Here is a 56,605-nt window from a genome sequence, read left to right on the forward strand (position 1 = left end):
CAGATCAGCGGCGAGCAGCGGCAGGACCGTCAGGATGATCGCGGTGCGCGACATGCGCCGCATCATCCACGGCGCCACCCAGATACTGGTGATCGCCAGCGCGACACCCCAGCCGAAGAACGTCAGCCCGATTCCCATCGCACCGAATCCGAGCGGGAACGGCGAGAACGCGAGCAGCACGAAGAACCCGATGTTGTAGAACAGAGCCGCCACCGCGAGGATCGCGAGGGCCGGACGGCCGAGCGCCTTGAACGGCGCTGAGAACGGCACAGGTTCCCGCTTCTCGCCGGGGCCGCGCAGCAGCGTGAGCACCGCGATGAAGGCGATCGCCATCAGAACGACGACGCCGAAGAACGGGCCGCGCCAGCTCACCTCTCCGAGCAGTCCACCCAGGAGCGGGCCGATGGCGATCCCGAGACCGAGCGCCGCCTCGTACAGGACGATCGCCGCGCCGCTTCCGCCGGAAGCCGACCCGACGATCGTGGCCAGTGCGGTCGAGATGAACAGCGCGTTGCCCAGACCCCAACCGGCACGGAAGCCGATGATCGCGTCGACGCTCCCGCTCAGAGCGGACGCGAGGGCGAAAACGATGATGAGGGCGAGCCCGATCATGAGGGTGGCCTTGGCGCCGATCCGGCTCGATATCCAACTGGTGACGAGCATGGCGAGCCCGGTCACGAGCAGGTAGCTCGTGAAGAGCAGCTCGGTCTCGGTGGGACTCGCCTCGAGCGAGGCGGCGATCGCCGGAAGAATCGGATCCACGAGCCCGATGCCCATGAACGCCACGACGCTGGCGAATGCCACCGCCCAGACCTGTGCCGGCTGACGCCAGATCGATCCCGTCGTCTTGGCCTTGTTCATTCGCGTTCTCCATTCTGCGAGAGCTGCTCGACGCTGTGCGCAGCCAGGATCTCCGCCGCGCGATGAAGTGCTTCCCAGTCCGCGGCATCCAGGTCCGCGAAGCGCGGGGCCAGCGTGATGCGGAAGGACTCGCGCCACTGTGCCAGCGCACTGCGACCGGCTGCCGTGATGTCTACGACGGTCGCCCGGGAATCCGACGGGTCCGGGGAGCGGGTCACGAGACCCGCGCGCTCGAGATCGCCGATCAGGCGCGTCATACCCGGCTGCGTCGTGCGCGATGCGCGCGCGAGAGCGCCGACCCGCTGGCCGGACTCGCGCTCGAGCAGGGTGAGCGCGCGCCACTGCGCGGCGGGCGCGTCGTTCGCGGCCTCCTGCGCGGCGATGCGCGCCAGAGCATGCGCGGAGACGACGATCGACGAGATGACCTCATCACGTTTCATACCATCAAAGTATATACCAACTGGTATGCAATGAATGCTTGACCCCGAGCGGTGACCCACCTAGAGTTCAAATAACCTGAATCAGCTTTCAGTTTCAGCATCAAGACCTTCCAAGGGCGAAAGGCATTCACATGCGAGTTTCGAAGAAGTTGCTCCTGGGCTCCGTGGTCGCCACGGCCGCCCTCGTTCTGGCGGCCTGTGCGCCGCAAGCCGCGACCGGTGGCGGCGACGGCGAGGGCGAGGGGCCCGCCGAGATCGTCGCCGGCGTCATCACCAGCGAGACGGGCCCTCTGGCCGGCTACGGCAAGCAGTACCTCGACGCGTTCAAGGCTGGTCTCGACTACGCGACCGGCGGGACGAACGAGGTGGACGGCACCAAGATCACGATCGAGTACCGCGACGACGCCGGCGACCCCGACACCGCAGTGACTGCCGCTAAGGAGCTCATCGGCGACGGCGTCAACGTCCTCCTGGGCAGCGCCTCATCTGGCGTGGCGCTCGCCATGGCAGAACAGGCCGAGCAGAACAAGGTGCTGTTCATCTCCGGCCCCGCGGCCGCCGACGCCGTCACCGGCATCAACGACTACACGTTCCGCTCCGGCCGCCAGTCGGCGCAGGACGTCGCCACGGCCGGTACCTTCCTCGACGACATCGACGGCAAGACCGTCGCCGTGTTCGCGCAGAACAACGCGTTCGGTCAGGGCAACGTCGCCGCCGTCGAGGCGATCCTGGGCGGCAAGGGCGCGACGGTCACTCCGGTGCTCGTCGCGGAGGACGTGACCGAGTTCACCCCGTTCGCACAGCAGGTGCTCGGCGCCCAGCCCGACCTCGTGTTCGTCGCGTGGGCCGGTGCGACCTCCGGCGCGATGTGGCAGGCGATGAGCCAGCAGGGCGTGCTCGAGGACATCCCGGTGGTCACCGGACTCGGCGACGCCGCGACCTTCGGCGCGTACGGCGAGGCGAGCGAGCAGATCAACTTCCTGAACCACTACTTCCCGGGCGCACCCGACAACGAGGTGAACACCGCGATGGTCGAGGCAATCGAGGCCGAGGGCGGCACGCCCGACCTGTTCAGCCCCGACGGCTTCAACGCCGCGATCATGCTCGTACAGGCGGTGAAGGAGGGCAAGGGCGACGTGGATGCCATGATCGCCGCCCTCGAAGGATTCGAGTTCGAGGGGCCGAAGGGCACCAACACCGTGCGCGCCGAGGACCACGCGCTGCTGCAGGACATGTATCAGGCGAAGCTCGTCGCCGACGGCTCCGGGTTCGTGGCCGAACTCGTCGCAACGGTCGACGCCGCCGACGTCGCTCCGTGACCGGAAGGCGAAGCACTCGATGAACGACACCCCAGTCCTGTCCGAACGCAGAACCGAGGGCGCGGCGCTGCGCGTCGAGGGCCTCGGCCTGCAGATCGGCGGAGCGACGATCCTCAAAGACGTCGATCTCGACATCGCACCCGGTTCCCTCGTGGGAGTCATCGGTCCGAACGGCGCCGGCAAGACCACGCTGTTCAATGCGATCTCGGGCGTGATCCGGCCCACCGCCGGACGGATCCTCCTCGACGGCGACGACATCACCGGCCTGTCCGTCCCGAAGCGGGCGCGGGCAGGGCTGGGGCGCACGTTCCAGACCTCGAGTCTGTTCCCCAGGCTCAGCATCCTCGAGAACGTCCGCGTGGCCGTGCAGTCAGGGCACGGCGGCAGCTACTCCCTGCTGAAGTTCCCGCGTCGCGACGACGCCGCGACGGCTCAGGCGATCGCCGTGCTCGAGCGGGTCGGACTCGCGCACCGGCTGAACACCCCGGCCGGTGACATCAGTCACGGCGACAAGCGCAAGCTCGAGATCGCCTCTCTGATGGCCACCGACTCCCGGCTTGTGCTCCTCGACGAGCCGATGGCCGGCGTCGCGTCCGGTGATGTCGCGGGTCTCGTCGAGAACATCCGCGAGATGCAGCGCGCCAGCGGCTGCACCGTGCTGATGGTCGAGCACCACATCGACGTGCTCATGGGCCTGGTCGATCTCGTCGCCGTGATGTACTTCGGCACGATCATCGCCCTGGACACCCCGCAGAGCATCATGGAGAACCCGACAGTGCAGAGCGCGTATCTCGGAACGGGGGCCACGGCGTGAGCGAACCCATCCTGCAGGTGCGATCCCTGCGCGCCTCCATCGCCGGCCAGCAGGTCGTCGAGGACGTCACATTCGACGTGCCCGCCACCGGCATCACCGCCGTGCTCGGCCGCAACGGCGTCGGCAAGACCTCGACGCTGCGCGGCATCCTCGGCCTCATCTCGCGGCGCGGCGAGGTGCTGCTCGAGGGGGAGCGGATCGACGGTCTTCCCACCCACAAGATCGTCCAGCGCGGCGTCGGGTACGTCCCGGAGGACCGCGAGGTCTTCGCCGGTCTCACGGTCGCCGAGAACCTCGCCCTCGCGGAGCGACAGAGTGCGCCGCGGCACGAGTTCGTCGCCGAGCTGTTCCCGGACCTCGTGCAGCGGCGCGACCAGCGCGCCGGCACCCTGTCGGGAGGGCAGCAGCAGATGGTCTCCGTGGCGCGCGCTCTCCTCAACGACAACCGGATCATCCTCGTCGACGAGCCCACCAAGGGCCTCGCACCGAAGATCGTCCAGGAGGTGGCGGAGGCCCTGGCCGAAGCCGGCAAGACCGTGCCGATCCTGCTCGTCGAGCAGAACCTCGAGGTCGTGCGTCAGCTGGCCGGCGGCGCCGTGGTGATCGCCGGCGGCCGCGTGGTTCACACCGGCGACGCGAACGCGATCCTCGACGACCCCGATCTCACCCGGCGACTTCTCGGCGTCAGTGCGGAGGCCCACGCATGAGCGCTCTCATCCTCACCCTCGTCATCGGCACAGGCCTCGGCGCCCTCTACTTCCTCGTGGCCAGTGGCCTGAGCCTCATCTACGGACTCATGCACGTGCTGAACTTCGCCCACGGCGCGTTCCTCACCCTCAGCGCCTTCGTCGGTTGGGCGGTCGCGCAGGCGATCGGCGCCGACACGTGGCCGGGGTTCCTGCTCTCGATCCTCGTGGGGGCTGTGGTCGGTGCGGTGTTCGCCACCCTCACAGAGCTCATCCTGATCAGGCCGCTGTACGAACGGCACATCGAGCAGGTACTCGTGACCGTCGGACTCTCGTTCGCCGCGATCGCCCTGTTCGAAGGCATCTGGGGTACGGATGCCATCAACATCACGGGCCCGTCCTGGCTCGGCCGCACCACCGACGTGCTCGGCGCCAGCATCCCGAACAAGTACTGGGTGCTCATCATCGCCGCGGCCCTCGTGCTGGCGGGCCTCGTGCTCTTCCTGAAGAAGACCCGCTACGGCATGATCATCCGCGCCGGCGTCGAGAACCGCGCCATGGTCACCGCGCTCGGTATCGACGTGCGCCGCTCATTCACCCTGGTGTTCGCGATCGGCGGGGCGGCGGCCGGCATCGGCGGCGTGCTCGCCATGCACGCCATGACCTACGTCTCGGCACACCTGGGCTCGACCCTGCTGATCTTCGCGTTCATCGTCACCGTGGTCGGCGGCCTCGGGTCGCTGACGGGGGCGGCGATCGCCTCGGTGCTCGTCGCGGTGCTGCAGCAGGTCGCCAACACCTATCTCGGCGGCACCGGCGACTTCATAGTCGTGATTCTGCTCGCCGTCGTCCTGCTCGTGCGACCTGCCGGTCTCATGGGAAGGAAGGCATCATGACCATCAAGCGCCTCGCGCCCGTCATCGTCGGCGCCGTACTCGTCAGCGTGATGGCGATCCTGCCGCTGCTGAACCTGTCACTGCCGGGCATCCTGCCCGGCCCGACCTACACGCCGGGCTCGCTCGCGCTGCTGTCGCTGTGCATGGTCTTCGCGGCGCTCGCGCTGTCGTACAACCTGCTGCTCGGCTCGGCCGGGATGCTCTCGTTCGGGCACGCGCTGTACTTCGGCGCCGGAGCGTACGGTCTCGGCATCCTTCTCGACGCCTTCGCGCTTCCGCTGTGGCAGGGCGTGTTCGTCGCGCTCATCGGCGGCATGGTCATCGCGCTGGTCACCGGCGCCGTCGCGATGCGGGTGAACGGCATCCCGTTCGCGATGGTCACCCTCGCCTTCGCGCAGGCCGGATCCGTGCTGGTCCGACGCAATCAGGCGGTCACCGGTGGCGAGGAGGGGCTCGGCCTCAACACCGAAAGCGTCCCCGACTGGCTGGTCGGGGTGATCAACACCCGCAACCTGTACTGGTTCGCGCTGATCGTCCTCGTGATCGTCTATCTCATCGTCCTCTGGGTCGACAGGTCGCGCCTCGGCCACCTCGCCGCCGCGGCGCGCGAGAACGAGCTGCGGGTGCAGGTGCTGGGCCTGCGACCCGCCCGCGCGAAGCTGATCGTCTTCGTGATCGCCGCGCTGTGCGCGAGCCTGGCCGGCATCGCCTATCTGCTCCTGCAGTCGGGCACCCAGCCGAGCGCTGTGGGCGCCGACCTCACCATCACCGTCCTGGTGATGGTCGTACTCGGCGGCGTCGGATTCCGCTGGGGCGCGATCGTCGGCGGCGTGCTGTACACGATCCTCGATCAGCGGCTCACGGTGCTCGCCAGGGCCGAGGGGATCCAGGCGCTGCCGGACTTCCTGCGCATCCCGCTCTCGGAGCCGCTGTTCCTGCTGGGCGTACTGTTCATCCTTGTGGTCATGTTCCTGCCCGGCGGCATCGCCGGCACCGTCGACGGTCTGCGCCGCCGCCGTCGCGGCGCCGCAGCCGCCGCTCCCGGGTCGCTCGGGGCGCTCGAGGACAGCGAGTCGGCCGAGGCCGAGGTGAGCGTGCGATGACCGCCGACGTCGACGGGCAGCACACCGTCGGGAGGTGGCTGCGTGACCGCGCGGCCTCGCACCCGGCGAAGATCGCGATCGACGATCGCGGTGTGGCGCTCGACTACGCGACCCTGGCCGCGCGGGCAGAGCGGCTGGCACAGCGGCTGAAGGGTGCCGGATACGGCGCAGGGCAGCGGATCGCGACGGTGTCAGGGAACTCCGCCGACCACGTGGTGGCGTTCTTCGCCTGCGCGTTCCTCGGCATCGCCTTCATCCCGCTGTCGTGGCGGCTCACCCCCGCCGAGCTCGCCGAGCTGATCCGGCGCAGCAGTCCGGAGCTGGTCCTCGTCGAGGACGAGTACGTCGCCCTGGCCGGCGCCGCGCTGCGGACACTCGGTGACGACGCGCCCGCCTACGTCTTCCTCGGCGGCACCGGCGCGGAAGCCTCCGTGCCTGCGGCTGCAGAGGCTGCGGCATCCCGCGCCGTCCGCGACGAGGATCCGCTGCTGATCATCTTCACCTCCGGCAGCGAGGCGGCGCCGAAGGGCGTCGTCCTGACGCACGCGAACTGCTTCTGGACGAACATGGCGCTGTCCCAGGCCATGCCGATGGTCTCCACCGACGTCGTCCTGGCGATGCTGCCGCAGTACCACGTCGCCGCCTGGAACGTGCAGCCGCTGCTCGCCTGGTGGACCGGGGCGACGGTCGTGCTCGAGAGGTCGTTCCAGCCGGGCCGCGTCCTGCAGCTCATCTGCGAGCGCCGGGTCACGACGATGATGGGCGTTCCGACCCAGTACCGGATGCTGATGGAGACGCCGGGCTGGGCGGAAGCGGATCTGTCGTCACTGCGCCACGTGCTCGTCGGCGGGGCGACGATGCCGGTCGATCTCGTCGAGGCGTGGGCGGCGCGGGGCGTCGCCTTCACACAGGGGTACGGGCTGACCGAGGGGGGTCCCAACGTGCTGGCGCTTCCCGCGGCCGAACTCGCCGCCCACCCCGGCACGGTGGGGCGTCCGTATCCGTCCGTCGACGTGTGCATCGTCGACGTCGCCAGCGGATTGCCTCTCGACGGTGCGGCCACGGGGGAGCTGTGGGTGCGCGGTCCCGGAACCTTCGCGGAGTATCTCGACGACCCGGACGCCACGGCCAGGACCCGCTCGCAGGACTGGCTGCGCACGGGTGATCTCGCGCATCGGGATGCCGACGGCATCTACCGGATCGTCGACCGGCTCAAGGAGATCTACGTCTCGGGTGGCGAGAACGTCGCCCCCGCCGAGGTGGAGCGGGCGCTGGGTGCGCATCCCCTCGTGGGGTCCGTCGCCGTCGTCGGCGCACCGGATCGCGTCTGGGGTGAACGCGGCGTCGCCTTCGTCGTCGCCCGTGAGGCGCTGTCGTCGGACGAGCTGCTGGCGTTCGCGCGTGAGAGGCTCGCGGCTTTCAAACTGCCGGCGCACGTGGTCTTCGTCGACGTGCTGCCGCGTTCCACGATCGAGAAGGTCGCCCGTGCCCGGCTGCGTGCGATGGCCGCGCAGCTGGTGGCAGAGCGAGAAGCAGAGGATGCCGATGAACGAATCCGCTGAGACCGTCAGCACGGACGAGCTGGTCTCGCCAGCGACGGGACGCCCGCTGACCAAGCGCGGCGAGGCGACCAGACGAAAGCTGCTCGAGGCCGCGGAGGCGGTGTTCGCCGCCCTCGGCTACCACGAGGCGTCGATCGTGAAGATCACCGAGCGTGCGGGCGTCGCCCTCGGCACCTTCTACCTGTACTTCGACAGCAAGCAGACGATCTTCGAGGCCCTCGTGATCGACCTGAACCGGCGCGTGCGGCACTCGATGTCCGAAGCGATGGCGCAGGCGGCCGATCGCATCGAGGCGGAGCGCCTCGGGTTCGAGGGGTTCTTCCGGTTCACGGCTGCGCACCCCGCTCTCTACCGGGTCGTGCGGGAAGCCGAGTTCGTCTCGCCCGCGACGCTGCGCATCCACTACGAGCGGATCGTCGAGGGCTATCGCGCAGGTCTCCGTGCCGCGCAGCAGGATGGCGACATCGACCCCGCACTCGACCCCGAGGTCGCAGCCTGGGCGCTCATGGGTGCCGGCGAGCTGATCGGCATGCGCTACCTGCTCTGGGAACGGGATGCCGACGGGCGACCGCCTGCCCAGATCGACACCGCCGTCATCGACGGTATGACGCGCTTCATCGGCAACGCACTGCGGCCGCACGCCGCCGGGCAGAAGGAGACAGACAATGGCTGAGCAGGATCTGGCCGGCCGCCGCGTCGTCATCACCGGGGGCGCGAGCGGCATCGGACTCGCGTGCGCTCAGGAGTTCGCCTCGCGCGGCGCGCACGTCGTGATCGCTGACCTGAACCGCGATGCCGCCGAAGAGCATGCGGACGCGGTCGGCGGCGAGGCCTGGGTCGTCGACCTCTCCGACACCACCGCGCTCGACGATCTGACGCTCGAAGCCGACATCCTGGTCAACAACGCCGGGATCCAGCGAGTCAGCCCGATCGCCGAGTTCGATCCCGACGCGTTCCGGAGCATCCAGCGCATCATGATCGAGGCGCCGTTCCTGCTGATCCGCGCCGCCCTCCCCGGCATGTACGAACGAGGCTGGGGCCGCGTGATCAATATTTCCAGCGTGCACGGCCTGCGGGCCAGCCCGTTCAAAGCGGCGTACGTCGCGGCCAAGCACGGGCTCGAGGGCTTGTCGAAGGTGACGGCGCTGGAGGGCGGCGCGCATGGAGTCACGAGCAACTGCATCAACCCCGGCTACGTGCGCACGCCGCTGGTCGAGAAGCAGATCGCCGACCAGGCGAAGGTCCACGGCATCCCGGAGAGCGAGGTCATCGAGAAGATCATGCTCACCGAGAGCGCGATCAAACGCCTCGTCGAGGCGACCGAGGTCGCCTCGCTCGCCGGCTGGTTGGCCTCGCCCCACGCCACGATGGTCACCGGCGCCTCGTACACCATGGACGGCGGATGGACCTCTCGATGAGCACGCACACCTATCGCACCGTCGACGTCCCGGTGTCGGGCGGAGACCTGCGCGTCGGCGTCTGGGATCCGGCGGAAGGAGCCGATGACGCCCCCAGTATCCTCGCGATCCACGGTGTCACCTCCTCGCATCTGGCCTGGCCGTTCCTGGTCGATCAGTTGCCCGGCATCCGCGTGATCGCCCCCGACCTACGCGGCCGCGGAGCGAGCAGCGGCATCGCCGGTTCCGCCGGCATGACAGCGCACGCGACAGACATGCTCGCCGTACTGGACGCCTTCGCGCTGAGCGCCGTCCCCGTCGTCGGCCACTCGATGGGCGGATTCGTCGCGGTGGTGCTCGCGCACCTGCACCCGGAGCGGGTGCAGCAGCTGATCCTCATCGACGGCGGTCTTCCCCTGGACGTCCCCGCCGACGTGGCACCGGAGGAACTGGTCTCGATCATCCTCGGGCCGACGGCCGATCGTCTTTCGAAGCGATGGCGCGACGCGGGCGAGTACACCGAGCTCTTCTGGCGGCACCACCCCGCGTTCGAGGCCGACTGGGGCGCAGCCCTCGAGAGGTACATCGCCTACGATCTGCTGCCGGAGGGGGAGGTGTTCCGCCCGGCGACGAGCTATCAGACAGCGGTCGAGGACACCGTCGACCTCAATCTCGGGACCGCGCTGACCGACGCCCTCGCGCACATCGCGCACCCGACGCTGTTCATCACCGTGCCGCGCGGGCTGCAGAACGAAGAGCCCGGCCTGTACCCGCCGGCTCATCGCGACCGGCTGCTCGTCGAGCATCCCGAGATCAGCCACCGACACATCGACGGCCTGAATCACTACACGATCGTCATGAGCGACCGCGGCGCCAAGGCGCTCGCACCGCTCGTCCAGTCCGCGATCGGAGTCGTCGGAGCGTAGCGGCGCTCAGCGACGCGCGCCGGCGATCCGGGAGGAGAGCTGGTGCGCATGCGCCATCAGCGTCCGTCCCAGCTGGGCGAGGCGGTCGGGGCCGAACCGGAACTCGACCCCGGTCAGGCTCAGCGCCCACTCCGGCCGGCCGCTGCGGTCGAAGACCGCGGCCCCCATGCCCCAGCTGCCCTCGACGATCAGGCCGGGGTTCACGGCGTACCCGCGTTCCTTGGTCTCGGCGAGGCGCCGCCGCAGCGGGGCGAGCCCGTGGGTGCGTCCCCAGCGCTCACTGAGCTCGGGGTGGCGTTCGAGGTAGGCATCCACATCGTGGTCAGGCAGGAACGACAGGATCGCGAGCCCTGCGCTGGCCACGCCGAGCGGGAAGCGCACGCCCTCGCTGAGCACGAACGACCGGATCGGGAACGAGCCCTCCTCGCGCAGCAGGCAGACGGTCTCGTCCGCGCGGCGGACCGAGAGGAACGCGCTCTCCTCCGTCTTGACGGCCAGCGAGCGCACGATGTCGCGTGCCAGCGCTGTCACGTCGTATCGGGCCGCTGCCACGGATCCCATGAGGAACAGCTCCGGTCCCGGCATCCACCGGGCGGTCTCCTCGTCGCGATCGACGAGGCCCTCGGCGCGCAGGGCGCTGAGCAGCCGGTGGACCGTGGAGCGGGACAGATCGGCCGCATGCGCGAGCGACTGCAGCGTCGCGCCGTCCTCTCCGCCGGACGTGACCAGACGCAGCAGGCGGGCGGCGCGCGCCACTGCCTGTGCACCGGGAACGACGCGACCTGGGCTGTCCATAATGTGGACGCTACCCTCCGAATCGCCCACATCGCAAGACCGGGGTTCAGTAGGCGAGGCTGAGGGCGGATGCTGGAGGAAGACCTCACACGAAGGAGTGCTGCGTGATCGACAAGCAATGGGCATCGGCTGCCGAAGCCGTCGCCGACATCCAGGACGGTGCGTCCCTCGCCGTGGGCGGGTTCGGCCTCTCCGGAAACCCGATCGCGCTGATCGAAGCCCTGCTCGCTCAGGGCACGACCGACCTCGGCATCGTCAGCAACAACTGCGGAGTCGACGACTGGGGACTCGGCATCCTGCTGAACGCGCAGCGCATCCGCAAGATGACCTCGTCGTACGTCGGCGAGAACAAGGAGTTCGAGCGGCAGTTCCTCTCCGGTGAGCTCGAGCTCGAACTCACCCCGCAGGGGACGCTCGCCGAGAAGCTGCGCGCCGGCGGATCAGGCATCGCCGCGTTCTTCACCCAGACCGGCGTCGGCACGCAGGTCGCAGAGGGCGGCCTGCCGCGCCGCTACAACGCCGACGGCTCGATCGCGGTCGCCTCACCCGTGAAGGACGTGCGCTCCTTCGACGTCGACGGCACGCCGAAGGACTTCGTCCTCGAAGAGGCCATCACGACCGACTTCGCACTCGTGCACGCCGCGGCCGGAGACCGGCACGGCAACCTCGTCTTCAACAAGGCCGCGCGCAACTTCAACCCGCTCGCCGCCATGGCGGGCAGGATCTGCATCGCCCAGGTCGAGCAGCTCGTCGAACCGGGGCAGATCGACCCGGACCGCGTGCACCTGCCCGGTGTCTTCGTGCACCGCATCGTCGAGGTCGGTACCGACATCGAGAAGCGCATCGAGCGGCGCACGGTCACCCGGCCGGCCTCCGCAACGGAAGGAGCCTGACCATGGCACTCACTCGCGAGCAGATGGCCGCCCGTGCCGCCGCCGAGCTCACCGACGGCTCCTACGTGAATCTGGGCATCGGACTGCCGACCCTCGTTCCCAACTACGTTCCCGACGGTGTCACCGTCGTGCTGCAGTCCGAGAACGGCATCCTCGGCGTCGGCCCGTATCCGACCGAGGACGCCGTCGACCCCGACCTCATCAACGCCGGCAAGGAGACCGTCACGACCCTGCCGGGTACGGCGTTCTTCGACTCGGCGACCAGCTTCGGCATGATCCGCGGCGGCAAGATCGACGCCGCGATCCTCGGCGCCATGCAGGTGTCCGCCACCGGCGACCTCGCGAACTGGATGATCCCGGGCAAGATGGTCAAGGGACCCGGCGGTGCGATGGACCTCGTCCATGGCGCTGGCCGACTCATCATCCTCATGGAGCACGTCGCCAAGGACGGCTCCGCGAAGATCGTCGATGAGTGCTCGCTGCCGCTGACCGGCAGGGGGGTGGCGCACCGCATCATCACCGACCTCGCCGTGATCGACGTCACGGACGAGGGGCTCGTCCTCGTGGAGACCGCGCCGGGCGTGACCGCCCAGCAGGTCATCGACGCGACCGAACCGCCGCTGATCGTGTCGGAAGAACTGAAGGAGATCTCATGACCGATGTCGTCATCGTCGCCGCCGCACGCACCCCGCAGGGGCGCCTCAAGGGACAGCTCGCGTCGTTCACCGCTCCGCAGCTCGGCTCGTTCGCGATCAAGGGCGCCCTGGACCAGGCATCCATCGACCCGGCCGCGGTCGACGCCGTCATCGTCGGCCAGGTGCTCGCGGCGGGCTCCGGCCAGAACGCCGCGCGCCAGGCGTCGATCGGCGCCGGCATCGGCTGGGACGTGCCCGCCCACTCGGTCAACAAGGTCTGCCTGTCCGGGCTCACGGCGATCATCGACGCGGCGCGCATGATCCGCACCGGGGATGCCACGACGGTGGTCGCCGCGGGCATGGAGTCGATGACCCGCGCTCCGCACCTGCTGATGGGCTCTCGCGACGGCTGGACGTACGGAACGGTCGAGGTACTCGACCACATGGCCTACGACGGGCTCACCGACGCGTACGACCAGGAGAGCATGGGCGCATCGACGGAGCGGCACAACGAGCGCTTCGAGCTCACCCGCGAGGCGCAGGACGAGGTGGCCGCCCTGTCGCACCAGCGTGCTGCCGCCGCCGCGGATGCCGGCGCGTTCGATGCCGAGATCGTCACCGTCGAAGTGCCGCAGCGTCGTGGCGAGCCGATCGTCGTCAGCCGAGACGAGGGCGTGCGCCCGGACACCACGGTCGAGACGCTCGGGAAGCTCCGTGCCGCCTTCGCCGACGGCGGATCGATCACCGCCGGCAACTCGTCGCAGATCTCCGACGGCGCATCGGCCGTCGTGGTCACCACTCGCGAGAACGCTGAGGCCCGGGGCTGGCCCGTGCTCGCCACGATCGGCGCGAGCGGCCAGACCGCCGGTCCCGACAACTCGCTGCAGGCGCAGCCGGCGCAGGCGATCGCCCGCGCTCTCGCGAAGCAGGGGATCAAGGCTGCCGACCTCGACCTCGTCGAGATCAACGAAGCCTTCGGCGCGGTCGTCGCACGCTCGCAGACTGAGCTCGGCATCTCGAGCGACATCGTGAACATCCACGGCGGCGGCATCGCGATCGGCCACCCGATAGGCGCCTCCGGGAACCGGCTCGTCGTGCACATGGCGCACGAACTCGCGAAGCGCGGTACCGGCACCGTCGCGGTCGGACTGTGCGGCGGCGGTGGTCAGGGCGAGGCGCTGATCCTCACACGCTGAGCGAACGAGCCGGGTGCGGGGATCAGCGCCGGTCCTTGGCGTGTCCCTGAGCGTCACTCAGCGCCTTCTGGGACCGGAACTGCAGACGCTGGGCCTTCTTCGCCTTCTTCACGGACTGCGGTGAGTCGGCGTCGACGAGATCGCCGCGACGCTCGCGCCTCATGTCGACCACCGCGCCGATCGCGAGCGCCAGGGTGATTCCCCAGCTCAACCAGGAGATGACAGATCGCCAGGTGATGGGTTCATCGCGCGTGCCGCGCAGCAGCTGCACCCCTGCCGAGATCGCTGCGACGAGTCCGGTGCTGAAGAGGTAGCGCATGGCCCCACGCTACCGGCATCCGTTCCCGCACGCGTAAGGCCTGGAAACACTCAGCGAGGATCGCTAGGATCGACGCGGCGCGTGAGCGCTTGAAGCTGTGTATCTACCGGCCGTCGGCATCCCGACGGAAAGCGGCGGCACCTGATCCCGCGCCGTTCGGGCGCGCGAGAGCCATGACCCAGACACACGCACCTGCCCCCTCCCGAGGGCCCGCCTCCGCGAGCCTGCTCCGCACCGCGGGGCTTCCATACTTCCTGATCGCGTTCGTTGCGCGCCTGCCGTTCGCCATGATGGTCGTCGGCGTCCTCACCGTCGTCGTCTCGGCCCGCGGATCCTTGTCGCTCGGCGGCCTCACCTCGGCTGCCGTCGGCATCGGCACCGCCTGCTTCGGGCCGCTGCTCGGGGCCGCCGCCGATCGCTTCGGCCAGCGCTCCGTCCTGATGATCCTCGCGATCGCCAACAGCGCGATGCTGATCGTTTTCACTCTCGTCGTCTACAGCACGGCCGTGGACGCACTCGTGCTGCTCGCCGCCTTCGGAATCGGCGCGACCGCGCCCCAGGTCGCGCCGATGTCCAGATCACGCCTGGTCGCGATCATCAACGAGCGGATGCCGGAATCGCAGCGCGCACGCACTCTCTCCGGAACCATGGCCTACGAGTCCGCGGCGGATGAGACGGTGTTCGTGTTCGGTCCGTTCCTCGTCGGCATCGCCGGATCATGGATCGCGCCGTGGGCACCCCTGGTCGGAGCAGCTGCGCTCACCATCGCGTTCGTCGTCGCCTTCGCGCTGCATCCCAGCGGACGTCACGTCTCCGCCGAGCGGGGGAGCGACGGGCGGGCCCCGTCCGCGGCATCCGAGCTGTTCCGCCCGCAGCTGCTCGTCGTGGTCGTCGGCATCCTCGGCGTCGGGCTCTTCTTCGGCGCCACGCTGACCTCGCTCACGGCGTTCATGGCCGACAGGGGAGCGCCGGAGGAAGCCGGTCTGCTCTACGGCGTCATGGGCGTCGGGTCTGCGATCCTCGCCCTCGGTGTCGCCTGGCTGCCGCCGCGCTTCTCTCTGCGGGCGCGCTGGCTGGTGTTCGCCGCGATCCTGCTGCTCGGCTCCCTGCTGCTGGCCGGGGTGGGATCCCCGACAGGCATGGCTGCGGTACTGGCGCTCATGGGCATCGGCATCGGCCCGACACTCGTGACGCAGTACAGCTTCGGTGCCGCCCGCAGTCCGCTCGGTCGTTCGGCCACCGTGATGACGATGCTCGGCTCCGGCGTGATCGTCGGCCAGTCCATCGGCTCCGCAGTCACCGGCGAGGTTGCGCAGTCCGTCGGCACCGTCCCGGCGCTGATGCTGCCGGCCGGCGCTGCCGCGATCGTGCTCGTCGCCGGCGTCCTGAATTGGTTCGCCAGCCGCACCGGGCCGCGCACTCGGTAGCCTGGGGTCAGGCCACAGGCAGCGAGGAGCTCCCATGAACACCGCAGAATTCGTCGTCGTCGCGAACCGTCTTCCGGTGGACAGAGTGGTGGGGCCGGACGGCTCTGAGACCTGGCGCACCTCTCCGGGCGGTCTCGTCGCGGCCCTCGAGCCGGTGATGAAGTCGGTCGACGGCGCCTGGGTGGGCTGGGCGGGTCAAGCCGACCTCGAACTCGAGCCATTCGTCGCGAACGACATCCGGCTCATCCCGATCGCCCTCAGCGAGCAGGAGGTCGCCGAGTACTACGAGGGATTCGCGAACGACACCATCTGGCCGCTCTACCACGACGTGATCGCGTCCCCGCAGTATCACCGGGAGTGGTGGGACGCCTACGTGACCGTCAACCGCCGATTCGCCGAGGCTGCAGCCCACGCGGTGGCGCCGAACGGCACTGTCTGGGTGCACGATTACCAGCTGCAGCTCGTGCCGGAGATGGTGCGGGCGCTCCGCCCCGACGTCACGATCGGGTACTTCCACCACATCCCGTTCCCCGCGCACGGACTCTACGCGCAGCTGCCGTGGCGCGATCAGGTGCTGCGCGGGCTCCTCGGCGCCGATGTCATCGGCTTCCAGCGGGCGCAGGACGCCAACTACTTCCTCGCCGCCGTGCGGCGCCGCCTGCAGTACAGCGTGAAGGCGTCGATCGTCGAGGTACCGGGCGAGAGCGGATCGCGTCCGGTGCTCGCCAAGGCGTTCCCGATATCGATCGACACCTCTCCGTACCTCGAACTGATCGCGAAACCGGAGGTGCAGGCGCGGGCGCTCGAGATTCGCGAGAGCCTGGGCCGCCCCTCACGCATCCTCCTCGGCGTCGACCGGCTCGATTACACCAAGGGCATCCGGCATCGCATCAAGGCCTACGGAGAGCTGCTCGCCGAGGGGCGCCTGAACGTCGAGGACGTCACGCTGATTCAGGTCGCCAGCCCCAGCCGTGAGCGCGTCGACGCGTACGTGCACCTTCGCGACGAGATCGAGCTCGCTGTCAGCCGGATCAACGGCGACACCGACACCATGGGCCACACAGCCATCCGCTACCTGCACCAGGGGTTCCCGCGTGAGGAGATGGTCGCCCTGTACCTCGCAGCCGACGTCATGCTCGTCACGGCGCTGCGCGACGGCATGAACCTCGTCGCCAAGGAGTACATCGCCACCCGCGCCGACAACCGCGGCGTGCTCGTGCTCAGCGAGTTCACCGGCGCCGCCGACGAACTGCGCCGCGCTGTGCGCGTGAACCCGCACGACATCGAGGGACTCAAGGATGCCATCATGACCGCCGTCGAGATGGAACCGGCCGAACAGGGCAGGCGGATGAGATCACTGCGCAAGCGCGTTCTCGAGCACGACGTCAATGCCTGGTCGTCGTCGTTCCTCGAGGCGCTGTCCGCCGTGCGCGCACGGCACGGGTGACAGACCGTCATGCGTGAGATCGGGGTCGCGCACGCGTGAGAGGCTGGTCGAGAATCGACCCCGACGAGGAGACCCGCTGTGACCCGCACCTGGACGCCCGGAACCGCCGACGACGCACTGACCGCCATCGCCACCACCCCGCGACTGGTCATCGCCCTCGACTTCGACGGAACGGCATCCCCGCTCGTGCCCGACCCGATGGCCGCTCGCGCGCTGCCGGAGGTCAAGGTGCAGCTCGACCGTCTCGCGGCGCTGCCGGACACGTTCGTCGCCTACGTCTCCGGACGCAGCATGAACGACCTTCGCGTCATCACCGAGCACAGCGACGAATCGAGCTTCTCGCTCGCCGGATCCCACGGGGCGCAGTACTGGTTCCCGGGTGTGGGCGACTCCGACGCCCCTGGCTCGGCGACCGAGGCCGGCGCGCGCGAGGAGCTCTGGGCCGCCGCACAGCCGATCGTCGATCGCTACGAGGGCGTCGGGCTCGAGCCGAAGACGTTCGGGATGGGCATCCACACCCGTCGCGCGACGCCGGAGGTCGAAGCTGCCGCCTTCGCGGAGATCGACGCCCTGGTCGCGGAGCGCTTCCCGCACTGGCGGCGCCGCTCCGGCCATCGCGTGCTGGAGTTCTCCTCGCGCGTCGAGGGCAAGGACACCGCGATGAGCGTGCTGCGCGAGCAGTTCGACGCCACCGGCATCCTGTTCGCCGGCGACGACGTGACCGACGAGGACGCCATGCGGGTGCTGCAGCCCGGCGACCTCGGCGTAAGGGTCGGTCCCGGCGAAACGGCGGCCGCAGTGCGTGTGGACACTCCACAAGACATCGCCGCTCTTCTGGGCGCGCTGGCGTCGGAGCGCGCCGCCGGACGGGAATAGACTGCCGTCATGTCCTCGCAAGATCCTTCTTCGAACGCGCCCATCGACATCAAGCCCCGCAGCCGCGTCGTCACCGACGGCATCGAGGCCACGACTTCCCGAGGCATGCTCCGTGCCGTCGGGATGGGTGATGAGGACTGGGACAAGCCGCAGATCGGCATCGCGTCCAGCTGGAACGAGATCACGCCCTGCAACCTGAGCCTCGACCGGCTCGCGCAGGGTGCGAAGGAGGGCGTGCACTCGGGCGGTGGCTACCCGCTGCAGTTCGGCACCATCTCGGTCTCGGACGGCATCTCGATGGGCCACGAGGGGATGCACTTCTCGCTCGTGTCGCGCGAGGTCATCGCCGACTCGGTCGAGACCGTCATGATGGCCGAGCGCCTCGACGGCAGCGTGCTGCTGGCCGGCTGCGACAAGTCGATCCCCGGGATGCTGATGGCCAGTGCGCGCCTCGATCTCTCCAGCGTCTTCCTCTACGCCGGCTCCATCGCACCGGGATGGGTGAAGCTCTCGGACGGCACCGAGAAGGACGTCACCATCATCGACTCCTTCGAGGCCGTCGGCGCCTGCCGTGCGGGTCTCATGAGTGAAGAGGACCTCAAGCGCATCGAGTGCGCGATCGCTCCTGGCGAAGGCGCGTGCGGCGGCATGTACACCGCGAACACGATGGCATCCGTCGCCGAGGCCCTCGGTCTCAGCCTGCCCGGCTCCGCCGCCCCGCCGGCGGCTGACCGCCGCCGCGACTACTTCGCCCACCGCTCCGGCGAGGCCGTCGTGAATCTGCTGCGTCAGGGGATCACGACCCGCGACATCCTCACCAGGGAGGCCTTCGAGAACGCGATCGCCCTGGCCATGGCCCTCGGCGGTTCGACGAACGTCGTGCTGCACCTGCTCGCCATCGCCCGCGAGGCCGATGTCGAACTGAGCCTGCACGACTTCAACCGCATCGGCGACAGGGTGCCGCACGTCGCCGATATGAAGCCCTTCGGCAAGTACGTCATGAACGACGTCGACCGCCATGGCGGCATCCCCGTGATCATGAAGGCCATGCTCGACGAGGGCCTGCTGCACGGCGACGCCCTCACCGTCACCGGCAAGACGCTCGCCGAGAACCTCGCGGACCTCGACCCGCAGCCGATCGACGGCGAGGTCATCCATACCTTCGACAACCCGATCCACGCCACCGGCGGCCTCACGATCCTGCATGGATCGCTTGCCCCCGAAGGCGCGGTCGTGAAGACCGCCGGCTTCGACGCCACCGTGTTCGAGGGCCCCGCGCGGGTCTTCGAGCGCGAGCGCGCCGCGATGGATGCCGTCGCGAACGGTGAGATCAACGCCGGCGAGGTCATCGTCATCCGCTACGAGGGTCCCAAGGGCGGACCGGGCATGCGCGAGATGCTCGCGATCACCGCTGCCATCAAGGGCGCGGGGCTCGGAAAAGATGTACTACTCTTGACGGACGGACGATTCTCAGGCGGCACAACCGGCCTGTGCATCGGCCACATAGCACCCGAAGCGGTGGACGCTGGTCCCATCGCCTTCGTGCGCGATGGTGATCTGATACGGGTCGATATCGCAGCTCGCTCTCTTGACTTACTCGTCGACGAGGCAGAGCTCGCCTCCCGCCGCTCTGGCTGGGAGCCGCTTCCCCCGCGCTATACCCGTGGCGTTCTTGCCAAGTACTCGCGACTCGTGCGCTCCGCTGCGGAGGGTGCGACGACCGGATGATGCTTTCGTCTTCCGACGACATTCAGATCACCAAGGAATGACATGACTGCTGACGCTGTATCGGCCGTGCCCCGGCCGCCGTCCTCGAAGAGCTCCGCCCCGGAGATCACCGGCGCGGAGGCCGTGGTCCGCTCGCTCGAGCTGCTCGGCGTCACCGACGTCTTCGGCCTCCCCGGGGGCGCGATCCTCCCGGTCTACGACCCGTTGATGGACGCGTCCGAGCTCCGCCACATCCTCGTTCGTCACGAGCAGGGCGCCGGACACGCCGCAGAGGGCTACGCCTCGGCATCCGGAAGGGTCGGCGTGTGCATCGCGACCTCCGGTCCCGGCGCGACCAACCTCGTCACGGCGATCGCCGACGCCTACATGGACTCGGTCCCCATGGTCGCGATCACCGGCCAGGTGTTCTCGACGCTGATGGGGACGGACGCGTTCCAGGAGGCCGACATCGTCGGCATCACGATGCCCGTGACGAAGCACTCTTTCCTCGTGAAGGACGCGCGCGACATCCCAGGTGCGATCGCCGCCGCCTTCGAGATCGCCTCGACCGGTCGACCCGGTCCCGTGCTGGTCGACATCACCAAGGACGCGCAGCAGGACGTCGCGCCGTTCGTCTGGCCACCGAAGATCGATCTGCCGGGCTACCGCCCGGTGACGAAGGCGCACGGCAAGCAGATCCAGGCCGCGGCCGCCCTGCTGGCGGAGGCGAAGAAGCCGGTGCTGTACGTCGGCGGCGGTGTGGTGCGCGGACGAGCGGCAGCCGAGCTCAAAGAGCTGGCCGAGTCCACGGGCGCGCCGGTCGTGACGACGCTGATGGCGCGCGGTGCCTTCCCCGACTCGCACCCGCAGCACCTGGGCATGCCGGGTATGCACGGCACGGTGCCCGCGGTGCTCGCGCTGCAGGAGGCCGATCTGCTCGTCTCGCTCGGCGCGAGGTTCGATGACCGCGTCACGGGCAAGGCGGCGCTGTTCGCCCCGCACGCGAAGGTCGTGCACGTCGACATCGACCCGGCCGAGATCTCCAAGATCCGCACGGCCGACGTGCCGATCGTGGGTGACGTGCGCGATGTGCTCACCGATCTGGATGCCGCGTACCGCGGGATCGTCGGCAGCACCAAGCCCGACATCTCGGACTGGTGGGCGTACCTCGACGGGCTGCGCGACGAGTTCCCGCTCGGCTACACGGAGCCCAGCGACGGTCTGCTCGCACCCCAGTACGTGATCTCCCGCATCGGCGAGCTGACAGGTCCGGAGGGCATCTACGCAGCCGGCGTCGGGCAGCACCAGATGTGGGCTGCGCAGTTCATCAAGTACGAGCGCCCCAACGCGTGGCTGAACTCCGGGGGAGCGGGCACGATGGGCTACTCGGTGCCTGCGGCCATGGGCGCGAAGGTCGCAGAACCCGACCGCGTGGTCTGGTCGATCGACGGCGACGGATGCTTCCAGATGACCAATCAGGAGCTCGCGACCTGTGCGATCAACAACATCCCGATCAAGGTCGCCATCATCAACAACTCGTCGCTCGGGATGGTGCGCCAGTGGCAGACCCTGTTCTACGACGGGCGCCACTCCAACACCGATCTGAACACCGGTCATGGCACGATCCGGATCCCCGACTTCGTCAAGCTCGCCGAGGCGTACGGATGCCTCGCGATCCGCGTCGAGAAGGAGGAGGAGGTGGATGCCGCGATCAAGCTGGCCCTCGAGACCAACGACCGTCCCGTGGTCATCGACTTCGTCGTCTCCGCCGACTCGATGGTGTGGCCGATGGTGCCGCAGGGAGTGAGCAACAACTACGTCCAGTACGCGCGCGATCACGCTCCCGCGTTCGATGAGGAGGTCTGAGTCATGTCCAAGCACGTGCTGAGTCTCCTCGTCGAGGACACCCCGGGTCTGCTGACCCGAGTCGCAGGGCTCTTCGCCCGTCGCGGCTTCAACATCGAATCCCTCGCGGTCGGCGTGACCGAGGTGCCGGGCGTGTCCCGCATCACGGTCGTCGTCGACGTCGAGGAGCTGCCGCTCGAGCAGGTGACCAAGCAGCTGAACAAGCTCGTGAACGTCATCAAGATCGTCGAACTCGACCCTGCCGGGTCCGTGCAGCGCCAGCACATGCTGGTGAAGGTGCGCACAGACAACACGACGCGGTCGAACGTGATCGAGGTCGTGAACCTGTTCCGCGCGTCGGTCGTCGACTACGCCTCGGACGCGCTGGTGATCGAGGTCACCGGCGACCAGGGCAAGGTCGAGGCGCTGCTGCGTGCGCTAGAGCCCTTCGGCGTCAAGGAGATCGCGCAGTCGGGCCTCCTCGCCATCGGCCGCGGCGGCAAGAGCATCACCGAACGCGTACTGCGCGGCTGAGTCATCCCATAAACCTCGATAGGAAAGAGAAACACAACGTGAGTACTGAGATCTTCTACGACGACGACGCCGACCTGTCCCTCATCCAGGGCAAGAAGGTCGCGATCGTCGGCTACGGCTCGCAGGGCCACGCCCACGCGCAGAACCTGCGCGACTCGGGCGTCGAGGTCGCGATCGCCCTCAAGGACGGCTCCAAGTCGGCTCCCAAGGCCGAGGAGGCCGGCTTCCCGGTCAAGAACGTCGCGGATGCCACGGCCTGGGCAGACCTGATCATGATCCTCGCGCCGGACCAGCACCAGCGCACGATCTACTCCGAGTCGATCGCGCCGAACCTCACCGCGGGCAAGACCCTCGCCTTCGCACACGGCTTCAACATCCGCTTCGGCTACATCGACGCCCCCGAGGGTGTCGACGTCATCCTCGTCGCTCCGAAGGCGCCCGGCCACACCGTGCGTCGTGAGTTCGTCGCAGGGCGCGGCATCCCGGACATCATCGCCGTCGAGAAGGATGCCTCCGGCAACGCCTGGGATCTCGCGCTGTCGTACGCCAAGGCCATCGGCGGCACCCGCGCCGGCGTCATCAAGACGACCTTCACGGAAGAGACCGAGACCGACCTGTTCGGTGAGCAGGCCGTGCTCTGCGGCGGCATGAGCCACCTCGTGCAGGCCGGCTTCGAGACGCTGACCGAGGCGGGCTACCAGCCGCAGATCGCATACTTCGAGGTTCTGCACGAGCTCAAGCTCATCGTGGACCTGATGTGGGAGGGCGGCATCGCCAAGCAGCGCTGGTCGATCTCCGACACCGCCGAGTACGGCGACTACGTCTCCGGTCCGCGCGTCATCGACTCCGCCGTCAAGGAGAGCATGAAGGGCGTGCTCGCCGACATTCAGTCCGGAGCCTTCGCCAAGCGCTTCATCGACGACCAGGACAACGGCGCGAAGGAGTTCCAGGAGCTTCGCGCCAAGGAGGAGCAGCACCCGATCGAGACGACCGGCAAGGAGCTGCGCTCGCTGTTCGCCTGGAAGCAACAGGATGAGGACTACGTCGACGGATCCGCTGCGCGCTGACGCCGACATCGTTGAGAAAGGGCGCCCCTCGGGGCGCCCTTTCGCGTCGGAGCGGTCCGTGGCGACCCTTAGACATCCGATGTCTGTGCCAGGATGGAGACTGATCCAGAGAAAGGTGCGGCATGCGGCAGCAGTGGTTCGACGAGGCGCGATTCGGGTTGTTCGTCCATTTCGGGCTGTACAGCGCGGCAGCGCGTCACGAATGGGTGCAGAACTACGAGCGCCTCACCGACGACGACTATCGGCAGTACTTCGAGAACTTCGATCCCGACCTCTTCGATGCGCGGGCGATCGCGCGTCGGGCCAGGAACACCGGTATGGGGTACGTCGTACTGACCACGAAGCATCACGACGGTTTCGCGCTCTGGGACTCGGGGCTCACCGACTTCACGTCACAGACCGCGTGCGGCCGCGACCTGGTGCGCGAGTACGTCGACGCGCTCCGTGCAGAGGGTCTCAAGGTAGGTCTCTACCACTCGGTGATCGACTGGCACCATCCGGATTTCACCGTCGACTGGAACCACCCGCGCCGTGACGACGAGAATGCTCACGAGCTCAACGCGGGGCGCGACATGGCTCGCTACCGCGCCTACCTGCACGGTCAGGTGCGCGAGTTGCTGACCGGCTACGGCGAGATCGACTACCTGTTCTTCGACTTCACGTACCCGGAGGCCAAGAACGGCTGGGAGGGCAAAGGACCGGAGGACTGGGATGCCGACGCGCTGCTGGCGATGTGCCGGGAGCTGCAGCCGGGGATGCTCGTGAACGACCGGCTGGGCATTCCCGCCGACTTCGTCACGCCCGAGCAGTATCAGCCGACGTCGCGGCTCGTGGAGGACGGCGTTCCAGTGGTCTGGGAGGCGTGCCAGACGCTCAACGGATCCTGGGGCTACCACCGCGACAACACCGACCAGAAGTCGGCGGTGCTGCTCGCGCAGATGCTCGTCGATTCCGTGTCGATGGATGGGAACATGCTGCTGAACATCGGTCCCGACGGCCGCGGTGCGATCGCTCCACGCGACGCCGCGACGCTCGGCGAGCTCGGCGAGTGGATGCGTCTTCACCGGGATTCCGTCATCGGTGCGGGGCATGCCTCGTTCACGCCGCCTCGAGAAGGCGTCTACACGCGCCGCGGCGACCGGGTGTACCTGCACCTCTTCAGCTGGCCGCTCGGTTACGTGCACCTTCCCGATCTCGCGGGACGTGTGCGCTATGCGCGCCTGCTCAATGACGGCTCGTGGCTGAAGACGTCCGTGTCCGACCCGGAACAGCAGGCGACGCTCATGACTCCGGCCGGCGAGGCGGAGGGCACCCTGACGGTGCACCTGCCGGTGCGACGACCGGACGTCCTGATGCCGGTCGTCGAGCTCACGCTGAAGGACGACTAGGCGGAATCGTCGGTGGCCGTCTCAACCGGCGGCCACCGGCAGCTCGATCTGCTCGAGCGCCATGCGCGCCGCACCGTGCAGGATCGCATCCGCACCGGTGGCCGCCGCCTCGATGCGCAGCCGCTGCGTGGCCAGCGGGTGGCAGGCTTCGTACACGCGGCTGCGCACGGCGGCGATGAACGGCTCCGAGGCGCTCATGCTCCCGGTGAGGAAGACGGCATCGGGGTTGAAGAAGTTGACGACTCCGGAGAGGGCCTGTCCGAGATGCGTTCCTGCCGTCCGGACGAGAGTCGTCGCCTCCGGGTCGGCGTCGCGGGCGAGCGCCAGCACGTCGGCGATGGTGCCGACGTCCGTGTGGCCCCGCTCATGCATCTGGCGCACCAGGCTCGCCCCACTGGCGACCGTCTCGAGGCATCCGGTGTTGCCGCAGGAGCAGGGGAGGTCGCCGCTGCCGTCGATTCGCGTGTGAGTGATGTCGCCGGCTGCACCGGTCGCACCGCGATGCACATGCCCGTCGACCACGATCCCGCTGCCGATGGCGGTGCCGGCCTTGACGGTGATGCTGTGGCGGGCGTATCCGAACTGCTCGCGATGCTCGCCCAGTGCTGCGAGGTTGGCGTCGTTGTCCACGGCCACTCCCGCCCCGTACCGCTCGTGCAGATACTCGCGGACGGGGAAGCCGGGCCATCCGGGCATGCGTGACGGCTGATCGACAGTGCCCGCCGCGATGTCCACCGGGCCGGGCAGGCTCACTCCGACCGCTCTGAGGACCTCGTCCCCGATGAGACGGTCCAGCACCTCGCCGACGCGATTCAGGGTCCGTTCCGGGCCCTCGGTGAGATCGACCGAGATCGTCTGCGAGTTCAGCAGGGCGCCGCTGAGCGAATGGCGTCCGATCAGAGCGTGCCGGCCACCGAGATCGACGGTGAGGATGATCCCGGCGAAGGCGGGCACGCGCAGGACGCGAGGGCGTCTCCCGCCTCGCGACGCGCCGTCTCCGGCCTCCTCGAGCAGGCCCGCATCGAGCAGCGTCTGCACCCGCAGGCCCACGGTGGATGGCGCGAGGCCGAGTTCAGCGGCGAGATCCGTGCGCGAGCGCGCAGCTCCCCGGGCGACGAGGTCCAGGATGCTGCGTCCGTCTTCTGCCATGCGGGCGGTGGTGATCTCCATGGCTCTCTTTCGTGTGATTCAGCGGGTTCCGGCCAGCGTATCGGCCGCCATGAACTGTGTTTCGAAGCTGTAAACATCGGATGTCCGGCTTGCGGCATCTTTCGGACTATGACAGCGTAACTTCATACGAACACGTATGAAGTTAGTTCGAAGCACGAATTAACACTCAGGTTCACACCAACAAGGAGTCATTCGATGAAGAAGATGCGCGTAGGGGCCGTGGCAGTCGCCACCGGTGTCGCCGTGGTTCTGACCGGGTGTGCCAGCGGCGCAGGAAGCGCTGGCGAGGCCGACGGCGACACGATCGTCGTCGACATGTGGTCCGGAAGCGAGAGCGACACGGAGGCGCTGGAGGCCCAGATCGCGATTGCGCAGGAGCAGAACCCGGACATCAAGATCAAGCTGCAGACGTCGCCGTGGAGCGACTTCTTCACCAAGCTCACCACGAACATGGCCAGCGGCAACATGGCCTGTGTGACGGGCATGAGTGGTGCGCAGCTCGGCGGGTACACGCAGGGCTTCCGCGAGCTGACCGATGAGGATCTCGAGACCGCAGGGCTGGACAAGACCGACTTCACTCCCGGCTCGGACGGCATCCTCAGCTTCGGCGGCAAGCTCTACGGCATGCCGTTCGATGTGTCGGCCATGCTGACGTTCTACAACCAGGACATGCTCGACGCCGCAGGCGCCGCCACCCCCGAGATCGGCTGGACGTTCGACGATTTCGAGCAGATCGCCGCCACCGCGACCACCGACGGCAAGTACGGCTTCGGCATGGGCATGGGCGGCTACCAGTGGCTCTCGGTGCCGATGTCCTACTCCGGCACGCAGCCCGCGGACGAGTCGGGCACCCTGCACATCGACGATGCGGACTTCGTCGATGCCGCGACCTGGTACGCCGGTCTCGTCACCGATCAGAAGGTCGCAGCTCCCGTCGCATCCGCGTCCGACACGGGCTGGGGCGAGAACCAGTACACCGGCGGCAACGCGGCCATGGCCGTCGACGGCACCTGGAATGCCGTGAGCTACCTGAACAACGACGCCGGCTTCACCGCGGGCATGGCGCCGCTCCCTGCGGGCCCCTCCGGCGCCATGAGCCCCGTGCTCGGATCCGGCTACGGCATCGCGAAGGACTGCGCCAACCCCGAGGCGGCGCTCAAGGTCATGGGCTCGCTCCTGAGCCCCGACGCCCAGGACTACATCGCCTCGTCCGGTCGCTCGTACCCGGCGCTGACGGCGTCGCAGCCGCTGTACTTCGACTCGATCGACGAGGAGTACCGCGACCAGGTGCAGTCCGTCTTCGAGGCCGCGTTCGAGAACACGGTTCCGCTCTACATGACCGACAACTGGGCCAAGCTCGAGTCCTACATCCAGCCCAACCTGGTCAGCGTCTACAACGGCGACCTGTCCATGGCGGAGATGCTCGGCAACGCCCAGGCGCAGTTCGGCAACTGAGCCGATCAGCGCACCAGCAGTGACAAGAGAGAACTGAGATGACGACGAGCACGACACGACGTCGCGGTTCGCTCGCCAAGGTGGAGTCTCGCCAGGCGCTGGGGTTCGCATCCCCGGCCCTGGTGGGGCTCGCCCTGTTCACGATCGTGCCCGTCGGGCTGTCGATCGTGATGAGCGTCTTCGACTGGCCGGCATTCGGCGACCGCACCTTCAGCGGAGTGGACAACTACGTCCGGCTGTTCACGAACAGCCCTGACTTCTGGCCCGCCCTGCGCAACACCGCGATCTACACGGTGCTGTACGTGCCGTTGAGCATCGCGCTGTCTCTGGCTCTCGCCCTGGGCCTCGGGCCGCGCATCCGCGGCCGCGGTGCCCTGCGCGTGCTGTTCTTCATCCCGGTGGTGACCCCGATGGTCGCCAACGTGCTCGTCTGGAAGATGATGCTGCAGCCGCAGGGTCTGTTCAACGGCCTCTCGCAGAGCTGGTTCGGCATCCAGCTTCCGAATTTCCTCGCCGACCCCTCCTGGGCGATGATCATGGTCGTCGTCATGAGCGTGTGGCAGGGACTCGGCTACAACATGCTGATCTTCTCCGCGGCGCTCGAGCAGTTGCCCGACAGCGTGCTCGAAGCAGCCAGCATCGACGGTGCGCAGGGCTTCCGTCGAACGTGGAGCATCATCATCCCGATGATCTCGCCGTCCATCTTCTTCGCCACGATCATGACGATGATCACCTCTCTCCAGGTGTTCGTGCAGCCCCAGATGCTGACCGGCGGCGGCCCGGGCAACGCCACCAAGCCGCTCGTGATGTACATCTGGGAGCAGGGCTTCACATTCGGGGACCTCGGACTCGCCGCCGCAGCCGCCTGGATCCTGTTCGCCATCATCATCGCGATCACCGGAATCCAGTTCGCCGCGCAGAAGAAGTGGGTGCACTATGAGCACTGAGACCCTTGTCCGTCCGGACGTGACCACCTCGGTCGTACGGCAGGAGCGTCAGAGCCGGCGCGGTTCCGAGAGCACCCCGGCCGCGCGCATCCGCCTCGTCATCGCTCACGTGTGCATCTATCTCGCGGCTCTCGTCTTCATGGCACCGCTGGTGTACGCGTTCTTCTCCGCGCTGAAGCCCAACTCGGAGATGTTCTCGATGCCGCCGACTCTGGTGGGCAGCGAGATCAAGTGGTCGAACTTCATCGACGTCTTCAGCTACGGCCCGTTCGCCACCTACATCTTCAACTCCTTCCTCGTGGCGGTGCTCGGAACGCTCACCGTCCTGGTCGTCTCCACCACGGCCGGCTACGCGTTCGGCAGGCTGCGCTGGAAGGGACGCGACGCCGTCTTCGTGCTGTTCCTGGCCACGCTGATGGTGCCCGCAGAAGTACTGGTCATCCCGATGTTCCAGGTGATGCAGTGGTTCAACTGGGTCAACACGCTGCAGGCCCTCGTGCTGCCGTTCGCCTTCGGCGCGTTCGGCACCTTCCTCATGCGCCAGTTCTTCCGCGGCATCCCGTACGAGCTCGAGGAAGCCGCGCGCGTCGACGGGGCGGGGCCGATTCGCAGCTTCCTGCAGATCATCCTGCCGCTGTCCAAGTCGGCGGTCGCGGTGCTGGCGGTCTTCACCTTCCTGTCCTTCTGGAACAGCTATCTGTGGCCGCTCATCGTCACGGTCGACTACGACACGCTCGGCACTCTGCCTGTCGGTCTCGCGAGCTTCGCTGGCCTGACCGGGACGCGCTGGGATCTGCAGATGGCGGCAGCGATCATCTCGATGGTGCCGACGGTGCTGCTGGTGATCATCCTGCAGAAGCACCTGGTCAAGGGCATCGCCATGGCCGGCCTCGGCGGACGCTGAGCGAATGATGACTCAGCATCATGGAACCAGTGCGCCCACCCCGCCCCGGATACCGGGCCGAGCCGGTATCGCCGGAATCGACATCGGCGGCACGAAGATCGCGGCGCTCGTCGTAAACGAGGGCGGCGAGATCGTCGCGCGCGGCGTCACCCCGGCGCCGGCGCGCGACGGGGGAACCGCGATGGCGGACGCCGCCGCGCGACTGACCCTTGATCTGGTCGCTTCGGCCGGTATCGAGCTCACCGCCGCGGGGGTGGGCGCCGCAGGCGTGATCGACCACGAGGCCGGTGTCGTGCGCGCGGCATCGGCGACCTTCGTGGACTGGGCGGGCTTCCCGCTCGCAGACGAACTCGGCGCCCGTCTCGGCGTGCCCGTCGCTGTGGAGAACGATGTCAACGCATTCCTCCTCGGTGAACTCAGTCGCGGAACCGAATCCGCGCGGGACGTCCTGGGTGTGATGCTCGGCACCGGCGTCGGAGGTGCCGTCGTTCTCGACGGCACTCTCCGGCACGGGCCGCACGGCGCAGCCGGCGAGATCGGCCACACGCCGGGATTCAGCGACGTGGTGTGCACGTGCGGTCAGACCGGACATCTCGAGACGCTCGCGTCGGGAACGTCGATCGGCCTGCGCTACGCGGATCGCACCGGCGTGCACGGAGTCGTCGCCTCGCAGGTTGCCGATCGTGCCCGCGCCGGCGATGAGGACGCCATCGCCGTCTTCGACGCCGCAGGCCGGGCGCTCGCGCTCGCGTGCGTGAGCGCCGCCGGCCTGCTCGATCTCGACAGCGCCGTGGTCGGGGGTGGCGTCATCCGATCCTGGGATCTGCTGCAGCCGGCGATCGAGCGGACGCTGAGCACGGACTCACCGGTGTCCGGAATCCCACTGCGGATCGTCCCGGCCGCCCTCGGCGGCGACGCGGTGGCGCTCGGCGCTGTCGCATCAGCGAGGCGGTTGCACCTGGTCCGCAGCGTCAAGAGCACATCATCATCGACCGTCGAAGGAGAAGTCGCGTGACCTCGCGCCCGGAAGCACATGAGATCTGGATGGGGCCGCTCAGCCCGCTGTCGCCGGGCGGAATCGCCCGACCGCGCATCGGCATCGCGGGCATCTCGATCGAGTCGAGCACGTTCTCGCCGCACGTCTCGGGCGACGAGGCGTTCACCATCCGCGCCGGTGACGAGCTGCGCGCCTACTACCCGTTCCTCGACGCCGGCCGCGAACTCGGTGAGGCCGCGGAGTGGGTGCCGCTCACCCACGGCCGCTCGCTTCCCGGCGGGGCCGTGGATCCGGACACCTACCTGAGGATGAAGGATGCCATCGTCTCCGGCATCCGCGAGCAGGGTCCCTTCGACGGGTTCTTCTTCGACATCCACGGAGCGATGAGCGTCATCGGCACGACCGATGCCGAAGGCGATCTCGCGACCGCCGTGCGCGAAGCCCTCGGCGAGGACACGCTCGTGGCCACCTCGATGGACCTTCACGGCAACGTCTCCGAGGTGCTGCGCGACGCGGTGGACCTGCTCACCTGCTATCGGATGGCTCCGCACGAGGACTGGCTGAACACCAAGGAACGGGCTGTGCACACGCTGCTGGCGCGGTTGCGCGGGCCGCATGGTTCGGATCCGCTGGGGCGGCGGCCCTGGAAGGCGTGGGTTCCGGTGCCGGTGCTGCTGCCGGGGGAGAAGACCAGCACCCGCCTCGAGCCGGCGCGGAGCATCTATGCACGACTTCCCGAGATCGAGGCAATGGACGGCGTGGTCGACGCGGCAGTCTGGATCGGTTACGCCTGGGCGGATGAGCCACGCTGTCAGGCGTACGTCGTCGTCACCGGTGATGACCGAGACCTGATCGCACGCGAGTCCGAGCAGGTCGCCCGGATGTTCTGGGACGCCAGGGAGGATTTCGTGTTCGTGGCCGAGACAGCGGATCTCGACGGTGCGCTCGAGAAGGCGCTGGCGCCGGGCGCGGCCCGACCGTATCTGATCTCGGACTCGGGGGACAACCCAACCGCCGGAGGAGCGGGCGACGTGACCTGGACACTCACCCAGCTGCTCGCGCACCCCGAGCTGACCGATGGCGGGCACACCACCCTCGTCGCTTCCGTCTTCGACCGCGACGCCGTCGCGGAGGCCGTCCGCGCAGGGGTCGGAGCCACGGTCACGCTGCGCGCCGGAGCTCGCGTGGACGACGGACCGTCCGGTCCGGTCGAGATCACCGGAACCGTGTTCTCGATCACCCCCGGCGACCCGGTGGCGGGAACGCAGGTGGTCCTGAACGCGGGCGGTGTGCACGCGATCATCACCGAACGCCGGAAGCCGTTCCACCATCTCGACGACTTCCGGATGCTGGGACTTGACCCCCAGGCGGCCGATGTCGTCGTGGTCAAGATCGGCTACCTGGAGCCGGAGCTCTACGAGCTCGCCGCCGACTGGACTCTCGCGCTCACTCCCGGTGGCGTCGACCAGGACCTGCTGCGACTCGGACACACCGCGCTCCAGCCCGGTGTGTACCCCTTCGACAAGACCGGAAAGCCGGCACTCACCGCAGTCGTGGGTCGCCGAGGAGAGGAGAACCCCTCATGATGAACTTCGAGAAGCGCACCGGTCCCGACTTCGGGTCAGCCGCGCCGACGTATCCGACCGGCGACGTCCCCGAGTGGTATCGCGACGCCAAGCTCGGGTTCTTCGTGCACTGGGGTCTGTACTCGATGCCCGCCTGGGCGGTGGCGCATCCCGAAGGAGGCGTTCCGACCGAGGACGCGTACGCGTGGCACCAGTATGCGGAGTGGTACGGCAACACCGTGCGCATCGCGGGGAGCCCCAGCTGGCGACGGCACCAGGAGCTCTACGGTGCGGGCCGATCCTACGAGGACCTGGCGGAGCTCTGGGACGCGTCGGCATTCGATGCGGACGCCTTCGTGGGCGAGCTGGTCGGCGCGGGCGCGCGGTACGTCGTGCCGACGACGAAGCATCACGAAGGGTTCTGCCTCTGGGACACGGCCACCACGACGTTCAACTCCGCGACACGCGGACCCCGCCGCGACCTCATCGGCGAGTTCCACGACGCCACGCGGCGCGCAGGCGCCCGGTTCGGCGTGTACTACTCGGGCGCGCTGGACTGGCACGTCAGTGATTTCCCGCCCATCGAGTCCGACACGGACCTGTTCCGCCACCGCCGGAATGACGAGGCCTTCTCGCGGTACTCCGCGCAGCAGCTGGAAGAGCTCGTAGAGCGGTTCGCACCAGACCTCCTCTGGAACGACATCGACTGGCCCGACGGAGGGAAGGGCAGCGACGAGTTCGCCGTCGCCGCAGTGCTGTCGCGCTACTTCTCCCGCGTGCCGGACGGCGTGGTCAACGACCGGTGGGGCGTTCCTTACCATGGCTTCCTGACTCGGGAGTACACCAACATCGACGAGATCCAGTCGGAGGTGTGGGAGTCCACCCGCGGCCTCGGCTTCTCGTTCGGGTACAACCAGGCCGAGGACGACAGTCACACCCTGTCGGGTCCGGATCTGATCCGTATGCTTGTCGACGTGGTCTCCAAGAACGGCAACCTCCTCATCAACGTCGGGCCGACCGCGAGCGGCGAGATCCCCGAACTGCAGCGGGTCACCATGCGCGCGCTGGGCGCCTGGATGAAGACGAACGGCGGCGCCGTGTACGGAACCCGGCCCTGGGTGCGCTTCGGTGAACAGGCGGGGGAGCCCCGGCGCTACGTCCAGTCGGATGCCGGCATCCACGTGCACGCGCTGGATCCGCGCGCGGGCGAGATCCGTCTGCCCGCAGAGCTGGCCGCGTCTCGCGCACGCTGGGCCGACGGCTCAGCGGCCTCGTTCTCGGCGGACTCGAGCGGCGTGGAGGCGGTCGCGATCCCCGACGGGCTGCGGACTGAACCCGTCGCCGTGCTGACGGTGCCGCGATGACCGGGCGGAGCGTCGCCCTCGAGATCGCCGTCCAGGATGCCGCCGGCGCCCGTGACGCGTTCGCCGCCGGAGCCGACCGACTCGAGCTCTGCCAGGCGCTCGGCGCCACCGGAGGCATAACGCCCTCCGCCGCCACCCTGGACGCAGTGCTCGGAGCCGGTGCCCCAGGCAGGGTCGCGGTCCTCGTCCGGCCGAGGCCCGGCGGCTTCGTCTACGACCAGGACGAGGCAGCGGTCGTCGAGTCCGACATCCGCGATGTCGTGCGCCGGGGAGCAGGAGGCGTGGTCATCGGCGCCCTCACCCACGCCGGTCGCGTCGATCGCGACGTCGTCCGTCGGTGGAGGGATGCCGCCGGCGATGTGGAGTTCGTGTTCCACCGCGCGATCGACACGCTGCCCGAGCCCGAGGCGGTGCTCGACGACCTCGTCGATCTTGGCGTGACCCGGATTCTCACCAGCGGAGGAGCGGCACGCAGCATCGATGGCGTCCCGGTGATCGAACGCCTCGTCGCAGCGGGCGCTGGGCGACTGCAGATCATGGCGGGTGGCGGCGTGCGCGTCGAGGACATCCCGGCGCTGGCGGCGACCGGCGTGGATGCCGTGCACCTGTCGGCGAAGCGGCTCTCCGACGCCCCCGCGCCCAGCGGGCCCGGCGGCGGACCGGACCGGCATGAGATCACGGATCGCACCATCGTCGCCGCGGCTCGCTCCGCCATCAGCTAGCGGGTGAGCTCCTCGAGCACCTCGATCACGTGACGATACGGCTTGCCGGTCGCACGGGTCATGCCGATCTCGCAGGTGCGGTTCGCTGACACGAACGCGTCGAACCCTGTACGCGCCTCGTCCGCCGCGGCCACCTCGGCCGATTCGACAGCCGTCGCGCTGGCGGTGAGCTCGGGATGCAGCATCCCGCGGTCGCCCGCGAATGCGCAGCATCCCCAGCCGTCGGGCACGTAGACCTCATCCGCCACGGCTCCCGCCAGGGCGGTCAGCGCACCGGTCGCGCCGAGCGCGGTCGTCGAGCACGTGGGGTGGACGGCGATCGAGTCCAGTTTCGCTGAGACGGTCAGGCGAGGGAGCACTTCGCGGGCGACGAACGTCGTCGCATCCTCTACGCGCAATCCGGCGTATTCCGGATACTCGGCGAGCGACTTCGACAGCATGACGTGCAGCCCTTCGGTGCAGGATGCTGCATCGCAGACCACGGGCAGTTCGCCGTGTCGGCTCGCCTCCCACAGCGAGGAGAGCACGCTGGCGGTCATCCGGTCGTAGCCCGCGAGATGACCCTTCGACTTCCACGGCGTTCCGCAGCACAGACCGCCCGCGTCATCCGGGACGACGACCGGGATGCCGGCGCGCTCGAGCAGCACCCGCAGTGCGTCGCGGGAGCCGGGACCGTCGCCCTCGGGCCCGAACATCGTTCCGATGCAGGCGCCGAAGAACACCGCCTGTGCATCCGCGGACGAGACCGGCGTCGGGGCCTTCGAGCCGCCACGGGGGAGACTCGCGTCGTACAGCGGCATCGTGTCGGCGCCGAGCACGGCACGACCGACCTGGGTGGCACCCCTCACCAGAGGGGCGGGCAGGGCATCCGCGATGGTCAGGGCGACGCCGCCGATCCTCGTGACTGCGCCCCAGCCCTTCGCAGCGACGTCCCATAGTCCGTCCTCGAGCTTCGATGCCTCCTCGGCACGAAGCCGCCGTACGAGGTCACCGGTGTTGATGTCGACCGGGCACGCAACCCCGCACATCCCGTCCACCGCGCAGGTCTGCACGCCTTCGTAGTCGTAGTCCGCGCGCAGCTCGCTCGCGAGCTGCGCGTCTCCCTGCTCCTCGGCCCAGGCCATGTCACGGCGCAGCACGATCCGCTGCCGGGGCGTCAGGGTGATGTCCTTGCTCGGACAGGTCGGTTCGCAGTAACCGCACTCGACGCAGCGGTCGACCTCGCTCTCGACCGTCGGTACGCGCTTGAGGTCGTGCAGATACGACTCGGCATCCTCCGAGAGCACGACGCCGGGGTTCAGGATCCCGGCGGGGTCGATGAGGCGCTTGATATCCCACATCATGTCGGTGAGGAAGTCGCCGTACTGACGACGCACGAACGGCGCCATGATCCGCCCCGTTCCGTGCTCCGCCTTGAGCGATCCGTCCTGGCTGAGCACGAGGTCGACCAGGTCCGCCGTGAACCGTCGATAGCGCTCGATGCTCGTGGCGTCATCGAAGCGCTCGTTCAGGAGGAAGTGGACGTTGCCGTCCTTGGCGTGCCCGAAGATCACCGAGTCCTCGTACTCGTGCTCCTCGAACAGCTCGATCAGCCGTTCGCAGGTGCCGAGCAACCGGCCGACCGGCACGACGATGTCTTCGAGCAGCGCGGTCGTGCCGGACGGGCGGGCACCCGCGACGGCGGTGTACAGTCCCTTGCGCACCTGCCACAGCGAAGCGCGGTCGGCGGTGGCGGTCGTCAGGGACGGCTCGACGGCGAGCGGGAGGGCCTGGAAGTGCCGCAGAGCGGCATCGCTCGCGACGGAGAGCTCATCGACGCTCGATGCGTGCACTTCGACGAGGAGCGCGGCGTGCTGGTCGACCTCGATCGCCGCGATGGATGCCGGGACGTCGCTGAGTCCCTGCGCGACGCGCAGGGACGCGGCATCCATCAGCTCGATCGTCGCGAGCCCCTGCGCCACGAGACCGGGCAGGGCCGCCATGGCGTCCGCGAGCGAGGCGAACACGAGCAGGCCGGTCGCGATCCGCGGGCGCACCTCGACCGTTCGGAATCGCGCCTCCGCGACGAAGGCCAGCGTGCCCTCCGAGCCGATCACGAGGTGCTCGAGGATCTTCACCGGATCGTCGAAGTCGAGCAGTGCGTTCAAGCCGTAGCCCATGGTGTTCTTCATCGCGAACTGCGCGCGCACGAAAGCGGCGGATTCCGGAGCCGCCAGCAGCCGCTCGCGCAGCGACACGAGCCCGTCGACGATTGCGGGCTCCGCGACCCGCAATCGTGCGAGCGCGTCAGGAGCGGCGGTGTCGACGACGGTGCCGCTCGGGAGCACCAGCAGCAGCGAGTCGACTGTCTGGTACGAGTTCTCCGTGACGCCGCATGCCATGCCGCTGGAGTTGTTCGCGATCACGCCGCCGATCGTGCAGGCGATCTCGCTCGCCGGGTCGGGGCCGAGCTTGCGGCCGTGACGTGCCAGCCGCGTGTTCACCTGGCGCACGGTGGCCCCGGGTTCGACGCGCACCAGGCGCCCCTCGTCTTCGACGCGGATACCGCGGAAGTGGCTGCGAGTGTCGACCAGGATGTCGCCCGAGACCGCCTGTCCCGACAGGCTCGTGCCGCCCGACCGGAAGGTGAGGGTGCGCTCCGCCGCGCGGACTGCGTCGAATGCGCGGGCGACGCCGGCGGCATCCCGCGGCGCCAGGACGGCATCGGGGATGAGCAGGTAGTGCGAGGCGTCGTGTGCGCGGGCGAATCGATCGATCGAGCGGGACGTGATCGTCGTGTCGGCCCCGAGCACGTCGATGTCGAGCGGGTGCGCGAGAGCCGTGGACACGACAACCTCCCCGAATTGTCAGACAAGATTACTGGCGAGTCTAGCCTCCTCTAGGCTGAGCGCTATGACCATCACGGAGCTCGGCGTGGTCGGCATCGTGGACGCCGTGACGCGCGGTCTGCGCGCACAGATCCTCGTCGGCGAGATCGCCGGCGGAACCGCGCTGACGGAGGCGAAGGTCTCTGCGTCGTTCGGGGTGGCCCGCCCCAGTGCCAAGGCCGCGATCGAGCAGCTCGTCGCCAGCGGATTGCTGGTGCGGACGGCGCACCGCTCCGCACGGGTCGTCGCGATCGACACCGCCATGGTGCGCGATGTCTACCGCACCCGAACGCGCCTCGAGAGCGCGGCGCTGCGTGAGCTCGCGGCGGCGCGCCTCGTGCCCGATGACGCCACCGCAGCCAACGCCGAGATGCTCGCGATGCCGGCGGGGCCCGACCCTGCAAGTGTCGATCCGGATCTCAGGTTCCACACCGCGCTGATCGACGGCATCGGTAGCGAACGAACGTCGCGCATGTATCGCAGCGTGCTTGACGAGGTGCGCCTGTGCATGGCGCAGGTGCAGGGCCGGCGTCTGCTCGACGCGCGCGACATCGCGGCCCAGCACGCGGAGATCCTGGATGCCGTGTCCGCCGGGGACGGCCCGCGCGCGGCGGATCTGCTCGCGGCGCACCTCACGTCGGCGCAGGAGCGTCTGGTGGAGGCTCTGGGGGAGTGACGCTCAGCGCCGCGACGATCCACCGGGACATGGTCTGTCGCCTTCTGCGGTGCCCTTCACGATCGCTACGCTGGGCGTATGACATCGGATGCTGACGACGCGCTGTCCTGGGAGGGCGACGAAGACCCGTCGGCCGACAAGCGCAGGAAGCAGGGGAATGGAATTGCCACTCCCGCCCCGGGGCTCCCGAACGGCTGGACGCCCGTCGGCCGGGACAGCGCAAGCGTTGAGCGCCTCACCGAGGACGGCGCGGTCGTAGAGCCGGCCGAGCCGCAGCCGCTGAGCACGCCGATGCTTCTCCTGGTCGGGATCGTAGGCGGCATCTACCTGCTCTACACGGTCGGCTGGATCATCGGCGGGCTGAACCTCGAGATGAGCGCACTCTTCCTCGTGCCGAGCCTGATGTATCAGGTGGCGGTGTGGGCAGCGGTTCTCGCTCCGGCGCTGTGGTTCACGGCGGTCTGGCTCCTCACGAGGCGCTCGGCCGCCTGGGTGCGTGTGCTCGGTCTCCTCGCCGGCGCGGCCCTTCTGGTGCCGTGGCCCTTCGTGATGACCGGGGTGGTGGGCGCATGAGCCAGCAGCAGGTTTCGTCGGGTGAGCGACTCGGAATCCTCAAGTCGGTGATCCTCGGGGCATCAGCGTTGTTCTACGCATACGGCGTGTGGAACGCCGTGGCCCATCTCGTCACGGTCGCGCAGTTCGGCATGAACCCGTACGGCTGGTTCGTCATGATCTTCTCGGCGCTGTTCCCGATCATCGTGTTCATCGCGGCGTTTGCGATCGGGCGCCGACGCAGCGCGTCGGAGTTCGGAATCGTGATGCTAGCGGGTCTCGCCCTCGTCGCGGTGTTCTGGATGAACGTCGTCGCTCTCAGCACGCTGAACTTCTCGTCGCTGACCACCTGACTCGTCCGTCACACGGCACGGGGCACCGTTGACGCTCGGGTAGGGTGGACTCGATCGCGCCCCCGACGGTGTGCGGCGCATCGATCCCCATCCGCGCTATGCCGCTAACTCGAAGGATCCGCCTGTGCCGAAGCCCGTCGTGCTCATTGCCGAAGTTCTCTCGCCCGCCACGATCGAGGCCCTCGGCCCCGACTTCGACATCCGTCAGGTGGACGGAACGGATCGCGAGGCGCTGTTCTCGGCACTGACGGACGCGAACGCGGTACTGGTGCGTTCTGCCACGAAGATGGATGCCGAGGCGCTCGCCCACGCCCCGAAGCTCAAGGTGATCGCCCGCGCGGGCGTCGGCCTCGACAACGTCGACATCCCGGCCGCCACCAAGGCGGGCGTCATGGTGGTCAACGCGCCGACGTCGAACATCATCTCCGCCGCCGAACTCACCTGCACGCACATCCTCAGCCTGGCCCGCCACGTCCCCGCCGCACACGCCTCGCTCGCGGGCGGACAGTGGAAGCGCAGCGCGTACACCGGCACCGAGCTGTTCGAGAAGACGCTCGGCATCGTCGGCCTCGGCCGGATCGGCGCCCTCGTCGCCGCGCGCATGCAGGGTTTCGGCATGAAGGTCATCGCCTACGATCCCTACGTCACCAGCGCCAGGGCTCAGCAGCTCGGCGTCGAGCTGCGCAGCCTCGACGAGCTCGTCGCAGAGGCGGATTTCCTCACCATCCACATGCCGAAGACGCCGGAGACCACCGGCATGATCAGCACCGAGCAGTTCGCGGCGATGAAGACCTCGGCCTACGTCGTCAACGTCGCCCGCGGTGGCCTGATCGACGAGGTCGCCCTGCGTGAGGCGCTGGTCTCGGGCGAGATCGCCGGCGCAGGTCTCGACGTGTTCACCTCCGAGCCGCCCGCCGAAGGCGGGTCGGCCCGCGATCTGCTCGAGCTGCCGAACGTGATCGTCACCCCTCACCTGGGAGCCTCGACGGACGAGGCGCAGGAGAAGGCAGGCATCTCGGTCGCGCGCTCCGTGAAGCTCGCCCTCGAGGGCGATCTCGTCCCGGATGCCGTGAACGTCGCAGGCGGCGTCATCGACCCGTTCGTCCGCCCTGGCATCGCGCTGGTCGAGAAGCTCGGCCAGGTGTTCAGCGGTCTGGCCGGCTCCGCGGTCACCACGCTCGACATCGAGGTCCGCGGCGAGCTCGCCGACTACGACGTCAGCGTCTACAAGCTGGCAGCCCTCAAGGGCATCCTCTCGAACGTGGTCAGCGAGAACGTCTCATATGTCAACGCGCCGCTGTTCGCCGAGCAGCGCGGCATCGAGGCGCGCCTGATCGTCGAGAAGGAGAGCCCCGAGTACCGCAACCTGACCACGCTCCGCGGTGCGCTCGCCGACGGCACGATCCTCACCGTCGCCGGTACGCTCGCCGGGACCCGCATGGTGCAGAAGATCGTCGGCATCAACGGGCACGACATCGAGGTGCCGATCGAGACGAACCACATCGTGATGCAGTACATCGATCGTCCAGGCATCGTCGCCGTCTACGGCCAGAAGTTCGGGGACGCCGGCATCAACATCGCCGGCATGCAGGTCGCCCGTCGCGCCGCCGGTGGCGAGGCTCTCACCGTCCTCACCGTCGACTCGCGCGTTCCGGAGGAGCTCCTCGCCGAGGTCGGGGAGGCTATCGAGGCCAGCGTCATGAAGCAGATCGAGATCGCCGAGGTCTGATGTGCGCGGCGGCCGCGCCCGGTGCGCGGTCGCCGGCGTCACACGGCTGAGCGCTGCACGAGGGCGATGAGCCGCTCGAGCTGTTCGCCCTCGGGGACAGGACCGGCGAGGGCGCTGCTGCCGGAGGCGACGGTGTCCAGCGCGTTGTTGTAGTACAGCCCATCGCTGATGAGCATGACCAGGTCGAGTGCCGTCTCGTCGCGCACATGAGGGCGGATGGCGTCGCTCCAGCTCCGACGGGTCTGGCGCAGCGCGCCGGCCGCCTCGGCCGACCCTGCCTGCACGAGCCGGGAGACGGCGATGAGCGCTCGATCCAGGGGAGAGTCCGCCATCACGGAGGTGCGGACGTAGTACGCCACGGGGCCGTCCGCCGCCTGCGCCATCTCGACGAGATCCGCCTCCACGAGGCGCTCCAGCCGCGCGATCATGCCCGCGGCGAGTTCGTCCTTCGAAGCGAAGTGGTAGAGCAGTCCACCCTTCGAGACGCCCGCGACTCTGGCGGTGGCATCCATCGTCGCCGTCCGCTCTCCGTCCTCGATGAGGATCGATTCGAACGCGTCCAGCACGCGTTCTCGAGCGAGGGGAGGTCGGGACATGTCTGTTACTATACCATCCGGACGGTTTAGTAATCAGATCGATTCAGCATGCAGGTCGCCGTGCCTGCGGAAGGTGTTTCATGACTCATATCGAGTCCCTCGAGACAGGCGGCACCAGGGCGCCGCGGGCCGGTGCGCGCGCGTGGCTGGCGCTTGCAGTGCTGATGCTCCCGGTGCTGCTGGTGTCGGTCGACAACACCGTGTTGAGCTTCGCGCTGCCGGAGATCGCGATCGCGCTCGCGCCCTCGGGCGCGGAGCAGCTCTGGATCATCGACGCGTATCCGCTCGTGCTGGCGGGTCTCCTGGTCACGATGGGGACCCTCGGCGATCACTTCGGCAGGCGCCGGATGCTGCTCATCGGCGCCACCGGTTTCGCGGCGGTGTCCGTGCTCGCCGCATTCGCGCCCACCGCAGGTCTGCTCATCGCGGCCAGGGCGCTGCTCGGCTTCTTCGGCGCGATGCTGATGCCGTCGACCCTCTCGCTGCTGCGCTCGATCTTCCTCAACCGCGATCAGCGGCGCATGGCCATCGCGGTGTGGGCGTCCGCCTTCTCCGCAGGATCCGCGCTCGGTCCGATCGTGGGCGGGTTCCTGCTCGAGCACTTCTCCTGGGGATCGGTCTTCCTCATCGCCGTTCCCGTGCTCGTTCCGCTCCTGATCGGCGCGCCTCTGCTCGTGCCCGAGAGCCGCGACCCCGCACCGGGCCGGATCGATCCGGTCAGCATCCTGCTGTCGATGGCCGCCATGGTGCCTGTGGTGTACGCGATCAAGTCGTTCGCGGTCGACGGGTTCACGATCGGCGCCGTCGTCTCTGCCCTCCTCGGAGTCGTGATGGGCGTCCTGTTCGTACGCAGGCAGCTGCGGGCGCCGAATCCGATGCTCGACATGGCCCTGTTCCGGCGCGGATCCTTCTCGGGAGCGATCCTCGTGAACCTGCTCAGCGTGGTCGCGCTGGTCGGATTCCTCTACTTCGTCCCGCAGCACCTCCAGTTGGTGCTCGGTCTCTCGCCCATGGTCGCCGGTCTCGCCCTGGTCCCCGGCATGGTGGCAGTGATCATCGCCGGACTCACGGTGGTGCCGATCTCGCGCAGGGTGGCGCCGCACATCGTCATCCCGTCCGCGCTCGTGTTCACCGTCATCGGCTATCTCCTCGTCGCTTTCACCGCGGCGGGCCACGGCGCGCTGCCGCTGATCGTCGCGTTCGTCGTGCTGGGGATCGGGATCGGCGCCGCCGAGACGATCTCCAACGAGCTGATCCTCTCGAGTGCCCCGGCCGCGAAGGCCGGCGCGGCCAGTGCTGTCTCGGAGACCGCGTACGAGCTGGGCGCTGTGCTCGGAACGGCGGTGCTGGGCGGCATCATCACGGCGTTCTACCGTGGAGCGCTCGTGGTCCCCGACGGCGTGCCGGCGGATGCCGCGTCCGCGGCTCGCGAGACGCTCGCCGGGGCGCACACGGCGGCAGAGGAGCTCGCGGCACCGCTCGGTTCCGCGCTGTGGGATGCCGCGGCATCCGCCTTCGAATCGGGGATCTTCGTCACGTCCCTGATCGGGGCGGGACTCGTGGTCGCCGCCGGCGTCATCGCCGCTGTCACACTGCGCACGCCGCGCACACGCTGACCGATACGCTGGTGATGCCCGCGCCTGCGCAGTGCCGCGGACATCCCGATGCAAGGAGTGCGAATGTCGCGTGTCGTGAAGCTGGCCGTCATCCCGGGTGACGGCATCGGTCCCGAGGTCGTCGCGGAGGCGGAGAAAGTGCTCGATGCCGTGACCGCGGGAAGCGACGTGACGTTCGACAAGACCCGCTTCTCGCTGGGCGCCGCACGCTATCTCGAGACCGGCGACACGCTGACGGACGACGACCTCGAGGCGATCAAGGCGAACGACGCGATCATCCTCGGCGCTGTCGGCGGCACACCGGGCGACCCGCGGCTGAAGCACGCGAATATCGAACGCGGACTGCTGCTCAAACTGCGCTTCACACTCGACCACTACGTGAATCTGCGGCCGTCGAAGCTGTACCCAGGAGCATCCGGACCGCTCGCCGACCCTGGCGAGGTCGACTTCGTCGTCGTGCGCGAGGGCACCGAAGGTCCGTACGTCGGCAACGGCGGTGCCATCCGCGTCGGTACGGCACATGAGATCGCCAATGAGACGAGTGTGAACACCGCGTACGGCGTCGAGCGCGTCGTCCGCTACGCGTTCGACGTCGCAGAACGCCGCCGGCAGAAGCTCACGCTGGTGCACAAGACGAATGTGCTGGTGCACTCGGGCGGCATGTGGCAACGCATCGTGAACGAGGTGGCGCAGGAGCATCCGGATGTGGCCGTAGACTATCTGCACGTCGATGCGGCGACGATCTTCATGGTCACGAACCCCTCTCGCTTCGACGTGATCGTCACCGACAACCTCTTCGGCGACATCCTCACGGATCTGGCAGGCGCCGTCACCGGTGGCATCGGCCTCGCCGCTTCGGGCAACATCAACCCCGACGGCACGTTCCCCTCGATGTTCGAGCCCGTTCATGGTTCGGCGCCCGACATCGCAGGCCAGCAGAAAGCCGATCCCACGGCGGCGATCCTGTCCACCGCCCTCCTGCTCGATCACCTCGGGCTCCACGAGGAAGCCGGCCGCGTCACCCGCGCGGTCGAGGCGGACATCGCCGATCGGTCGGGCTCTCGAACCACCACAGAAGTGGGCGACGCCATCATCGCCCGGCTCCAGGCGTAGCCTGGACGCACGCGAGCGCCTCCCCAACGAACGCAGGATGTGACAATGACTACGACCGAAACCGAACTCGCCCCGCTCGAGTTCGCCGTGACCAAGAACCTCGCCGCGAAGTCGACTGCCGAGCGCGAGGAAACCCTCAAGAACCCGGGCTTCGGCACCGCATTCACCGACCACATGGTCGACATCTGCTGGTCCGTCCGCGGTGGCTGGCACCGTCCCCGCGTGCAGCCGTATGGTCCCATCGCCCTGGATCCTGCTGCCGCCGTGCTGCACTACGGCCAGGAGATCTTCGAGGGCATCAAGGCCTACCGTCACGCCGACGGGTCGATCCACACGTTCCGTCCCGAGCAGAACGCCGCCCGCCTGCAGCGCAGCGCCCGGCGGATGGCTCTGCCCGAGCTTCCCACCGAGTACTTCCTGCAGTCGATCCGCGAGCTCATCGCCGTCGACGGCGCCTGGACGCCGTCGGGCGACGACCAGAGCCTCTACCTGCGCCCGTTCATGTTCGCGAAGGAGGCGTTCCTCGGGGTCCGGCCGGCCCAGAAGGTCGCCTACTACCTCATCGCGAGCCCCGCGGGATCGTACTTCAAGGGCGGCGTCAAGCCGGTGCGCATCTGGCTCTCCGAGACCTACGCGCGCGCGGGCAAGGGCGGCACCGGTGCGGCCAAGACCGGCGGCAACTACGCCTCCAGCCTGCTGCCGCAGGCCGAGGCTTACGACAACGGCTGCGACCAGGTCGTCTTCCTCGACTCCGACGGCAACGTCGAGGAGCTCGGTGGCATGAACGTCGTGTTCGTGTTCAAGGACGGGCGCATCGTGACCCCGCAGTCCGAGAGCATCCTCGAGGGGATCACCCGCGATTCGCTGCTGCAGCTCGCCGAGGATCGCGGCCACACCGTCGAGCGCCGTGGTGTGTCGCTGCAGGAGTGGCGCGACGGCGTGGCATCCGGCGACATCGTCGAGGTCTTCGCGTGCGGCACGGCTGCGGTCGTCACCCCGATCGGCGCACTCGTCACGGCGGATTTCGAAGAGGCTCAGCCGACCGGCGAGCTCGCCCTGTCGCTGCGCGAGGAGCTGACCGACATCCAGTACGGTCGCCGAGAGGACAAGCACGGCTGGCTCTACCGCCTCGACGCCTGACCGCTCCGCGGTGAATGTCGCAGAAGTGGCGAATTTCCCCCGCGGGGACCCGCCCTTTCTGAGACACACGATGGGCCGTGTCGCAGAAGTGGCGGCTTGGTCGTCGCGTTGGTCGCCGCTTCTGTGACATGACTCAGTGGCGCGGATAGGCTGAACGGGTGAAGATCGCTCGGTTCAGCCACAATGACGCCATCCAGTACGGCATCCTCGACGAACAGGAGCTCGTGGTCCTCGCGGGCGACCCGATGTTCGCCGGGTTCGACACGACGGGCGAGCGCGTGCCGCTGGCGGATGCCGCGCTGCTCGCGCCCGTGATCCCGCGATCGAAGGTGGTGTGCGTCGGCAAGAACTACCACGACCATGCCGCAGAGATGGGCGGCATCGCCCCTGAGGAGCCGCTGCTCTTCCTGAAGCCGAACACCTCGGTGATCGGCCCCGGCGACACGATCGTGCGTCCGACGCTGTCCGAGCGCACCGAGCACGAGGGTGAGCTCGCCGTCGTCATCGGCCGAATCGCCAAGAACGTCAGGGCCGAGAACGCGCACGACTACGTGTTCGGCTACACCGTCGCGAACGACGTCACCGCCCGCGATCTGCAGAAGAAGGACGGCCAGTGGACGCGCGGCAAGGGCTTCGACACGTTCTGCCCACTCGGCCCGGTGATCGAGACCGAGTTCGATGATGCGGATGCCACGATCGAGACCCGCGTGAACGGCGAGGTGCGCCAGCACGCGCCGCTGAGCGACATGATTCACTCCGTCGCGGACATCATCGAGTACGCCTCCGCCGTGTTCACGCTGCTGCCGGGTGATGTCATCCTCACCGGGACGCCCGCCGGCGTCGGCCAGTTCGCCGCGGGCGACACCATCGAGGTCGAGGTCTCGGGAATCGGCGTCCTGCGCAACACGGTGCGTGACGCGCTCCCTGTCGCATGACGGTTCCCACCGCCGCTGAGCAGCAGGCGGTGCAGCGCCGCACGGTCGCGATCCTCTCTGCGGGGCAGGTGCTGGGAGGCATCGCCTTCGGCGCGACCGTGTCGCTCGGCGCGCTGCTGGCCGCGGACATCTCCGGGGATGACGCGCTGTCGGGCCTCGCCACGGCATCCGTCACGCTCGGCGCGGCGCTGTGCGCGATCCCGCTCGCGCGGCTCGCCACGAAGGTCGGGCGCCGCCGCGCGCTCACCTTGGGCAACCTCTTCGCCCTCATCGGCATCGGGGTCGTCATCCTGGCGGCGGCCCTCCGGGTGTTCCCGCTGCTGCTGGTCGGCATCGTGATGATCGGCGCCGGTAACGCGGGCAACCTGCAGTCCCGTTTCGCGGCGACCGACCTGGCGAGTTCGCGCCACCGCGGGCGGGATCTCTCCATCGTCGTCTGGGCGACGACCGTCGGGGGAGTGGCGGGTCCCCTCCTGCTCGGCCCTGGAGAGATCGTCGGGCAGGCGATAGGGATGCCGCCGCAGACCGGTTCGTACCTGTTCTCACTCATCGCTCAGGTCGCAGCGCTCGCGCTGTACCTCGTGGCGCTGCGTCCGGACCCGCTGCTGCTCGCACAGCGGATCATGGCGGCCGGCGCCGATCGGAACGCGGTCGAAGAGAGACGCGACCACCCGATCGTCGCCCGCTACGCCATGTTCGCGATCGCCGCATCGCACGTCACGATGGCATCCGTCATGGCCATGACGCCGATCCATCTCGCTCATATGGCCCACGGCGCACACGGCGGGCACGCGACTCCCGCGGACATCTCGTCCCTCGTCGGCATCACCATCGCCATGCATGTGGCGGGGATGTACGCGCTCTCGCCGGTCTTCGGGATCCTCGCCGACCGGTGGGGGAGGCTGCGGGTGGTGCTGCTCGGCCAGGCACTGCTCGCCGCATCGTTGCTGTTCTCGATGTTCGTGAACGACCAGGCATGGGGCGTGATGGTCGCGCTGATCCTGCTCGGACTCGGCTGGAGCGCAGCGACCGTCTCGGGAGCGGCGCTCCTCACCGAGGCGACGACTCCCGCGTTGCGCACCCGCAGGCAGGGGCGCAGCGACTCGCTGATGAGTTTCTCCGCAGCCGGCGGGGCGGTGCTGGCGGGCATCATCCTGTCGAACTTCCAGTACGGCGGGCTGGCGGTGGCGGCATCCGTCCTGGTCATCGCGATCGTCGTCGCGGCCCCACTCGGTCGGATGCGCGCGGCATGAGAGCGTGGAGCGGCGTGGGCGCGGCCTATGCCGCGTCCTACGCGGCGCTGTGCGCGGGAACCACCGAATCGATCGTGTCCGCGCTCGGACCGGCGCACTCACGCGGCGTACTCGATGTCGGCTCGGGGACGGGCACGCTCGCCGCCGCACTGAGCGCGGCCGGGTGGATGGTCACCGGCTGCGAACCGGAGCCGACGATGCGCGAGATCGCCTCGGCGCAGCATCCGACCCTCGAGTTCATCGACGGCGCACTGCCGGCGCTCCCGTTCCGGGATGCCGCCTTCGACGCGGTGATCGCGAACTTCGTGCTCAACCACGTGCCCGATCCGCGTGCGGCAGCCGGCGAGATGGCTCGCGTGGCAGCGGCCGACGCGACGCTCATCGCGACGATCTGGACCGTTTCCCCGTCCTGGTTCTGGACCGCGGTCTGCGAACGTGCGGGCCTGACACCGGCCGCGGGCGAACGGCTTCCGACCGACAAGGACTTCGAGCGCTCCCCGTCGGGATTCGGACGGATGCTCTCGGAGGCCAGCTGGCGCGCAGTCGATGTCGCCGAGTTCAGCTGGACCTGGGAGGCACCGAGAGACGCCCTGTGGGCGTCCGCCGAGGGAGGCGTCGCCTCGGCCGGGGCGTTCTACCTGGCTCTCGACGCGCGCGGCAGGCGGCACTTCCGGCACGCGTTCGACGACCTCTGCGAGGAGAGGGCCCGGGACGGCGTCATCGCGCTGGACCACACCGCCGCACTGGCGGTCGGACGGGCCGGTTGACCCGCCCTCACCCGCGTAGGATTGAGGGGATATGGCTACTCCTCATCCCCTCACCACGACCGCGACCGGCTCCGATGTGCGCGTGCGCTTCTGCCCGTCTCCGACCGGTCTGCCGCACGTCGGCCTGATCCGAACCGCGCTGTTCAACTGGGCGTATGCGCGTCACAACGGCGGCAAGCTCGTGTTCCGCATCGAAGACACCGATGCCGCGCGCGACAGCGAGGAGAGCTACCGGCAGCTGCTGGACGCGCTGCGCTGGATGGAGATCGACTGGGACGAGGGCGTGGAGGTCGGAGGGGAGCACGCGCCGTACCGCCAGTCGGAGCGCCACGACATCTACCGCGAGGTCATCGACAAGCTCCTCGCTGCCGGAGCGATCTACGAGAGCTTCTCGACCGCTGAGGAGATCGACGCCCGCAACGAGGCCAACGGCCGGGCGAAGCAGCTCGGCTACGACAACCACGATCGCGCACTGACGGACGAGCAGAAGGCCGCCTTCCGTGCCGAGGGCCGCCAGCCGGCGCTCCGCCTCCGCGTCCCCGACGAGGACCTCACGTACGTCGACCTCATCCGCGGCGAGGTCACCTTCCCGGCCGGGTCCTTCCCCGACTTCGTCGTGGTGCGTCCCAACGGCATCCCGCTGTACACGTTCGTGAACCCGGTCGACGACGCGCTCATGGGCGTCACGCACGTGCTCCGCGGCGAGGACCTGATGCCGTCGACCGCTCGTCAGCTCGCGCTGTACGCGGCGCTGATCGACGCCGGCGTCACGACCTTCGTCCCGCGGTTCGCCCACATGCCTCTCGTGCTGGGGGAGACCGGCAACAAGAAGCTCTCCAAGCGCGATCCGCAGGCAGACCTCTTCCTGCACCGCGAGCGCGGGTTCATCCACGAGGGGCTGCTGAACTACCTCGCCCTTCTGGGCTGGTCGATCGGCCCCGACCGCGACGTCTTCTCGCTCGACGAGTTCATCGCCGCGTTCGACATCGAGAACGTCAACCCGAACCCGGCGCGTTTCGACCAGAAGAAGGCCGAGTCGATCAACGGCGACCACATCCGGATGCTGGACGTGAAGGACTTCGCCGAGCGGACGGTCCCGTACCTGGCCGCCGCCGGCCTCTTCGACGAGCCCAGTCACGAGCAGCTGGTGCTGGCCTTCCGCGTCGCACCTCTCGTTCACGAGCGCGTGCAGCTGCTGGGCGACGTACCGGGAATGGTCGGTTTCCTGTTCACCGATGACGTCTCCTACGACGCCGACGCGCTCAAGGGGCTGCCCGCGAACGCCGCCGAGGTGCTGGAGGCCTGCGTCGCCGCGCTCGAGCCGGTGACGGAGTTCACGACGGAGAAGATCCAGGACGCGCTGTCCGCCGCGCTGGTGGAGAAGCTCGAGCTCAAGCCCCGTGTCGCCTACGGTCCGCCGCGCGTCGCGCTCACAGGGCGCCGGGTGTCGCCGCCACTGTTCGAGTCGATGGAACTGCTCGGCAGGGACGAGTCGCTGCGGCGGCTCAGCGGGCTCGCCGAGCAGCTGCGCGGCTGACCGGACCCGACGCGCCCGAGCGCCCGCCCGCGTTTTGGCGGCACCGCTGAGTTCGGGTAGAGTAGTACCTCGGTGCGAGGCTCCGGTTTCGCCCTTGGGGTATGGTGTAATTGGCAACACAGCGGTTTCTGGTACCGCCATTCTTGGTTCGAGTCCAGGTACCCCAGCAGAGAAGAACCCCCGCTCAGGCGGGGGTTTTCTTGTAAAGAGGATCAATGAGGTTTGCAGCGAAGCGAGCCGGAGAACACGTCGGCCGACTCTCGCTCGTCGCCCTCGTGGCGGCTCTCGTCGTCGTCGGCATCGGGGGGATCGACGCCGTTGCCGAACGGTCGATGGCCGACGGGGCGGCACGGATGCTCGCCGATGCTGAGCCCGCCGCCCGCAGCATCCGCGTGGTGGCAGCCGGGGCTTCCGATCCCGGCGCCCAGGACACCGAGGTGCGCGCCGCGATCTCGACCGCCTTCGCCGGCATCGACGTCGACGTGACCCGCCGATCCGGTCTCGAGGCGGCGGCCGAGACGACGAACGGCACGGCCTTCGCTCTGCGGCTGCTCGACGACGAGCGGATTCCGGAGCTCGCGGTCCTGACGGACGGCGAGTGGCCGCAGTCCCCGGACCAGATCGCGCTGCCCGCCCCGGCGGCAGAGCGGCAGCAGCTCGGCATCGGCGACACCGTGGCCCTCGTGCGCGACGGCACGCCCTTCATCCTCGTGGGAACCTGGGCCGCTGAGGATCCTGAGGATGCCGCCTGGGTGGGCGATCCTGCGGTCGTCTCGGGCGAGAGCGACGGCGCCATAGGACCCGCGGTCGTCGCCCGCGGCGCGCTGAACGGCCTGACCTCTGCTCCGACCGCCACGTGGGAGATCGCGCCGGTGGGTGCGCAGCCCGGCGACCTCGTGGCGCTTCAGCGTGCCGTCACGAGGCTCCGCGATCTGCCCGATGTCATCGATCCGCAGCGGCAGCACAACACCAGAGTCCTCGGAGGCCTCGGCGACACGCTGCAGCGGCAGTCGGCTGCGGTCGCGGCCACGCGCGGTCTGCTCGTCGCCCCGCTTCTCATCATCGCGCTGCTGGGCGCCCTCGTTCTCGGCGCCGTCCTCGCCACGCTCTCCACGGTCCGTCGCGAGGAGCTCGTCCTCCTGCGTGCCCGAGGAGCCTCCGGGCGGCGCCTCGCCCTCGGCGCTGCCGGCGAGGCCACGGTCTTCGCGGCAGCCGGCGCCGCCCTCGCACTGGCGGGCCTCGCGGTCGCCACCGGAGTCACCCCGTCCGCGCTGCTGACGGCCGCCGGCACGGTCGCATTCTCCGGGGTTGCGGCGGGCTTTCTCGCCGTGCGCACCGCGAGTCGAGCCGATGTCGTGCGTACGGAGACGCTGCGCAGCGACGCCGGTGCGCGACCGCCGATGATGCTGCTCCTGGTCGCCGGTGTCGTCGCCGGCCTGGCAGCGCTATCGGCATGGCAGCTGTTCGCCACGGGAACGGTCGTCCGCGCGGACGGCACTCCCGAGCCGCTGGCGGCAGCGGCCCCCGCGCTGCTGCTCGTCGCCGTGTGCCTCCTCGGCCCCGTGGGGATCGGTCCTCTGGCGGCGCTTGCCGAACGACTCGTGCGACGCACCCGAGGAATCACGCCGATCCTCCCCGTCCGGCAGATCGCCCGCCGGATGGGCAGCGTCGCCGTGGCGATCCTGTGCCTGGCTCTCGCCGCGGCATCCATGGCCCTCGCGGTGGCGGCACCGGCGGCCGCGGATGCCGCAGAGCAGCGCACGCGCACAGCGCTTCTCGGCGGCGACGTCCGGATGATCACGGAGGACGGCCTGGATGCCGTCGCCGGCGCCGCCGCGACCTGGAGCGGCGTGACGGATACGGCCGAGGTTCTGCGCACGCCGCTCACCGTGGGATCGGACACGGCGATCCTCGTCGCGGGCCCGCCGGAGGCGCTGGGCTTCGCCGATCCGATCCCCGCCGGCGCAGACGGCACGGTCGCCGCCGAGATCACTCAGAGCCTCGCGGATCGGCTCGGAGCAGCCCCCGGCACGGTCTTCACAGCGCGCGTCCGATCGGTCGCCCGGCCCGTGTCCATCGAGGTCGTCCGCATCGTCGAGGCCCTGCCAGGGGTGGGCGACGGACTGGGCGTCGCCGCCGATCCGGAGGAGCTGCGCACCGCGGGCGCGGACCTCCCCGCCAATGAGCTCTGGCTGCGCAGCGATGCTCCCGAGGAGACGGCGGCGCAACTGCGCGCACAGGCGACCCAACCGGTCCGCATCCTCACCGCCGCTCAGGTGAGCGCAGCACCGGTCGTCTCCGTAGCCCCGGCGCTGCTGACCACGGGCGCCCTCGTGGCCTCGGGGCTGGGCGTGATCGGGTTTCTCGCCGCCTCCTCGGCTGCGACCCGTGCGCGCCGCGACGAGAGGCTCGTGCTGCGGGCCCTCGGACTCGGGCTGTCGCATCAGCGGATGCTGCGGGCGGGGGAGATCGTGAGCGTCGCGGTCTACGCCGTACTCGTCGGCGCCGTTCTGGGAGCCGGCGTGGCCGCGGCGGTCCTGCCCATCGTGCTGGGACTGGGCGCATGACGGGTCGGATTCCGCTGCTGATGCGCGGAGCATCCACCACTCCGGCCCTCTCGCTGTTCCTCGTCGTCGTGATCGCCGTGCTGTCGTACCTCGGCGCGGCGGCTCCTGCGGTCCTCGCCGACGGACGCACCGCCACCGTCCAGCGTGCGGTCGACTCTCTGCCGGACCTGGCCCGGTGGCCTTCCGCGACGACGCCGGGGCTGCCTGCGTTCGCCGCGTCGTCCGAACCCGGCATCGGGGTGTGGGGGCGCACCATGACAGTCCTGGAGGCGAAGCGGGAGGAGCAGCCGGAGCCCCTGCGCAGCCTGCTGGGCGAGCCTCGCGTCACGATGACGGTCGATCCCTTGCCCACAACCGACGAGGGCTCTGACAGCGTCGTACCGCGCAACAAGGTCGGCCTCGTCTCCGACCCCGGTCTCGCAGACCGCGCCGACCTCGTCGAGGGACGTCTTCCGGAGCTCACCGACCCGGCCCGCGGAATCGAGATCGTGCTCACGCAGGCGACCGCCGAGCAGCTGGACTGGAAGACGGGAACCGTGCGCCGTTGGGAGGACACGACGCTCATGCTCAGCGGCATCGTCGCCCCGTCCGGGCGCGACGACGGCGATTGGGCGTTCATCAGCGGCTCCGTCGAACCCCTCGTCGAGGTCGACGCGGACGGCAACCGCACCCTGGTCGTCGCCGGGTTCATGCACGTCGACGAGGCGGCGGCGCTCACAGACCGGGTCCGCGAGATCAAGACGGTCGCGTGGATGCCGTTCGACACCGACGCGGTCGACGGCGCCTCGGCGGCGACTCTGGCGGCGCAGCTGCGCCTGCTCACCGCCAGTCCCGCAGAGATCCCGATGCACGACATGACCTTCTACAACCGCGGCCTGGCGTTCAGCTCCTCGCTTCCCCAGGCGATCGACACGGGGACACTCCGGGCCGATGCGATGACGGACGTCGTGGCCGTCGCGGCCGGAGGCCCGGTCGCCGCTGCCCTGGTAGTGCTGGCCCTGGTGAGTCGCTTGATCGCCGTACGTCGCACGGCGTCCACGCGGGTGCTGCGTGCACGCGGGGCATCCACGGCCCGTCTCGTCGCGCTGCTGGGCGGCGAGGGCGCGACGCTGGGGCTGCTCGGCGCCCTGCTCGGCGCCGGTACCGCCGCCGCGGTCCCCGGCTGGGCCGCCGTGTGGGTCCTCCTCGTTCCGGCCGTCCTCGCCTTCGTGCCTGCCGTCGTGCTGCCCTCCGGCGCACTGACGGATGCCGAGCGCCGCGGGCGCAGCGACCTCGGCGATCGGAGCCGGGCCGGAGCAGGGCGGGCGGCGCTGGAGCTCCTGATCCTCGTCGTGACGGGTGTCTTCGTCGCCCTTGTCGTGACGCGCAGCGGAGCGGGCGGCGCCGATCCGCTGCTGCTCGCCCTGCCCGTGCTGCTCGGCGCCTCCGGCGGCATCCTCGCGCTTCGGCTGCTCCCGGTGCTGCTGCGAGTCGCCGAGGATCGGGGCAGACGCCGACCGTCCCTGACCGCGCTGCTCGGACCGGCACGGGCGCGCCGGGAGCCCGTCGTGCGGATCGCCCCTGTGCTCGCGGCCGTGGTCGGACTGGGTGTCGCGGTGTTCTCCGTGGCGTTCGTCGCCACCGTCTCCGCCGGTGTCGATCGTTCCGCGACGATCAGCGTCGGCGCGGACGTGCGTGTCGACGCCGGCTACATCGACGGCGCCGGTGCGCAACGCGTCGCCGCGCTCGACGGTGTGGCGGCCACGGCGTCGCTGAGCGGTGATTCGACCGTGGACGCCTCCGTCGGGGCGCAGACGGTGCGCGCGCACGTGTACACGGTCGGCCGGGACGAGATGGTCAGCGTCCAGCAGGGCTCTGCGACGGCGCTGCCCTTGCCGGCCGCACTCACCGAGGAGGCTGCCGGAAACGGCGTGCCGGTCGTGGTGTCGGACGGGCTGCTCGCACGTCTCGGAGCGGCCGACCAGGACGACCTGGACCTCGAGATCGCCGGGAGACCCGTGCGCGTGGTCGGGACTGCACCGTCGCAGGTGCCCTTCGGCACTGCCGAGCAGTGGGTGATCGTCGACCCCGCCAATGCGGCGGCGCTCGGCGAGCGCGGCACCGGCGCCTCGCAGCTCTACCTCGCGCTCACACCCGACGCGGATCCCGACGCCGTCGGCGCGGACGCCGTGGCAGCGCTCGGCGGCGATGCCGCATTCGAGACGCCCGCACTGGTCGCGGCGGGTCACGCGGATGATCCCGTCTTCGGCATCGTGCAGGGAACGCTGCTCGCGGCGAGCGTTCTGGTGGCACTGCTGCTGGCCGCGGCCGTCGTTGCGACGCTCGTGCTGGGTGCGCCCTCCCGTGCGCGGATGCTCGCGATCCTGCGCACGCTCGGTCACCCGCAGCGCGCCGCGGGGCGGCTTGTCACGTGGGAGGTGGCGCCTGCGCTGCTGCTCGCCCTGCCGTTCGGCGTGGGGGCGGGCGTCGCCATGACGTGGCTCGTGATCCCGCAGCTGGATCTGCGCGGTTTCGTGGGCGGATCGGGGCAGCCGCCGATCGAGTTGGGCGGTGCGTGGTCGTTGCTCGTCGTGGCGGGATTCGCGCTGAGTGCGGTCGGCGCGATCGCGGCGGCCACCGCGCTCGCGTCGCGCGCCGGTGCTGCCGAGATGATCCGGGCGGACGACGAGGCGGGACAGTGATGCGAGAAGGGCGAGAGAATGGCTGATATGTCGGACGGCGCGATCGTGTGCGAGGGCCTCGTGCGGATCTTCACGGCGCAGGGCGTCGAGGTGCAGGCGCTGCAGGGCCTGGATCTGCGGATGATGACCGGGGAGCTGGTCGCGGTCGTCGGCGCGTCCGGATCCGGCAAGAGCACGCTGCTCGGCATCCTCGCCGGGCTCGATCGCCCCACCGCGGGGTCGGCCCGCGTCGCCGGGCACGATCTGGTGACGATGAAAGGCGCGGAGCGCCTGGGCTACCGGCGACGCAGCGTCGGGTTCGTGTGGCAGCAGTCCACGCGCAACCTTCTGCCGTACCTCTCGGCGCGGGAGAACATCGCGATGGTGCACGAGGTCGCCGGGGTCGTGCCGCGGTCCGAGCGCGCTGCCACCGGCGATGAGCTGCTGGACCTGCTGGGCGCCGCCGAGGTCGCGGACAAGCGTCCCGCGGAGATGTCCGGCGGACAGCGGCAGCGCGTCGCGATCGCCGTCGCGCTCGCGAACCGGCCGCGGGTGCTGCTGGCCGACGAACCGACCGGGGAGCTCGACGAGCACACGAGCGCAGAGGTGCTCGCCGCCATGGAGACGGTGAACCGCGAACGCGGCGTGACCACCCTGATTGTGACGCACGACGCGGGCATCACCGAGCACGTCGACCGCACCGTGCACATCCGCGACGGCCGCACCTCGACCGAGACGCTGCGCCGCACGGACACCGATCACGAGGGCCGTGCCGTCCGGACCGCCCAGGAGTACGCGGTGCTCGACCGCGCCGGCCGCATGCAGCTTCCCGCCGACTTCGTCTCCGCGCTCGACCTGAGCGAACGCGTGCGGCTCACCCTGGAGCCCGATCACGTCCGCGTGGCACCGGGGCAGGAGCGGCCGGACGACGATGCGGCCGACCGGACGGAGGCCGCCGGATGACCGCCGTGCTGAGAGCGGAGTCGCTGTCGCGCACCTTCCCGAGCCCGGGCGGCGACGTCCTCGCGGTGCGGGACGCGGACTTCGCCGTCGAGCCGGGGGAGCTGGTCGTCGTGGCGGGAAGATCCGGTGCGGGCAAGACGACCCTGCTCACGATGCTCGGAGGACTGGACCGTCCCACGGCGGGCCGGGTCCTCGTCGACGGCGCCGATCTCGCCGATCCGTCGACCGATGTCACCGCGCTGCGCGGTTCCCGCATCGCCTCGATCTTCCAGACAGCCGGGCTCATCCCGGTGCTCTCCGCCGCTGAGAACGTCGAGGTGCCGTTGCGCATCCGACGTGTCGCCCCGGAGGAGCGCGACCGTCGCGTCGCCGATGCCCTGCGCGATGTCGGTCTGGAAGACCATGCCCGGCAGCGCCCCGGCGAGCTCTCCGGCGGTCAGCAGCAGCGCGTCGGGATCGCACGGGCGGTCGTCACCGCCCCCGGCCTCCTGCTCGCGGACGAGCCGACCGCGCAGCTGGACAGCGGGACGGGTGCGCAGATCATGGACCTGATCGCACGCCTGGTGCACGACAGGGGCACCGCGGCCGTCGTCGCCACCCACGATCAGGCGATGCTCGCGCGCGCCGATCGTGTGCTCGAACTGCACGACGGCGTCCTGCGCGAACGCTGAGCGCACAGCACAATGGACCTATGACGCCCAGGGCACCCCGTCTGCCGATCACCCGCGAACTCGTCGACGGCGGCACCGTCTACCGCGACGGCCGCCGCCGCATCACGAGCAGGCGGGAGATCGCCAGGATCGACGCCCTCGCGATCCCGCCGGCATGGACCGATGTCGAGATCTCGCGCTCGTCCTCGACGAAGGTGCTCGCCAGGGGCGTCGATGACGCCGGTCGCACCCAGACGATCTACAGTCCCGCGTTCCGCCGCAGGCAGGAGAAGGCGAAGTTCGCGCGGATCCTGCTCTTCGCCGAACGGCTGCCGCGACTGCGCAGGCAGGTCGAGAAGGACCTGCGCCGCCGTCGGCTGAGCGAGGACAAGGTGGTCGCGTGCGTCGTAGGGCTCATCGACCAGGAGTTCTTCCGAGTCGGCAACACCGAGTACGCGCGAAAGCATGGCCACTACGGCGTCACGACCCTGCGCCGCAAACACACCGATGTGACCAGCTCGAAGGTCACTTTCGATTTCATCGGCAAGAGCGGCAAACGGCACGTCAAGACCGTGCGCGATCCGCGGCTCGTGCGGGTGATCGCGCAGCTCGAGGAGATGCCCGGGTACGACATCTTCCGGTTCTTCGACGAGGACGGCATCATCCACGACGTCGACAGCAAGCGTGTGAACGCCTACGTGAAGCGCCACATGGGGAAGGAGTTCTCGGCCAAGGACTTCCGCACCTGGGGCGGCACACTCCTTGCGACATCAGCCCTGCTCGCGACGGAGACGGACGACGACACCGAGGACGCGGTCGTCGTCCGTGACGTCGTCGCCCACGTCGCCGAGCGTCTCGGCAACACCCCGGCCGTCACGAGGGATTCGTACATCGATCCGCGGGTCTTCACGGCCTTCGAAGACGGCGTCACGATTCCCCAGGTACGGCGGGCGATGAGCAGGATGCGACCGCGCAAGCACCTCACCGTCGAGGAGCAGTGCGTGCTCAAGGTGCTCAACCGCCGCTGAGCGGGAAACGAGAAAGGCCCGACCCCGCGATGCGGAATCGGGCCTTCGAAGCTCAGATCAGAGCGGACGAATGTTCGTCGCCTGGGGGCCCTTGGGTCCCTGCTCCGTGTCGAACTCGACCTTCTGCGCTTCCTCGAGGTTGCGGTAGCCGCTCGACTGGATCGCGCTGAAGTGCGCGAAGACGTCGGCGGAGCCGTCATCGGGAGCGATGAAGCCGTAGCCCTTGTCGGAGTTGAACCATTTGACGGTACCAGTGGCCATGCTGTGTTTCCTTAGTTGATCGTGGGCCGTTCATCGACCCGTCAGCCGCGACGTTGAACTGGTGCGGCAGTGTCAGAAACTCCCG

Annotated in this window: 51 protein-coding genes and 1 tRNA gene (1 of these 52 cut by a window edge); 44 read left to right on the forward strand and 8 right to left on the reverse strand. The window is 69.0% G+C overall.

What is annotated here, in order from left to right:
- Together IM776_RS07090 and IM776_RS07095 are read right to left on the reverse strand one after the other, a co-directional pair.
- A protein-coding gene (locus tag IM776_RS07090) for an MFS transporter (RefSeq protein ID WP_194422280.1) crosses the window boundary here: on the reverse strand, positions 1–861 show its 5' portion. It extends 372 nt beyond the left edge of the window; the window shows 861 of its 1,233 coding nt (coding positions 1–861); the start codon lies at positions 859–861; its stop codon lies beyond the left edge, outside the window.
- On the reverse strand, positions 858–1,301 hold the full coding sequence (locus tag IM776_RS07095) for a MarR family winged helix-turn-helix transcriptional regulator (RefSeq protein ID WP_194422281.1): 444 nt from the start codon (positions 1,299–1,301) through the stop codon (positions 858–860). The genes IM776_RS07090 and IM776_RS07095 overlap by 4 nt, the downstream gene beginning before the upstream one ends.
- A 131-nt stretch (positions 1,302–1,432) precedes the next feature.
- On the opposite strand from IM776_RS07095, the gene IM776_RS07100 reads away from it, so the two are divergent.
- Genes IM776_RS07100 through IM776_RS07140 form a run of 9 tightly spaced genes read left to right on the forward strand, consistent with a single transcriptional unit; the run spans position 1,433 to position 10,004 of the window.
- Positions 1,433–2,620 (forward strand): substrate-binding domain-containing protein, encoded by a 1,188-nt coding sequence (locus IM776_RS07100; RefSeq protein WP_194422282.1) that lies wholly within the window; start codon positions 1,433–1,435, stop codon positions 2,618–2,620.
- 19 nt (positions 2,621–2,639) lie between these two features.
- Complete coding sequence (locus IM776_RS07105; protein WP_194422283.1) at positions 2,640–3,434, forward strand: ABC transporter ATP-binding protein; 795 nt, start codon at positions 2,640–2,642, stop codon at positions 3,432–3,434.
- Positions 3,431–4,141 (forward strand): ABC transporter ATP-binding protein, encoded by a 711-nt coding sequence (locus IM776_RS07110; RefSeq protein WP_194422284.1) that lies wholly within the window; start codon positions 3,431–3,433, stop codon positions 4,139–4,141. Before IM776_RS07105 ends, IM776_RS07110 begins: the two co-directional genes overlap by 4 nt.
- A complete protein-coding gene (locus IM776_RS07115) occupies positions 4,138–5,016 on the forward strand; it encodes a branched-chain amino acid ABC transporter permease (protein ID WP_194422285.1) in 879 nt (292 codons plus the stop codon). Before IM776_RS07110 ends, IM776_RS07115 begins: the two co-directional genes overlap by 4 nt.
- A complete protein-coding gene (locus IM776_RS07120; protein WP_194422286.1) occupies positions 5,013–6,119 on the forward strand; it encodes a branched-chain amino acid ABC transporter permease in 1,107 nt (368 codons plus the stop codon). Before IM776_RS07115 ends, IM776_RS07120 begins: the two co-directional genes overlap by 4 nt.
- A complete protein-coding gene (locus tag IM776_RS07125; RefSeq protein WP_194422287.1) occupies positions 6,116–7,681 on the forward strand; it encodes a class I adenylate-forming enzyme family protein in 1,566 nt (521 codons plus the stop codon). The genes IM776_RS07120 and IM776_RS07125 overlap by 4 nt, the downstream gene beginning before the upstream one ends.
- Positions 7,665–8,354 (forward strand): TetR/AcrR family transcriptional regulator, encoded by a 690-nt coding sequence (locus IM776_RS07130; protein ID WP_194422288.1) that lies wholly within the window; start codon positions 7,665–7,667, stop codon positions 8,352–8,354. The genes IM776_RS07125 and IM776_RS07130 overlap by 17 nt, the downstream gene beginning before the upstream one ends.
- Positions 8,347–9,099: a 3-hydroxybutyrate dehydrogenase gene (locus tag IM776_RS07135; RefSeq protein ID WP_194422289.1), complete on the forward strand. Its 753-nt coding sequence runs from the start codon at positions 8,347–8,349 to the stop codon at positions 9,097–9,099. Before IM776_RS07130 ends, IM776_RS07135 begins: the two co-directional genes overlap by 8 nt.
- A complete protein-coding gene (locus IM776_RS07140; RefSeq protein ID WP_194422290.1) occupies positions 9,096–10,004 on the forward strand; it encodes an alpha/beta hydrolase in 909 nt (302 codons plus the stop codon). Before IM776_RS07135 ends, IM776_RS07140 begins: the two co-directional genes overlap by 4 nt.
- A 6-nt stretch (positions 10,005–10,010) precedes the next feature.
- Here IM776_RS07140 and IM776_RS07145 read toward each other — a convergent pair whose 3' ends face one another.
- On the reverse strand, positions 10,011–10,799 hold the full coding sequence (locus tag IM776_RS07145; protein WP_194422291.1) for an IclR family transcriptional regulator: 789 nt from the start codon (positions 10,797–10,799) through the stop codon (positions 10,011–10,013).
- A 104-nt stretch (positions 10,800–10,903) separates the two neighbouring features.
- Between IM776_RS07145 and IM776_RS07150 the strand changes: the two genes are divergently transcribed.
- The 3 genes from IM776_RS07150 to IM776_RS07160 are packed head-to-tail and all read left to right on the forward strand — an operon-like array spanning position 10,904 to position 13,523.
- The gene (locus IM776_RS07150) at positions 10,904–11,692 is read left to right on the forward strand and encodes a CoA transferase subunit A (RefSeq protein WP_194422292.1); all 789 of its coding nucleotides are present in this window, start codon (positions 10,904–10,906) and stop codon (positions 11,690–11,692) included.
- 2 nt (positions 11,693–11,694) lie between these two features.
- Positions 11,695–12,348 carry a 3-oxoacid CoA-transferase subunit B gene (locus tag IM776_RS07155; protein ID WP_194422293.1) on the forward strand — a complete coding sequence of 218 codons (654 nt, stop codon included), beginning with the start codon at positions 11,695–11,697 and terminating at the stop codon, positions 12,346–12,348.
- Complete coding sequence (locus tag IM776_RS07160; RefSeq protein ID WP_194422294.1) at positions 12,345–13,523, forward strand: acetyl-CoA C-acetyltransferase; 1,179 nt, start codon at positions 12,345–12,347, stop codon at positions 13,521–13,523. Before IM776_RS07155 ends, IM776_RS07160 begins: the two co-directional genes overlap by 4 nt.
- 22 nt (positions 13,524–13,545) lie before the next feature.
- Here IM776_RS07160 and IM776_RS07165 read toward each other — a convergent pair whose 3' ends face one another.
- Positions 13,546–13,842 (reverse strand): hypothetical protein, encoded by a 297-nt coding sequence (locus IM776_RS07165; protein WP_194422295.1) that lies wholly within the window; start codon positions 13,840–13,842, stop codon positions 13,546–13,548.
- 173 nt (positions 13,843–14,015) lie between these two features.
- Here IM776_RS07165 and IM776_RS07170 point away from each other — a divergent pair, with 173 nt between their 5' ends.
- From IM776_RS07170 to IM776_RS07205, 8 genes are all read left to right on the forward strand, one after another.
- The gene (locus IM776_RS07170) at positions 14,016–15,269 is read left to right on the forward strand and encodes an MFS transporter (protein ID WP_194422296.1); all 1,254 of its coding nucleotides are present in this window, start codon (positions 14,016–14,018) and stop codon (positions 15,267–15,269) included.
- A gap of 34 nt (positions 15,270–15,303) precedes the next feature.
- Positions 15,304–16,716 carry an alpha,alpha-trehalose-phosphate synthase (UDP-forming) gene (locus IM776_RS07175; RefSeq protein WP_194422297.1) on the forward strand — a complete coding sequence of 471 codons (1,413 nt, stop codon included), beginning with the start codon at positions 15,304–15,306 and terminating at the stop codon, positions 16,714–16,716.
- Between the two features lie 78 nt (positions 16,717–16,794).
- Positions 16,795–17,592, forward strand: coding sequence for a trehalose-phosphatase (gene otsB / locus IM776_RS07180; RefSeq protein ID WP_194422298.1), 798 nt, complete (start codon positions 16,795–16,797; stop codon positions 17,590–17,592).
- A 9-nt stretch (positions 17,593–17,601) separates the two neighbouring features.
- A complete protein-coding gene (gene ilvD, locus IM776_RS07185; protein ID WP_194422299.1) occupies positions 17,602–19,320 on the forward strand; it encodes a dihydroxy-acid dehydratase in 1,719 nt (572 codons plus the stop codon).
- A gap of 42 nt (positions 19,321–19,362) precedes the next feature.
- Positions 19,363–21,165, forward strand: coding sequence for an acetolactate synthase large subunit (locus tag IM776_RS07190; protein ID WP_194422300.1), 1,803 nt, complete (start codon positions 19,363–19,365; stop codon positions 21,163–21,165).
- Between the two features lie 3 nt (positions 21,166–21,168).
- Entirely contained in the window at positions 21,169–21,678 is a 510-nt protein-coding gene (gene ilvN, locus IM776_RS07195; protein WP_147037864.1) for an acetolactate synthase small subunit, read from the forward strand.
- 38 nt (positions 21,679–21,716) lie between these two features.
- On the forward strand, positions 21,717–22,745 hold the full coding sequence (gene ilvC / locus IM776_RS07200; RefSeq protein WP_194422301.1) for a ketol-acid reductoisomerase: 1,029 nt from the start codon (positions 21,717–21,719) through the stop codon (positions 22,743–22,745).
- Positions 22,746–22,867: 122 nt separating this feature from the next.
- Entirely contained in the window at positions 22,868–24,133 is a 1,266-nt protein-coding gene (locus IM776_RS07205; protein WP_194422302.1) for an alpha-L-fucosidase, read from the forward strand.
- Positions 24,134–24,154: 21 nt separating this feature from the next.
- On the opposite strand, the gene IM776_RS07210 is transcribed toward IM776_RS07205, so the two are convergent.
- Positions 24,155–25,303: an ROK family transcriptional regulator gene (locus IM776_RS07210; protein WP_194422303.1), complete on the reverse strand. Its 1,149-nt coding sequence runs from the start codon at positions 25,301–25,303 to the stop codon at positions 24,155–24,157.
- Positions 25,304–25,498: 195 nt separating this feature from the next.
- Here IM776_RS07210 and IM776_RS07215 point away from each other — a divergent pair, with 195 nt between their 5' ends.
- The 7 genes from IM776_RS07215 to IM776_RS07245 are packed head-to-tail and all read left to right on the forward strand — an operon-like array spanning position 25,499 to position 33,257.
- Entirely contained in the window at positions 25,499–26,758 is a 1,260-nt protein-coding gene (locus IM776_RS07215; protein ID WP_228479963.1) for an ABC transporter substrate-binding protein, read from the forward strand.
- A gap of 38 nt (positions 26,759–26,796) precedes the next feature.
- Entirely contained in the window at positions 26,797–27,705 is a 909-nt protein-coding gene (locus IM776_RS07220; RefSeq protein WP_194422304.1) for a carbohydrate ABC transporter permease, read from the forward strand.
- On the forward strand, positions 27,695–28,609 hold the full coding sequence (locus IM776_RS07225; RefSeq protein WP_194422305.1) for a carbohydrate ABC transporter permease: 915 nt from the start codon (positions 27,695–27,697) through the stop codon (positions 28,607–28,609). The genes IM776_RS07220 and IM776_RS07225 overlap by 11 nt, the downstream gene beginning before the upstream one ends.
- A gap of 4 nt (positions 28,610–28,613) precedes the next feature.
- On the forward strand, positions 28,614–29,624 hold the full coding sequence (locus IM776_RS07230; protein WP_194422306.1) for an ROK family protein: 1,011 nt from the start codon (positions 28,614–28,616) through the stop codon (positions 29,622–29,624).
- A 29-nt stretch (positions 29,625–29,653) separates the two neighbouring features.
- Positions 29,654–31,192: a M81 family metallopeptidase gene (locus IM776_RS07235; RefSeq protein WP_323741061.1), complete on the forward strand. Its 1,539-nt coding sequence runs from the start codon at positions 29,654–29,656 to the stop codon at positions 31,190–31,192.
- The gene (locus tag IM776_RS07240; RefSeq protein ID WP_194422308.1) at positions 31,189–32,535 is read left to right on the forward strand and encodes an alpha-L-fucosidase; all 1,347 of its coding nucleotides are present in this window, start codon (positions 31,189–31,191) and stop codon (positions 32,533–32,535) included. The genes IM776_RS07235 and IM776_RS07240 overlap by 4 nt, the downstream gene beginning before the upstream one ends.
- Complete coding sequence (locus IM776_RS07245; protein ID WP_194422309.1) at positions 32,532–33,257, forward strand: copper homeostasis protein CutC; 726 nt, start codon at positions 32,532–32,534, stop codon at positions 33,255–33,257. Before IM776_RS07240 ends, IM776_RS07245 begins: the two co-directional genes overlap by 4 nt.
- Here the strand turns inward: IM776_RS07245 and IM776_RS07250 are convergent.
- Complete coding sequence (locus IM776_RS07250; RefSeq protein ID WP_194422310.1) at positions 33,254–36,085, reverse strand: FAD-binding and (Fe-S)-binding domain-containing protein; 2,832 nt, start codon at positions 36,083–36,085, stop codon at positions 33,254–33,256. The two genes, IM776_RS07245 and IM776_RS07250, sit on opposite strands and share 4 nt — an antisense overlap.
- Before the next feature lie 64 nt (positions 36,086–36,149).
- Between IM776_RS07250 and IM776_RS07255 the strand changes: the two genes are divergently transcribed.
- The 4 genes from IM776_RS07255 (at position 36,150) to serA (ending at position 39,434) form a co-directional block, all read left to right on the forward strand.
- On the forward strand, positions 36,150–36,800 hold the full coding sequence (locus tag IM776_RS07255; RefSeq protein WP_194422311.1) for a GntR family transcriptional regulator: 651 nt from the start codon (positions 36,150–36,152) through the stop codon (positions 36,798–36,800).
- 78 nt (positions 36,801–36,878) lie between these two features.
- Positions 36,879–37,373 (forward strand): hypothetical protein, encoded by a 495-nt coding sequence (locus IM776_RS07260; protein WP_194422312.1) that lies wholly within the window; start codon positions 36,879–36,881, stop codon positions 37,371–37,373.
- Complete coding sequence (locus IM776_RS07265; RefSeq protein ID WP_228479964.1) at positions 37,370–37,705, forward strand: hypothetical protein; 336 nt, start codon at positions 37,370–37,372, stop codon at positions 37,703–37,705. Before IM776_RS07260 ends, IM776_RS07265 begins: the two co-directional genes overlap by 4 nt.
- Before the next feature lie 124 nt (positions 37,706–37,829).
- Positions 37,830–39,434, forward strand: a complete 1,605-nt coding sequence (serA, locus tag IM776_RS07270) for a phosphoglycerate dehydrogenase (protein WP_194422313.1) — start codon at positions 37,830–37,832, stop codon at positions 39,432–39,434.
- A gap of 38 nt (positions 39,435–39,472) precedes the next feature.
- On the opposite strand, the gene IM776_RS07275 is transcribed toward serA, so the two are convergent.
- Positions 39,473–40,030, reverse strand: coding sequence for a TetR/AcrR family transcriptional regulator (locus tag IM776_RS07275; protein WP_194422314.1), 558 nt, complete (start codon positions 40,028–40,030; stop codon positions 39,473–39,475).
- An 80-nt stretch (positions 40,031–40,110) separates the two neighbouring features.
- Between IM776_RS07275 and IM776_RS07280 the strand changes: the two genes are divergently transcribed.
- From IM776_RS07280 to IM776_RS07340, 13 genes are all read left to right on the forward strand, one after another.
- Positions 40,111–41,646, forward strand: coding sequence for an MFS transporter (locus IM776_RS07280; RefSeq protein ID WP_194422315.1), 1,536 nt, complete (start codon positions 40,111–40,113; stop codon positions 41,644–41,646).
- A gap of 63 nt (positions 41,647–41,709) precedes the next feature.
- Positions 41,710–42,759, forward strand: a complete 1,050-nt coding sequence (locus IM776_RS07285; RefSeq protein ID WP_194422316.1) for a 3-isopropylmalate dehydrogenase — start codon at positions 41,710–41,712, stop codon at positions 42,757–42,759.
- Between the two features lie 45 nt (positions 42,760–42,804).
- On the forward strand, positions 42,805–43,899 hold the full coding sequence (locus IM776_RS07290; RefSeq protein ID WP_194422317.1) for a branched-chain amino acid aminotransferase: 1,095 nt from the start codon (positions 42,805–42,807) through the stop codon (positions 43,897–43,899).
- Positions 43,900–44,057: 158 nt separating this feature from the next.
- Positions 44,058–44,834 (forward strand): fumarylacetoacetate hydrolase family protein, encoded by a 777-nt coding sequence (locus IM776_RS07295; RefSeq protein ID WP_194422318.1) that lies wholly within the window; start codon positions 44,058–44,060, stop codon positions 44,832–44,834.
- Positions 44,831–46,087, forward strand: a complete 1,257-nt coding sequence (locus IM776_RS07300) for an MFS transporter (protein ID WP_194422319.1) — start codon at positions 44,831–44,833, stop codon at positions 46,085–46,087. Before IM776_RS07295 ends, IM776_RS07300 begins: the two co-directional genes overlap by 4 nt.
- A complete protein-coding gene (locus IM776_RS07305) occupies positions 46,084–46,854 on the forward strand; it encodes a class I SAM-dependent methyltransferase (RefSeq protein ID WP_194422320.1) in 771 nt (256 codons plus the stop codon). The genes IM776_RS07300 and IM776_RS07305 overlap by 4 nt, the downstream gene beginning before the upstream one ends.
- A 31-nt stretch (positions 46,855–46,885) precedes the next feature.
- Positions 46,886–48,391 (forward strand): glutamate--tRNA ligase, encoded by a 1,506-nt coding sequence (gene gltX, locus IM776_RS07310; RefSeq protein ID WP_194422321.1) that lies wholly within the window; start codon positions 46,886–46,888, stop codon positions 48,389–48,391.
- Positions 48,392–48,486: 95 nt separating this feature from the next.
- Positions 48,487–48,558: transfer RNA gene (locus tag IM776_RS07315), tRNA-Gln, on the forward strand.
- A 48-nt stretch (positions 48,559–48,606) separates the two neighbouring features.
- Positions 48,607–50,958: a hypothetical protein gene (locus tag IM776_RS07320; protein ID WP_194422322.1), complete on the forward strand. Its 2,352-nt coding sequence runs from the start codon at positions 48,607–48,609 to the stop codon at positions 50,956–50,958.
- Complete coding sequence (locus IM776_RS07325; RefSeq protein ID WP_194422323.1) at positions 50,955–53,639, forward strand: FtsX-like permease family protein; 2,685 nt, start codon at positions 50,955–50,957, stop codon at positions 53,637–53,639. The genes IM776_RS07320 and IM776_RS07325 overlap by 4 nt, the downstream gene beginning before the upstream one ends.
- An 18-nt stretch (positions 53,640–53,657) precedes the next feature.
- Entirely contained in the window at positions 53,658–54,581 is a 924-nt protein-coding gene (locus IM776_RS07330) for an ABC transporter ATP-binding protein (RefSeq protein WP_422730941.1), read from the forward strand.
- Positions 54,578–55,252, forward strand: a complete 675-nt coding sequence (locus IM776_RS07335; RefSeq protein WP_194422324.1) for an ABC transporter ATP-binding protein — start codon at positions 54,578–54,580, stop codon at positions 55,250–55,252. Before IM776_RS07330 ends, IM776_RS07335 begins: the two co-directional genes overlap by 4 nt.
- Positions 55,253–55,272: 20 nt before the next feature.
- A complete protein-coding gene (locus tag IM776_RS07340) occupies positions 55,273–56,259 on the forward strand; it encodes a DNA topoisomerase IB (RefSeq protein ID WP_194422325.1) in 987 nt (328 codons plus the stop codon).
- Positions 56,260–56,316: 57 nt separating this feature from the next.
- Here IM776_RS07340 and IM776_RS07345 read toward each other — a convergent pair whose 3' ends face one another.
- Positions 56,317–56,520, reverse strand: coding sequence for a cold-shock protein (locus tag IM776_RS07345; protein WP_175986543.1), 204 nt, complete (start codon positions 56,518–56,520; stop codon positions 56,317–56,319).
- Positions 56,521–56,605: the final 85 nt, after the last annotated feature.

It is taken from the genome of Microbacterium abyssi (genome assembly GCF_015277895.1).
Taxonomy (GTDB): domain Bacteria; phylum Actinomycetota; class Actinomycetes; order Actinomycetales; family Microbacteriaceae; genus Microbacterium; species Microbacterium abyssi.

Excerpts from the sequence above, each read along its gene's own strand:
- IM776_RS07095 (WP_194422281.1), bottom strand. The coding sequence starts at position 1,301 with ATGAAACGTGATGAGGTCATCTCGTCGATCGTCGTCTCCGCGCATGCT.
- IM776_RS07100 (WP_194422282.1), top strand. The coding sequence starts at position 1,433 with ATGCGAGTTTCGAAGAAGTTGCTCCTGGGCTCCGTGGTCGCCACGGCC.
- IM776_RS07105 (WP_194422283.1), top strand. The coding sequence starts at position 2,640 with ATGAACGACACCCCAGTCCTGTCCGAACGCAGAACCGAGGGCGCGGCG.
- IM776_RS07115 (WP_194422285.1), top strand. The coding sequence starts at position 4,138 with ATGAGCGCTCTCATCCTCACCCTCGTCATCGGCACAGGCCTCGGCGCC.
- IM776_RS07120 (WP_194422286.1), top strand. The coding sequence starts at position 5,013 with ATGACCATCAAGCGCCTCGCGCCCGTCATCGTCGGCGCCGTACTCGTC.
- IM776_RS07125 (WP_194422287.1), top strand. The coding sequence starts at position 6,116 with ATGACCGCCGACGTCGACGGGCAGCACACCGTCGGGAGGTGGCTGCGT.
- IM776_RS07130 (WP_194422288.1), top strand. The coding sequence starts at position 7,665 with ATGAACGAATCCGCTGAGACCGTCAGCACGGACGAGCTGGTCTCGCCA.
- IM776_RS07135 (WP_194422289.1), top strand. The coding sequence starts at position 8,347 with ATGGCTGAGCAGGATCTGGCCGGCCGCCGCGTCGTCATCACCGGGGGC.
- IM776_RS07140 (WP_194422290.1), top strand. The coding sequence starts at position 9,096 with ATGAGCACGCACACCTATCGCACCGTCGACGTCCCGGTGTCGGGCGGA.
- IM776_RS07145 (WP_194422291.1), bottom strand. The coding sequence starts at position 10,799 with ATGGACAGCCCAGGTCGCGTCGTTCCCGGTGCACAGGCAGTGGCGCGC.
- IM776_RS07155 (WP_194422293.1), top strand. The coding sequence starts at position 11,695 with ATGGCACTCACTCGCGAGCAGATGGCCGCCCGTGCCGCCGCCGAGCTC.
- IM776_RS07160 (WP_194422294.1), top strand. The coding sequence starts at position 12,345 with ATGACCGATGTCGTCATCGTCGCCGCCGCACGCACCCCGCAGGGGCGC.
- IM776_RS07165 (WP_194422295.1), bottom strand. The coding sequence starts at position 13,842 with ATGCGCTACCTCTTCAGCACCGGACTCGTCGCAGCGATCTCGGCAGGG.
- IM776_RS07170 (WP_194422296.1), top strand. The coding sequence starts at position 14,016 with ATGACCCAGACACACGCACCTGCCCCCTCCCGAGGGCCCGCCTCCGCG.
- IM776_RS07175 (WP_194422297.1), top strand. The coding sequence starts at position 15,304 with ATGAACACCGCAGAATTCGTCGTCGTCGCGAACCGTCTTCCGGTGGAC.
- ilvD (WP_194422299.1), top strand. The coding sequence starts at position 17,602 with ATGTCCTCGCAAGATCCTTCTTCGAACGCGCCCATCGACATCAAGCCC.
- IM776_RS07190 (WP_194422300.1), top strand. The coding sequence starts at position 19,363 with ATGACTGCTGACGCTGTATCGGCCGTGCCCCGGCCGCCGTCCTCGAAG.
- ilvN (WP_147037864.1), top strand. The coding sequence starts at position 21,169 with ATGTCCAAGCACGTGCTGAGTCTCCTCGTCGAGGACACCCCGGGTCTG.
- IM776_RS07205 (WP_194422302.1), top strand. The coding sequence starts at position 22,868 with ATGCGGCAGCAGTGGTTCGACGAGGCGCGATTCGGGTTGTTCGTCCAT.
- IM776_RS07210 (WP_194422303.1), bottom strand. The coding sequence starts at position 25,303 with ATGGAGATCACCACCGCCCGCATGGCAGAAGACGGACGCAGCATCCTG.
- IM776_RS07215 (WP_228479963.1), top strand. The coding sequence starts at position 25,499 with ATGAAGAAGATGCGCGTAGGGGCCGTGGCAGTCGCCACCGGTGTCGCC.
- IM776_RS07220 (WP_194422304.1), top strand. The coding sequence starts at position 26,797 with ATGACGACGAGCACGACACGACGTCGCGGTTCGCTCGCCAAGGTGGAG.
- IM776_RS07225 (WP_194422305.1), top strand. The coding sequence starts at position 27,695 with ATGAGCACTGAGACCCTTGTCCGTCCGGACGTGACCACCTCGGTCGTA.
- IM776_RS07230 (WP_194422306.1), top strand. The coding sequence starts at position 28,614 with ATGATGACTCAGCATCATGGAACCAGTGCGCCCACCCCGCCCCGGATA.
- IM776_RS07235 (WP_323741061.1), top strand. The coding sequence starts at position 29,654 with ATGGGGCCGCTCAGCCCGCTGTCGCCGGGCGGAATCGCCCGACCGCGC.
- IM776_RS07240 (WP_194422308.1), top strand. The coding sequence starts at position 31,189 with ATGATGAACTTCGAGAAGCGCACCGGTCCCGACTTCGGGTCAGCCGCG.
- IM776_RS07245 (WP_194422309.1), top strand. The coding sequence starts at position 32,532 with ATGACCGGGCGGAGCGTCGCCCTCGAGATCGCCGTCCAGGATGCCGCC.
- IM776_RS07255 (WP_194422311.1), top strand. The coding sequence starts at position 36,150 with ATGACCATCACGGAGCTCGGCGTGGTCGGCATCGTGGACGCCGTGACG.
- IM776_RS07260 (WP_194422312.1), top strand. The coding sequence starts at position 36,879 with ATGACATCGGATGCTGACGACGCGCTGTCCTGGGAGGGCGACGAAGAC.
- IM776_RS07265 (WP_228479964.1), top strand. The coding sequence starts at position 37,370 with ATGAGCCAGCAGCAGGTTTCGTCGGGTGAGCGACTCGGAATCCTCAAG.
- IM776_RS07275 (WP_194422314.1), bottom strand. The coding sequence starts at position 40,030 with ATGTCCCGACCTCCCCTCGCTCGAGAACGCGTGCTGGACGCGTTCGAA.
- IM776_RS07280 (WP_194422315.1), top strand. The coding sequence starts at position 40,111 with ATGACTCATATCGAGTCCCTCGAGACAGGCGGCACCAGGGCGCCGCGG.
- IM776_RS07285 (WP_194422316.1), top strand. The coding sequence starts at position 41,710 with ATGTCGCGTGTCGTGAAGCTGGCCGTCATCCCGGGTGACGGCATCGGT.
- IM776_RS07290 (WP_194422317.1), top strand. The coding sequence starts at position 42,805 with ATGACTACGACCGAAACCGAACTCGCCCCGCTCGAGTTCGCCGTGACC.
- IM776_RS07300 (WP_194422319.1), top strand. The coding sequence starts at position 44,831 with ATGACGGTTCCCACCGCCGCTGAGCAGCAGGCGGTGCAGCGCCGCACG.
- IM776_RS07305 (WP_194422320.1), top strand. The coding sequence starts at position 46,084 with ATGAGAGCGTGGAGCGGCGTGGGCGCGGCCTATGCCGCGTCCTACGCG.
- gltX (WP_194422321.1), top strand. The coding sequence starts at position 46,886 with ATGGCTACTCCTCATCCCCTCACCACGACCGCGACCGGCTCCGATGTG.
- IM776_RS07320 (WP_194422322.1), top strand. The coding sequence starts at position 48,607 with ATGAGGTTTGCAGCGAAGCGAGCCGGAGAACACGTCGGCCGACTCTCG.
- IM776_RS07325 (WP_194422323.1), top strand. The coding sequence starts at position 50,955 with ATGACGGGTCGGATTCCGCTGCTGATGCGCGGAGCATCCACCACTCCG.
- IM776_RS07330 (WP_422730941.1), top strand. The coding sequence starts at position 53,658 with ATGGCTGATATGTCGGACGGCGCGATCGTGTGCGAGGGCCTCGTGCGG.
- IM776_RS07335 (WP_194422324.1), top strand. The coding sequence starts at position 54,578 with ATGACCGCCGTGCTGAGAGCGGAGTCGCTGTCGCGCACCTTCCCGAGC.
- IM776_RS07340 (WP_194422325.1), top strand. The coding sequence starts at position 55,273 with ATGACGCCCAGGGCACCCCGTCTGCCGATCACCCGCGAACTCGTCGAC.
- IM776_RS07345 (WP_175986543.1), bottom strand. The coding sequence starts at position 56,520 with ATGGCCACTGGTACCGTCAAATGGTTCAACTCCGACAAGGGCTACGGC.